We start from the raw sequence: 57,671 nt of genomic DNA, 5'->3' as shown, positions 1-57,671 counted from the left end.
TGTGTAAAATACAGTACACTGTTTTAAAGCTTTAACCTATAGGTTAGAATTGAATATATTTTCTGGTAGAGCTTAGCCAGTCTTCGTGACGGTCAATAAGAACTGCACCGATTAAACGATTGGCAGAGGCGTGATTCGGAAAGATTCGGATAACTTTTTCTCTGCGTCTGACTTCTTCATTTAACCGTTCAAGAAGATTCGTGCTTTTTAATCTAGATTGACCTTTACCGACAACGGCGTATTGAAAGGCATCTTCGAATCCTTCATCTAGTTTTTCACAGGCTTTATGGTATTTTGATTGTTCGCTATAGGCACTTACTATAGTATTTTTAGCCTTGCGAGCCGTTTCAATATCTGTAAATTTGAAGAGTGCTTTGACTTCTTCTCTGAAAGGTTTTGAATCTTTCTTAGGGATACAATTGAGGATATTACGCATAAAGTGAACCTGGCATCGTTGCCATGAAGCGTTTGTAAATGACTTCTTGATTGCTTTGACTAAGCCTTTGTGGGCATCAGAAATGACCATTTCCACTTCACTTAACCCTCTGGTTTTGAGGTAGTCGAAGAAGAGAGACCAAGTTTCGTCACTTTCTTCATCTTGAATCATAAAGCCAATAATCTCACGCTCTCCATCTTCTGATATGCCAATCGCTATATGGCAGCTTTTAGATACGACACGATGATTCTCTCTGATTTTGATGTAGATAACATCTGTCATAACATAAGGGAAAGACCTGTCTGATAGAGAACGATTTTGCCATTCAGAGACCATAGGGTCTAACTGGGCAGTTAAACTGGAGACAAAGGATTTAGAGACTGATTTACCGCATAGTTCCTCAACGATTTGAGAGACTTTACGTGTAGAGACACCAGAAATATACATCTCTAACATAGAGGCTAACAAAGCCTTCTCATTGCGTTGATACCGCTCAAATACAGTCGGTGCAAATTCACCGTCGCGTGTTCGGGGAACTTTCAACTCAAGAGAGCCAATACGAGTCGTTAATTCTCCTTCATAATAGCCGTTGCGTTGGCTTCTTCGATCGTCTGATCGTTCATAGTTTGTGGCTTGAATATAATCTGTTCGCTGCTCGTCCATCAACTGATTAAATACAGTTTGTAGAATCTGTTTAGCCGCATTATCTTTGACCGACTGGTCAATTAAACTTTGAATATCTTCTGTTTCCAGTGTAAAATGTACTTGGGTCATATGATTGCCTCCTGGGTATGTTTTTAGTGGTTAAAAACATTGTACCGTAAAGAGGCATTCATATGGCCTTTTTGCTTTTACACAATTATATGGACTTTATCTATTCTTTGCTCTATTCTTAGCAATAAGTAATTCTTTCTTTAGTAAATGGATAAATAAAATTTTAGTTTTTGAAAAAGTAAGTTATCATTAAATAAAACAAACATGGCTTTAAGAAGAGTTATTTTATGTTTACCTAATTTTAAGAGAAATACAAAAAAATCCTATTCTACTCCCAAAACGGGTATAGAATAGGATTCATTTTTTTAGTCTTATCTAATTGTGTTTAAAGCCTTAGTCCATAACAACAAGTCATCAAACATGCCTTGTGCATTTACTTTATTGTACTCATTTGGTTTGAAAACACTCATGTTTTCAAAGTCCGTCATTAATGAGAAGTTTGTTGTTGTGTGTACAGAAGCAACACTCAATTCTCCTAAGATCACACGCATATTTTCGTGAGCACGTGCGCCACCTAAACTGCCGTATCCAACTAATGCTGCTGCTTTGTTCGCTACTTCTACTTTTAAGAAGTCGGTCGCATTTTTCAATGCTCCCCCTACTGCATGGTTGTATTCTGGAGTGATAAACACATATCCGTCAAATGAAGCCATTTTTTCAGACCATGCTTGAATAGCTGTGCCAGCTGTTGCTTGACGTTCTTCAGAAAGTTTAGCACCTAACAATGGTAAATCGTAATCTGCTAAAGCAACCATTTCATACTCGACACCTTCATCATTTCTGTTTACTGCAAATTCGTGGATCCATTCTGTTACTGCTGCTGAATTTCTTCCTTCACGTACGCTTCCTGAGATAATACCGATTTTCATATTGTTCGTCCCCTTTTCTTCTCGTGTTGTTTGTTCTGTTTTTCCGAATAAAGCTTCTCTCATTCGAGTAAATACCGATTTGTTAGCCAATGCGTGCCCTCCATTACTGATTCATTAATTGAAGGTCACCCATCAATTAACACTTACATTTTGTAAGTACATGTATTAGTATGCCACAGACCAAAATTTATTTCAAGTCTAATTATTATTAATTAAAGGTTTTTACAAAAAATAAGTAAACCCCGATTATTTTGCGCCTTATCAACAGATCTTATTAAAAAATAATCTGAAAAATCAATTTGATATTTTTCATCGCAAAAAAGTCAGCTAAACGATTAGTGGACGTTTAACTGACTTTTTTTGTGTTGAAATCTTATTATTAGTCGTCAATATTTCTTGTTGCATCTTCTCGTAAGCGATGAATCGTTCCTTGTTTGTGTTCTGGACTTGAATAAATCGTATATAGTTTCATGGACTTACCACCAGTGTTAATAATGTTGTGCCACATATTTGCTGGAACAACTACTGCATCATTCTTTGTGATCGCCCTTTCGAAATTCAGATTATCCTTGGTTGATCCCATTTGGCAAATACCTTGTCCCTCTTCAATACGAATAAATTGGTCACTATATTTGTGAACTTCTAATCCAGCTTCATCATTGGGTTGTATGGACATGACCGTTAATTGCAGTTTGTCGCCAGTCCATATCGTTGTACGGAAATTGTCGTTTTGATTAGTAGTCTCTTCAATATTTAACATGTATGGCTTCTTGCCATAATCTTTATAATCCATTGCTGCTTTCCTCCTAACCGACTTAAAATAGTATAGTACAACAGTTACAGAATATTTCATATTTATTGTAGCGCTTTCAATTTAAAAAGTCATCTTTGAGTGTCTTAATTTAAAACGAATTTACTCAATTTCAGCTTCAATAATGGTTTCTTTTCCATCCGATGAAATTTTACATTCTCCATGGGACTTGTTATTTTTATTTTCCCATTCAATATAGTAATCATTACCCTTTTTTTCTGTAGATAAAATAGTTGCTTCACCTAGATGGTTGCTATATTCTTCAATAACTATTTTTTCAGCTTCAGTTTCAGATAGTGTTGAACAACCTGTTAATAAAAAAATAACGTTAGATAACCGAGGGAAGATTGTTTTTTCATAATGTGTCCCCCTTCTTAGCGTTTTTTATAGAAATTAACTACAGCTTTAATTTTTTAAGAATAATCATTGAAGTAAAAAAACCGAGAGATAATGATCCCAAGAATAAGACCAATGAAGGAAGCATTTGATTTAATCCTTCACCATAAAAATAATCTTGAAACAGCTTAAAAAAAACAAATCCAATAAACGCAGACATCAAAAGTCCAATAATATAAAATAATAATGTATGACTAAACGAGCTGTTGTCACTCACCTTTTCATCTTCGTTATTCATACTTCCACCGGTGTGAAGAGGCTTAGCCCCATCTGATGAATTTTTATCTGCATTTTGTCCGACGTTGAATCTTGCATATAAAGAACTTGAGATGTTGCTCTTTTGATTGTATCGATACTGCTTATCCCGATCGCTCATTTTAAACACTCCTTTTATTTTATCTACCCATTTACTGAATGACTAACTTAATATAAGGTTATATTTATTTTTAGTCTACCAAAATCGAAAGCGCTCTCTCACTTATTTATAATGAAAATAAAGATTTACGTAATTATAGCATTACAGGACAAATCATTGAACTCAATATAATTTTTGTGCTTTTTTCACTCATTTGGATAATAACTTCGAACATCTTAAACTAGTATTTAAACCTTATGTTAAGTAGTTAATCATCCTTTAGAAAGGTTTTACTACTTATAATGGTTCTATAGTTTTACCCTTCTCAATAAGGAGGGTTACTACAATAAGTATGAGGACAAAACCAACTAAAAATAGTGGGAATAGATTCATACTGACACGTTGAAACAGTATTCCTAATAATGGAGGTAGTATAGTAACTCCAACATAACCAAAAGCTACTTGAAATCCAATAATTGCTCCCGAGTTTCTTGCTCCAAATCTTTCAGGTGTTTCATGCATCATAGTAGGGAAAATCGCTGCACAGCCGAGTCCAATAAGTATAAATCCAATGTATAAGATACTACCTCTTCCAATAGCAACCGTACAAATACCTATAAGAAGTATGCTTTCACTCAGCAATAGTAATTTAGGGTTAGATAGCCAAAAAGTAACAAATCCTGAGATAATTCTTCCTAACGTTATGCTTGCAAAAAACAAAGATAGAATAAAACTAGCGCTTGCTGCAGTTACTGACTTTACTTCGACTAAATAACTACTCCCCCATAAAAAAATAGTTCCTTCTATACCAACATAAAACAAGAACGATAATAGAGACCACATAACTCCCTTCTGTTTTAATAATGCTCCAAAAGATAGTTTACTTTTATCAGGTTCTATAGCTACTTTTTGTTCGTTTTGCTTCCAAAGTGGAAGAGAAAACAATAAAATAAAAGCTAATATTAATTGGATGCTACCAATAATCAAATAACCATTTCTCCAAGAAAAGTGGTTGTCTAAAACAACTCCCATAATTATTGGTCCTAACGTTGCTCCCACTCCCCAGAAGGCATGCAACCAATTCATATGATGTGCTTTCAAATTAGAAGATACGTAGTTATTTACAGAAGTGTCAATAGCCCCAGCTCCAAAACCTAAAGGTAGCGCTGCAACGATTAATAAAAAGAAATTCTTTGTGAACGCAAACCCTATCAATCCCATCGCCGTGAGCAAAATACTACTCAATACTAATTTTCCTGTTCCTTTTTTTTTGAGTGATTCGTATCGTCTGTAAACTAGAAATAACAGTACAAACTGCAATCGCCATTGAAATAATTCCAACCGCACTATATGTAACATGAAACTCTCCTACCATATCAGGCCAAGCTACTCCTAAAAGAGAGTCTGGTAATCCTAAACTGATATAGGTAATGTAAATAATAAATATAAAAATTATATTGCGCATGATTTCCTCCATTTTTATTAATTATCTTTATTGTCCTATAGGAACTCTCTTGATAATTATCTTATATATCCATTAAAATCCCAATCTAACTTTTAATCAGTTTTCGCTGTTTCATTGTATTCTTAATGATTGGACGTTGGAGCTAGTTTAAAGCTTTCTCCTCTAATAAAAACAGCACATGATTTTGTTTATCATAACATGGAATCATTTATTAGACACCGATACAAAAAAAATCAGTCAATTTCTTTCTGGTACATACATAGCATGTGTCTTACATTTAAAAAATTGTTAAAATATTAAAATTCAACCTATCAAACTCATTTTTAGACCAATTGTTTTTTTTGATTTGTATTAATAAAAAACAGGTCTCCTAAAAGAATCAATTCTTAGGAAGCCTGTTTCTATACTATTCTGTTTAACGATTGGTCTTATATTATTAGTTTAAGTTCTTTCTGGCGCTTAGAACAAATCTTGATGCTTCTTGTCCATCGCTCTCCTTTTTTGCATCATAAAAGATATCTGACTGGATATGCTGGTAACCTAGTCCTGATAAAGTAGTTGCTAATACTGATCTGTCAATTCCGTGTTCATGGTGGTTTGAACCTTTTTCTTGTTTTTCCATTTCAATAATTAGCAATTGTCCACCTTCATTTAATGTATCATAAAGTTTTGATAATAGATGGTAACTATCTGGAATATGATGCAATACTAGAGATAGTATGATTGTATCCACTTTGTAGGGAAGCTGAGCGTCTTTTTCAATATCAAGGCACAGTACGGTTGCTTTTTTTGTATCTCTATCTGCTAGTTTCTTCTCTACCTGTTCAATCATTTTTGTAGATGCATCTACAAATAGCATAGATTCAAAATCCTCTAGCAAGTCTAGTCCCACAAGCCCTGTACCGCAACCAAAATCGATAGCTGTCTTTTTATGACTTTCATCTAACAAATTACGTATAGCATCAGCAGCACGTTTAGCCATATACCTATTCTTTGGTGTATCATACTTTGCTGCCAACTGATTAAATTGATTTATATGTCCCATTGCTTTCACTCCGTTCTTTTTTTATGAATCTATTTATATACTCTAAAAAGCTTCTTCACAAGAATCGGCTATAATTCCTATACCCACCATATGACCTTGACTGGCAGAAACAATCAATTGAGAGGGTCCTGTTATTTCTCCTGCAGCATAAATCCCCTTTATGTTCGTATGTCCCATGACATCAGCGATAATAAATCCTGCTTCGTTGACTTCTATGCCTAATTGCTCAATGAATGGAAGTTTATTATCCAGTACTGTAGTACAGAATCCTCCTGATCTTTTGATTTCTTCTCCACTTTCGAAGACAATGCTCTGAAGTTCTCCGTCTGTGCCTTTTAATTCAACAATCATTTCTTCTATCAGGCGAATATTATTTGTTTCCAAAAGTCTCTTCTGGTCGGCATCAAAGATTCTATTTCCGTTAGTTGCTACAATAAGATCATCCGTCCAATTTTTCAATAATTTAATAACATGTAAAGCCTGAACTGATTCTGTTATGAGTATCAGGGGTCTATCTTTCATCTCCCATCCATCACAGAAAGGACAAGAGAAAATACTGCTTCCATAATAGTTTTCAATTCCTTTAACATTTGGAAGCGTCTCTGTTACTCCTGTAGCTAAGACGACACTTTTGGTATTGATTATTTCACCTGACTCGGCAGTTAATTCAAATGAGTCTTCCAACGGTTTTTCAATGGATAGAATTTTGCTTTTTTTTATAGAAATTGTTGGGTATTTAAGTAAATCCCTTCTGCCCTTTTCTCTGAAAACTTCCGGCTTGATACCGTCTCTAGTTAAGAATGCATGAGATTCATGCGTCACAGCATTTCTTGGCTTTTCTTCATCAATAAGCAGCACTTGCTTTCTACCTCTTCCGGCTACTAAAGCAGCACTCATTCCCGCAGGACCTCCACCGATTACAACAACATCAATCATTTTTTCTCCTCCTATAACCTCTATTAAAGACCTATAATATCTGTAATTGAAATAAAAATTAGCTAAATACTAGTTTCTTTCTTGCATTTGATTTAAAATACCTGCAATCGTCTTATGTGCAAGTTCATCTTTCATCTTATCTTCTGCATCTGCGACTGCACGTTCAATCAAGCAATCTCTATTCCACTTGCCATCATGAGACATCGTACAGTTTAGTAGTGATTCGTGCCCTTCTATCGCTTGAATAATATCAAGAAATGTACACTTTTCTGGCGAAAGTAATAAACGATATCCGCCTTTCACTCCAGGAGTTGATGTAATCAATCCAGCTTTTGATAATTTTGTTAGTATTTTTGATAAATAAGTAGCCGATAATCTTTGGTGTTTAGCTAGATCTTCTACCCTTACTGCTTCATTATTAGATTCCATTGCTAAATGAACCATAGAATGCAAAGCATAGTTTGTAGCTTTTGAGTATTTCATATTGCTCTTCCTTCTAATTATAGATTGGTTTTGTCTTTAATTGAATATAAGGTAAATCTGATTTAAAGTCAATACATTAATTTTTTTATGATAAATAGAAACATTCATAAAAGAACCTTTTAAGACTAGGTCTCTGATATACGTTTTCAAGCAATTCCATATATCATCCTCAAAAAAACACTCATATTCTTTTAGCAAATATGATGCAAAACTTGTTTATAAATTTTATTTAGTAATCGCTCATCATATTAACTCGAATTCATTAAAATTATTATTATTCAGTAAATATATGTTTAAATTAGTTAACTATGTAAAAAAAGACCTCTTTATAGAGGCCTGATTTCTAATTTTATTCATTATTATGCGTAGTATTTTTCTTGAATAAATCTTTGCTTTGTTTATTAGCGTTGATAAAGGTCACATTAGAATCTTTATTTTTACTGATTAATTTATCAACAGCTTCAACAGCCGTTGAATCCCATAAAGTCATCGCGCTGACATCGATAATTAATTCTCCTTCATGATCAAAGTCTTGTACAAAAAAATCTAAGAACTTTTCAGCAGAGGCGAAGTAAAGATGTCCATGTGCCTTGTAGTGATACTCATCTTGTGCTGTGCCTTTTTCTACCTGGAAATGTGTCATTGTAAATGCTGCAAAAATAGCACTTACTAGAGTCCCGGCAACTACACCATAGGCTAAATTATGTGTAACTAAAACAATTCCAACGGTTAAAATCATAACAAAACTTTCATTTTTGGGCATGACATTTAATCGTTTAACGGATCTCCAGTCAATGGTTTCATAGGCTACGACTACCATTACCGCCGCCAAAGCAATTATAGGAATTTGCACTACTACTTTATTAAATAATACTACAGACATTAACATGAAGAAACCAGACAAGAAAGTCGCTAAACGACCGATTCCGCCATAATTAAGGTTGATGATGGTTTGACCGATCATCCCACAACCAGCAATACCACCAAAGAAACCAGACAACACATTTCCGATTCCTTGACTCATAGACTCACGATTTTTATCACTTGGTTCGTTTGTTAATTCATCCACTAATTGTGCTGTCAATAAGGATTCTACTAAACCGACTATGGCTACAGAAAGTGAAGTTGGTAAAATAATTTTTAATGTTTCTAAATTCATTGGCACACTTGGAATACCAAACTTAGGCAAGTCACTTGAAATAGTCCCTAAATCACCTAACAGTTGTGCATTAAGATCAAACCCTAACACAAGAGCCGTAACCACTATAATTGAGATAATGGGTGCAGGAATTTTTTTCGTTAGCTTGGGAGCCAAAAAGATAATAGCAATCCCAATAATCCCAAGTACTAGTAAGATGGGTCCGCCTTTGAAATGATCTAGTTGAGACAAGAACATCATAATTCCTAAACCATTCACAAATCCAAGCATAACAGGCTTGGGAATATAGCGCATTAATTTCCCTATTTTAAATAAACCTAACACAACTTGTATGATTCCGGCTAAAATAGTCGCAGCAAAAAGATACTCTACACCGTACTCAGCAACTAAATTCGCCAACACTAAGGCAACTGATCCTGCAGCTGCTGAAATCAGCCCTGTTCGACCTCCAAAGAATGCGGCAGTAGCCGTAATGAAGAATGTGGCATAGACTCCAACAATGGGTTCCACACCAGCAACCAGCATGAAGCCGATGACTTCGGGGAATAAAGCTAAACAAACGACAATTCCCGCTAGAATATCTCCTTTGATATTACCAAACCATTCATTTTTATACTTTTGCATGAATACCTTCCTTTTCAAATACTTTTAAAAAAACTCACATCAAATTATATTAACATATAGATGAATAAATAAAAATTTATATTTAGAACAAATTGGATATAAGTAACAGAATTCAGAATCCACGAAAATTAAACAGTACGGCAGCAAAGACACTAGCAGAACAAATTAAATGCTCACCTGAAGAAAAACAATATGAGTTAATGGCTTTTTTAACAGGATTAGTCTAATTAAATTTACTATTACATATTTTTTTGCATTCAAAAACACCTTCGATTTAGTATTGTCTTGAATATACCATCTCGAAGGTGTTTGCTATTGTTTCGTTAACTTGTGTTAGATTTATACTTAATAGAAATCTCTAAGTCCGTTCATTATTTTTTCAATTCATTCACATGAAATTGTATATGTTCTTCTATAAATGTCGCGATTGTAAAGTAACTATGATCGTATCCTTTTTCCGACCGGTAAAAGACCGGTTTATCACCTGCAGCTTTTAAAAATTCTTTTTCTTGCAATTGTACTTCATAAAAATTATCGGACATGCCTTGAGTAATTAGAATAGGAGGAACTTTTTCAGTTTGTTCTATCAAACTTGTTGAATCCCATTCTTGCCATGAAGATTCATCTGAACCTAAATAGGCTGTGAATGCTTTTTGTCCCCATGGTACCTGTGAGGGATTTAAAATAGGAGCGAATGCTGAAATTGAAGCAAAACGATCCCGTTCTTTCAAACCCATCATGATCGCTCCATGTCCACCCATTGAATGTCCCATGATACTTTCTTTTCCCGAGAAATGTGGGATCAGACTATAAACTATTTGGGGTAATTCTTCTGTTAAATAAGTGTACATTTGATAATTTTCAACCCAAGGATCTTGTGTTGCGTTTAGGTAGAAGCTTGCACCTTTTCCTAAGTCCCATCCTTCATCATCAGGTACCTTGTCTCCCCTTGGAGAGGTATCTGGAATAATCACGGCTACTGTCTGATCTGCAGCAGCTTTTTGAAAGCCGCTTTTTTGACTAAAATTATCATCTGTACATGTCAATCCAGATAACCACCAAATAAGCGATAGTTCCTTTTCTTCAAATGATGGCGGCAAATAAAGGCTAAACACCATATCACAATTTAACACTTTGGAAAAATGATGGTATTTACGTTGCTCTCCTTGAAAAGAGAGATGCATTTCAAGTTGTTCGACAACCATTTAATCACTCCTCATACGTTAAAATAGTGCGGATTGATTCACCTTTGTGCAATAAATCAAACGCTTCGTTAATATCTTTGAATGCTAAGTGATGCGTAATAAACGAATCTAAATCAATTTCACCATCCATAAAATCTTGAACCATTCCTGGCAACTCTGTGCGCCCTTTTACTCCGCCAAATGCTGACCCGCGCCATACACGGCCAGTTACTAATTGGAATGGACGTGTGTGGATTTCTTTCCCTGCACCGGCTACACCGATGATAATACTTTCTCCCCATCCTTTATGACAGGCTTCAAGGGCAGATTTCATTACTTCAACGTTACCAATACATTCAAAACTGTAATCTACACCACCATTTGTCATTTCTACAATAACTTCTTGAATTGGTCGATCATAATCAGCGGGATTAACAAAATCAGTCGCTCCCATTTGTTTAGCTAATTCCCATTTATCAGGATTTAAATCTACAGCAATAATACGTTTTGCATTTGCTTTCTTTAATCCTTGAATAACCGCTAAACCAATTGCTCCTAATCCAAATACTGCTGTGACAGCACCTTCTTCGACTTTTGCAGTATGTTTAACAGCTCCAAGACCAGTAGTGACTCCACAACCAAACAAACAAACTTTGTCTAAAGGAGCATCTTCATCAACTTTTACTAAATTAATTTCATTGACTACCGTATATTCACTGAATGTACTTGTTCCCATATAGTGATAGATAGGTTCTCCCTTATATGAAAATCTTGTCGTTCCGTCAGGCATTAATCCTTTTCCTTGAGTTTCTCGAACCGCACTACATAAATTGGTTTTACCAGAAAGACAGAACTCACATTTTCCACATTCTGGTGTATATAAAGGAATGACATGATCCCCTGATTTTACAGATGTTACTCCTTTACCTACGGATACAACTATGCCTGCTCCTTCATGTCCTAAAACAGCTGGGAAAATTCCTTCTGGATCTTCTCCTGATAAAGTAAATGCATCTGTATGACAGACAGATGTGTACAATATTTTTACTAATACTTCATTTTCTTTTGGTTCTTCTACATCAATTTCAACGATTTTAAGTGGCTCATTCGGGCCAAATGCGACTGCTGCTTTGCTTTTCATACTTTTCCTTCTCTCTTTTAAACTGTTCTTTCTAGTAAACCTATTGTATTGTACAATGATTACAAAGTTAATACTGATATTTTTGTCACTATGAATTTTTAAACTAATTATTGAGAAAGAAGTTGATTATGTTGATCACTTATAAAGATAAAGAATTTTATACAAGTAAAGATCTAGCTCTCTCTGTTATTGGCGGGCGCTGGAAAATTGCTATTATTTGGGCATTACTGCATGAATCTCCCTTACGTCTGAGTGAATTGCAGAGACAGTTTCCAGATATCAACCAGAGAACGTTAATTCGGCAATTAAGAGAACTGGAAGAAGATAAAATTATTCACCGAACCATTTATCCGGTAGTACCTCCCAAAGTTGATTATATATTAACCGATATTGGTTTAAGTCTAGAGCCAGTTGTAACGACCATTTGTGATTGGGGAGATCTTTTTCAGCAGTCTTTAAACTCGAATTAAGACTATCATTTAGTACGTGTTTTAATAAAATATTGGGTTATTTTTCACTGCTACGTTCTAAGATTCTCATTAGTATACTCACATACAAAACAAGACGCTCACCTTTCTTACTTTAACACTATCAGACATAATGAGAAATGTGAAAGGAACAATCCTATTTTCTTATTATTAAATGAAATTAGATAACTTCATTTATCAAATAAAGCTTTTTCTGATGATACTTACTATCCCCTTTTATATAGGTTCTTATCTTTTTATCTGATTAATCATTATCAGATTTTTATTGGAGTATATGCTAAAATATTACTTAAATAACTATACTAACAAAGGAGGTAAGTCTATATGGATAACGAAAAACTACCTGCTCCACCAATTATCGATTTTTCAGAATATAACGAAGATATTCAAGATTATTTATGGCCAGTGATCGTAAAATATTATGGAAAACCAGATATTGAATTTTTCGCCTCAAAATCAGAGATAATAAAGTCATTTCAGTTATTAGATAAATTATATGAGGACGATTCAGATGAACCTATAACGATAGGTAATCGTACTTTTGAGCTAAAAAATTTAAATTTTATACAATTTGAAGGTCGAACTTATGATTTTTCTTAATAATTAAATTATAACCGTCTTTAATGGTCATTGTTGCCTTACGTACTTATTAGAAATATAAAATTTCAGATAAAGTACCCTACTCTCTCATTAAATAATGATTTTAATCACGGACAGTATATTTTTTTAACTTACTAATCAATATTCATCTATGGATACAGCAGAATCGACATAAAAAAGTAACCGTTAATAAATTATACGGTTACTTTTAGTTATTCATTTTACAAAACTTAATGTGTAGGTAAATATGCGCCATCTTTTGTTGCTAAAAAATAAATTGGTTTCGATAGCTAATTTTTAATGAGGGTTGACCAACAACATAATGCCTAAAAGGATAACAACGACAAAGACATAACGCTCAAATTTATAACTTGGTATCCGTCCATGGATGAATGTTCCTAATAACATGGCTACTCCAATTGCAGGAAGAGAAAATCCATATAACACAAATAATTCTTTAGACCAAAACCCTCCCATAAACTGACCAATAATAATTAATGAACTAGACACCAAAAAATGGGCTTGTAGTGTCTTTCTAAATATTTCTGGTTTCCAATCGCGCAATGTACCATAAACAACAATTGGCACCCCGTTCATATTATAAGCACTTCCAAACATCCCAGCAGCAAACCCAAAAGGAACAGACCAAATAGGCTTATTTAACCATAGACGTGACTTTGATTGAAATAATCTAGGTTTAATTAATGAATAAATACCATAAACCACTAGAAAAATTCCTAAGCCATAAGTAATTACTGCGTTAGGCGCAAACTTAACCAATAATAAACCAACAGGGATACCAAACAACGTAGCAACGGAAAGTATTTTTAAGACAGGTCGATCAATATTTTTCCAACCTGAGAGAACCGTTAATACTGCAACAGTGAATCCGACTAAACCAATTAACGAAATAGATGTAGATAAACTAATCGGCAGCAAAGCTAATAAAGGCATACTAATAATTGAGTCCCCAAATCCAAATACTGCACGCATTAATGAACCTAGAAAAACAATACCTACTACTAGTAAAATAAGCGTAACACTCATTACAAAAAACTCCTTTTTCAAACCACTCTTTTTAACCTTAATTCTAACTAATTTCATATCTTTCTACTCTATCAGATACACATTATTTTACAAGGAAGAGACTTATATCCCAATTTTTTATTTTATAATACATGATTTCATCTAATTTTATGTATGTGTTACACTAAAAAGAAAAAAAAAGGAGATTCCCAATATGAACTCGGCTTTAGAAATTGCAAACATCTTGCTGCCTATTGTACTAGTAGGTGGAATCGTAGTCTTTGTAGTTACGAGAATGAAATCCAAATATACTAGAGGTACTCTAGGTAAGAAAAAATCAAAAAGTGCTCAAAGTTTATTAGATAGTTTAATACCATTTGGAATGATACTTGGTTGTATTGTTGCTATACTTCTTAGCATAATTTTCTCAACTTCCATACTATCTACGATAAGTTTGGGATCTGCAGTAGGCTTGTTATTTGGATACTTTGCTTATGAAATTTATGACAAAATGGATGAAAATTAGTAATATATAGTTATTTTTAGTTAGTTATAAATCTATTAATTCCTTAGGTATATTAAAATCTTTATAACTAATGGTCTCACTATTAGGAAGATTTCGAAGTTTTTTATTGAATAGCCAGGTCACCCCTACCGCTATTTTTAATATATGCTTCTTATTTTTCTATAACATTACATTCAGCAAAAAAAGACTTTTAAAAGATTCCTGACAAAGTTATGTAAGAAGGAATCATTTCAAAAAACATCTAAAAAAGTCTACTAAAAAGTTGTGTTGACAAAATAATACGAATTACTCAATAAAAAAGTAGGTGGTAAAGTTATATCTGAAGAAGAGAAACAAAAAATAGTTTTTTATGAATAAATCATTGAGTTATATTTGTTACAAATCATATAACATTTGCCCTACAGATTGATAAGATTTCTAATTGACAACTTAAAAATAGTATAGTAAAATTAAATTAGTTAGCCAGCTAATCACTTTAAGGGAGGAAACATCTTGGTAGAATATAGTTTTGTTGATAGACCTACTAAAGAGCGAATAGAAACACTTAAAAAAAGCTTCCCGGAGGCAAATGCCTCCTTTGTTACTTTATTTTTAGATATTCAATGGACTTATAGAGAAATGCAGAAACAGTATGATCATTTATTTGAGCGTTATGGTTTAACAGAGACGAAGTTTATTATTCTTATGTTTCTTTACCAAGAGCCTAATCATCAACTGCTGCCTTCAGATTTGTCTAAAAAATTAGGATCTACTCGTGCAACTGTTACTAAAGTCATTAACGGATTAGAAAGAAATAGTTGGATAATAAAACAGTCTTCTTCGCTTGATAAGAGGTCTGTGATAGTTCAGCTCACTCGTGAAGGAAAAGAGTTAATAGAGAAATTTCTTCCTGAAAATTATCGTGCTGTATCCTTAATCATGTCAACATTGAATACGACAGAACAAGAAGAACTTGTCTCATTGTTAAACAAGATAAAACTAGGTACTAAGAAAATGCAAAATGAAATGGAGCTGGATAGTAATGCAAACAAGTAAAATAGAATTATTAAAAACTTTTCTAAGTCTTTATATCAGTCATCATAAAGTATTAAAATCTCAGCAAGAAGAAAACTCTCCATACATTCTATTAGATGTTCGAAACGCTCCTCCAGAAATAAAAAAAGACAAAATTTTAGGATCAATCGAAATTCCAGCTAAAGACTTAGAGAGTCAATTAGATACATTAGATAAAAGTAAAACGTATGTTGTGTATGATTGGACAGGTGGAACGATATTAGGAAAAGAAGCACTTCTTCTACTGTTATCTGCTGGTTTTGAAGCATACGAATTAGCTGGAGCACTTGAAGGATGGAAAGGTATGAACCTTCCTCTAGAAGAAATTTAATTTGTAGTAGGTCAGCTCACTTAAAATTCAAGTGAGCTTTTTCCCTGTTTATTTTATCTTGTTGTTATCTTATATAAAATAAGTGCTAAAATTAGTAATTATTTTGAATAATATATAATCACTATGGTAATAACTGTAATCCATCTATCTAGACTACTATTTCAGTACACCTCTAATTTTACTTTTCCTCAGACCATCTTTTAAGGCTAGTCAATTCAAAAGGAACAACGATTCAGTGTATGTAATCTACTGTATCATTGTTCCTTATTTCTACTAGTGCAAAAATAGCAACTCGTTAAGAATTATAACCAACTATTAAGGTAAAAAAAAAGTATATAAAGAAGCTAAAGTAATTATTGATCATATCCTTTATATTTTTCAAAAAAACCTATATTATTAGGTATCGATTTAATTATACAGAAAAGAGGAACTTACTTGATTACATTAAAATCACAACGCGAAATTGATGCCATGGATGAATCTGGAACAATATTAGCAAACATGCATATCGCTTTACGCGACTTTATCAAACCTGGCATAACGAGCTGGGATATTGAAGAATTCGCTCATAAATTCATCTTGGATAATGACGCAATACCTGAACAAATTGGATTCGAAGGCTACGAATATGCAACATGCATTAGTATAAATGATGAGATTTGTCATGGTTTTCCAAGAAAAGAAGTCCTCAAAAATGGAGATTTGATCAAAGTTGATACTGTCATTAATTTGAAGGGTGCTTTATCAGATTCTTGTTGGAGTTATGTGGTTGGAGAATCAAACCCTGAGAAAGATCATTTAATGGAAGTTACTCTAAAAGCTATGTATAAAGGTATTGAACAGGCAAAAGTTGGAAACCGTATAGGAGATATCGGTCATGCTATCCAAAGTTACGTTGAAAGTGAAAATTTATCAGTAGTTCGAGAATTTTTAGGTCATGGAGTCGGGCCGACATTACATGAATCTCCTGACGTTCCTTCCTATGGACAACCAGGTAAAGGACTACGCTTGAAAGAAGGTATGGTTATCACTGTTGAACCCATGGTAAACACTGGATCATGGAAATCAAAAATGGACGATAACGGATGGACCGCTCGAACAAAAGACGGAGGTCTAAGTTGCCAGTTCGAACATACATTAGTAATTACAAAAAATGGGCCACGTATTCTAACTTCTCAAAATGATCAATAAAATAAGATGACTCCCAAATGTTAGACTTTGGGAGTCATCTTATTTTTTTATAAAAACAATCCGATAAACATAGCTGATAAAATAGGAACGATAAAACCGCCAAACATCCCTCTTAAAGCTAGTTTAGATAAATCATTTTTTCTAGTTGGTGCAAAAACTGATAAACCTGTTACACAAATCGCAATACTAGAGAATGCTCCAAAACTACCAACAGCCACAGATATCATCGCTATTGCTCTTTCGGACAATTCAGACATCATTGGAGCAAAGTCAGCATAAGCGACAAACTCGTTGATTGATAATTTGGTCCCTAGCAGTTGGCCAGCTAACATTGCCTCCGTACCACTTAAGCCCATCAACCAACCGATTGGCATAAAGATATAGCCTAGAACCCCTGTAAAACTGGTCCCTACTAACCCTAAAATACTATTCAATAATGCCACAATAGAAATACCAGCAATCAAACTCGCACCGATACCTAAAACCATTTGAAGCCCATTGTTGATTCCTTCGGCCATGGCAGAAAAAAGAGAGGTATTCGAGCCTTTACGATCTAAAGTTACATCAGTTACTTTACTAACTTCTGTCTCAGGCGTTAAGATTTTAGCTACCAGTAATGATCCAAACGGTACTAAAGCCGTTGTAATCAATAACCATTTCATCGGAATACCTAATAAATTATATCCCACTAAGATAGAAGCCGACATAGATCCCATTCCTGCAACTAAAACTGTCATCAACTCTGATTTTGTCATATCAGGCAAATATTTTGCAACTAAGAAAGGCGCTTCTGTCTGCCCCAACAACATATTTGCTACAGCAACAAAAGATTCTGCTTTTTCAGTTCCTAACAACTTTCCAACTGCTCCACCTATGATTTTAACGACCCAACCAACTACACCTAAGTAGCCAAGGATCCCTGTCAAAGCAGATAGGAAGATAATAACACCTAATACATCAATGAAGAAGTATCCTCTTCCAAATAAATCGCCAAACACAAAAGATAGTCCTTCATTCGCAAAACTGAATAGTTTCGTTACACCTGCAGCTAACTGTTCAATGATCCAGCTGCCTACAGGAACTTTAATTAAGAACAAAGCCAACACTAATTGAGCTGCTAGCGCAACTCCAACCGTACGCTTATTAATTGCTTTTTTATTGTCTGATAAGAGAAATAAAATCCCTAACATGACTATAATGCCTAAAACTGTTATTACTCTACTCATTGATTCTACTCTCCATTTCAACTAACTTTTCTTTTACTAATTTCACCACAAAATCCGCGTCTTCACTATTATTGATCACATCGATTTTATCAATATTGATCACTAAAACATCAGATTCTTTATAGTGATGAGTGACCCAATTATCATAACCTTGCCAAAGAGCTTTGTAATAGTCCATTAATCCTTGATCTTGTTCAAAGTCTCTGCCTCGCAAACCGATTCTGTAAAGAATCGTTTCAAAGGAGCCTTGTAAATAAACCATTAAATCTGGAGATTTTTTAGGCAGTTCTTGTAATTCTTCCATCATGTTGTTCAATAATTTTTCATAAATACTAAACTCTGAAGCTGAGATACGTCCTAACTCTGTATTTACTTTGGCAAAATACCAATCTTCATAAATTGAGCGATCCAACACATTATTCTTGTTGTGTAAAGCTTCTTTAATACTTTTAAAACGACTACTTAAAAAATCTAATTGCAATAAAAACGGGTATCGTTTTAAATGCTGTTCCTCTTCACTTGCTGTGTAAAATAAAGGCAATATTTCATTGTCATCTACATTCTCATAGAATACCTCACTGTTTAAAGATTTTCCTAACAGTTCAGCTACACTTGTTTTTCCTGCTCCAATCATTCCACCAATTACTAAAATCGCCATCTGCCCCTCTCCTCATTGCATGGAAAAAGAGCAGCATAGTTCAGCTACTCTTTTTCCATCTCATTACTAGTTGTTATCTTAGTAGTTTCTAGAAATCGTATTGCTTAAATTTTTTGTTGCATCTTTTTATGTAACTATTTATAGTTTATGCAGTAGTTCATTGCTTAACCATCGATTAGCTCCTTAGCTATAATACTATGATATGAAAATTATATCAACCTGAAATTATACCATATGTGCTAATTACTAAAAAACAAACACCATATATTGTGGTTGCGCATTCAATACATCCTATAGACTAAAAAATAGACAAGCCTTAGGAATTTTCCTACTGACTTGTCTATTCTATTTTACTTCTTAACTAACTAGGTTAAGGCATGGTTGGTATACTATCTGTATTTCCTTCACTGGGTTTTTGCATGTCCCCATTTGGTTGCATGTTCTTGTCACCGGGCTGTTGCATGCCGCCCCCCATTTGTCCTGTTGTAGTGCCTACTGTTGTTGATACTGATTCAATTGGAACTTCAAAAGTTTCATCATTAATGGATAAAGTGTATGTTTCATCTACTGCTAAATCAGCAGAGCTGAACTGTACAGAAGTGAAACTTTTATCTGCTGTCCATGATAAGAGAACTGTACCGTCTGCATCGCTTAATTCAATTTTGCTACCCGCTTCATAAGTTGTTTCAAATCCATAAAAAACACTTACTTGACTAGAACTGTCTGCAAAAGTTACTGCCATTCCAGAGCTTCCAGCAGCCATTAACGTTCCGCCAGTTATCACAGCCTCTCCATTTGAATCAATTGTTCCGTTACCATCATTTTCTGGTCCGCTAACAGTCGTCACCCCTCCAGAAATTTCAATCGTTCCGTTTGAATCTAATCCATCACCACTGCTGTTCACTGTCAATGTACCACCAGAAATGACCAATGTATTTTCACTGTAGCTGCCAGATTCACCCGGTCCGGCTGCTTGTTCAGTTGTTGTTGAAGTCCCACCAGATACATTTACTCCGTCATCACTAGCTACAACGTTTATTTCTCCATTACTGATTGTAATCGCCTTACCTTCGATTCCTTCATAACTTTCTGTAATAGCAACACTCGAACCACTTAATTGCAAATCATTATCAGCATGTAAGCCATCGTCTCCGGCAATTAATGTGAGCGATCCTCCTGCAAGTGTCAGATTTCCATCAGTATGCACTGTATCATCAGCCGCATCAATTGCAATCGTGCCATCATTAATAATCAACTCGCCGGCTGCTTTCAATCCTTTGGTACTGGTTGAACTGATCTCATCGCTATCCGCATTTTCTTCTTCATCTGCTGCTTGAGCAAAGAAATCCATCCCTTCTTGTGTTTTTGCTACTGCATTGGCACTCCCGCCACCTGCTGTAATGTCAAATGTTCCGCCATCAATTTGAAGTAGCGTTTCAGCTTGAATACCGTCTTGCTCTGCATCAATAGTAAAGTTACCTCCGGCTATATAGACAAAACCTTTGCCTTCTTCATCTGCATTATCGGACTGAATACTATCTGTTCCGGTTTCAAGAGTAAACGTTCCATCTTTGATTTTCACTGCATCTTTTCCTGAAAGTCCTTGGCCTGCTGCAGTAATATTATACGTACCACTTACGACGATTAATTCATCTTTTGCTACGATTCCGTGATTCGTATTCGCATGTATCGTTAAACTACCAGAGCCGTTAAATGCCAAATCAGCTTTACTAAAAATTGTTCCATCAATACTAGTCGCATCGGCATCCGTATCAAGTGTTGCTGTACTTCCAGCTTTATCAGTCAATGTATTTTCTGATCCTTCTGCCAATGTCACAAAGACTTTATCAGCTTCTTCGATCAATAAAGGAGCACTTGTTGAGGAGGTAATATCTACTCCGTCAAAGATCAAATGAACTTCTTCAGTATTCGGGGCCGTTACTTTGATTTGACCATCTGAAAGAGTTCCGCTGATCAAATATGTTCCACCAGTTGTAATTGTAACAACATTACCATCAACCGTTGCTCCTTCTCCGCTGCTTGTGTTCTGATTGTCAGCCAATTGGATAGTAGTAGAATCAGCCTCGTCATATCCGACTTCAAGATCATCGGAACTAAATTCTAAATCATAATCTACTGTACTTTCTACAGTGCCAGACTCAGTTGCTGTAGCAGAATCTGCACTTTGACTAGTGCCAGAAGCGGTTGATTGGCATCCGGCTAACATCACCAAAACAGCTAGTGATAAAAATGGTGTGATCTTCGTCTTTTTTTTCATTAGAGTTCTTCCTTTCCAGCTAACGAGCGTCCACAGATAATTTCTAAATTTCCATTTCTGCAACGCAATGCGTCGATTAATTGTTTTTCCTGATTTTGATCTTTCAATTCGATCGTATATTCAATCCGAAACAGACTGCCCATATTGGTAGTCTTTACTCTTATCATCTGATAACTGGACAAGTATTGTTCGAAGATATCATCAAAAACAGCGCTATAATCTAGATTTTCTGGAATTGTTATTTTTAACAACCGAACCCGTTCACCCATTTCGCCAAAGCTGGAAAGATTTAATCCAACCATTGCGCCGCAAATAATCAAGGCAAATACTACAGCAAATCCAATATACCCCATTCCGGTTGCCAGCCCAACGGCCATTGCCAGAAAGATGCTGCTGATTTCCTTAGCTGAACCTGGTACAGAACGGAAACGAACTAAACTAAATGCCCCCATTACTGCAACACCGGCTCCAACATTTCCATTGACCAGCATGATCACCATTTGTACCATAGCTGGTAATAGAAATAGAGTCATGACGAAACCTTTAGAAAATTGATTTCTATACATATAGGTCCATGCTATAAATCCTCCTAAAACCAAACTTGACACCGTACAAAGTAGAAAACTCGTGATTGAAAACGCAGATGTACTTTCCATATATAAACTATTAAACAACTCACTCATGCACTATAAACCTCTCTTTCTCTTGCTTCCATTATTGGTTCTTCTTGTTTTTTCAAATAATCTTTATACCCATTTGCATATTTCGAAAATTTTGCTGGGTAAATTTGTTGCTCGGATAAGATACGAGCAAGCCATACAGGCATTGCCCCGCAAATTTTTATTTCCATCAATAAGTGATTTTCCGGTAAAATCGGCTCTCCATAAGATCCAGATGACAAAGAAAGATCATGCGTGCGGTATAAAATTTCTTGATCAAATGTAATCCGGACATCGTTATCCAATTTCCCAATATAAGCTAGTCTTTTATAAGACAAATACATGGTTGGTTTTAAGTCTGGATAAAAAGAAAGAATTGACTCAAATTCATGTACCTTTTGATCATTGTTGATCGATTCCAGCTCATTTTGATGAGCTAAAAATCTTTCAGCATTTTTCAATTGCATCTTTGTTCTTCTTTTATAGACAATCCCATCAAATTTTTTCTTGATCTCCACATAGACTGAATCTTTTTTAGTTGGAATACCATAACTACGCAATCGAACTTTTTCTTTGTAGAGCGGTTTACTCATTGAATGCCGTATCAAATACCAACTTGGGGTATCATAGTAAATATTTGTAATCAAATGCTTGCCGTATTGATCCAGCTCCATATACGGTCTAAGCTCTATAAGCAATTTATTCCATTGATCATACGTAATTAAATACTTTGTTTCCTTTCGTTCAAAAACACTTTGATAGTTAGTCATATTTATTACCTCCTTACTCGATGGATACAATATAAAACTTGAACCTTAATTGAACCTTAAGTCTAAAATTTTAAAAGCAGATCTGTATGTCAGAAGCAACGCTAAGGCAACTAAAGAAATTCATCTGCTCTTCATGATAAAGATCTTAAAAAATATTGAATCGATGACATAAAAAGAAGAATGGCCCAATTTTCTTGAAGAAAATTGAGCCATTCTTTATTAAAGTTAGAGCTGGTACTTTTTATTGTATCAGCTCCCTTTTATTCGTATTCCTGATCGACAGACAAGCAGGCTGACATAATAAATCAGCTTACATCATGTTTTCCTGACTCTGATGCTTCTTCTGTCAGGTTCTGTCAACTCCTTCAGACAGACACTTCCCATCTGTTTTAATGACTTCTTTGAACCATTCATAACTTTTCTTCGGAACTCTTTTCATGTCTTTCAGATCATGGTTATCCCGGTTCACATACACTAATCCATAACGTTTACGCATGTCTCCTTGTGAACTCAAAATATCGATCAAGCCCCATCCAAGATAGCCCATTACTTCTACTCCGTCGATGTACATAGCATCATACATGGCTAATAAATGTTTCTTATGATAGTCGATGCGATAGTCATCTTCTATTAGATTCGTTCCATCCCACTCTTCTTTCACTCCAATACCATTTTCAATTGGAAAGACGGGTAACTGATAGCGCTGGTACAATTTGTTTAACACATCTCGGAATCCAAGTGGATCAATCTGCCAGTTCCATTCCGTAGTATCTAAATGTGGATTGTCTAATCTACCGTAATCCATATACTCATTTGGAATGGTTCCCGCTGGAATCTTTTCAGCACTGATGGTTGACGAAGCATAATAACTAAAACTTATAAAATCATTCTTCTGATTTTGAATTGTTTCTAATTCTCCAGGCAATATGTTCATATCAATTTCATTTTTCTTCACAAATTGCATCATTTCTTTTGAATACGTTCCTTTTGTATAAGCGTCAAGTAACGTATAGTTTACAAATTCATCCCATTTTCTAGCTGCTAGAATATCTTCAGGTTTACAAGTAGCTGGATAAACTTCACTGTAAGCCAGCATTCCACCAATCTGAGCATCCGTTGTTTCGTGAAGATAATTGGCAATTTCAGCATGTGCCACCATAACATTGTGTAAAATTTGATATAATTCGTTTGCCGTCTTTTCTCCCTGTAAATATCCACTGATTCTAAATGCTTCTGGTACATGATAGAGATTCTGCTCATTGAATACGATCCAGTACTTCACTTTATCCGCATAACGATCGACCATTTCTTTTCCGTATCTGACGAAGGCTTTCAGTACTTCTTTTGAAACTAACCCATTATATTCTTCTGCTAAATACAAAGGCATATCAAAATGATACAGACAGATCATCGGTTCGATACCTCTTTCAAGCAGACCGTCAATGAATCGATCATAATAAGCAATGCCTTCTTCATTCACTTCACCGTTACCGTTTTCAATCACTCGTGACCAAGAAATCTGGAACCGATACATATTCATGCCTAAGTCCTTGATGTGATCTAGATCTTGTTCAAACTGATGGTAATTATCATTCGCAAATTTCCAATCACTTGCATGTTCTGTTGCTTCTCTTACATCATAAACAGATGGGCTCTTACCACCTTCGTCCCATCCTCCCTCAGTTTGCATGCTTGATACTGAGTTACCCCAGAAAAATTTAGTCATCGTCTAATCTCCTCATTTTAGATTTAAAATGTAATCGGTTTATACTCATACTCTAGCAAAGTTTTATTTTTATGTAAAGACTAGAATATATTACAACACGAATCATGTAAAGCCTTTCATTTGCAAAGTATTTTCTAAAAGATAGAAGCGATTATTTGGTCTGTCTGGTCATACTATGAACGGCACTTTTTTATCGAAAATGACGAAATAAAGATACCTAAACTGGACAAAGAAAAGACAAGTCTTCTGATTTATATCAGTGACTTGCCCAAATTTTTTATTTTAATGGCATTACAACTTCAAAAGCAATGGTTTCTTCATTCAACGGGCTAGCTTTGATTTGTCCATGGTAGCTTTCAACTATAGCAGCGGCCAATGACAATCCAATGCCATATCCACCAGCAGTGTGCCTTCTTGCTTGGTCTTCCCGGTAAAAACGATCAAATAGCCGATCAAAATTTTGTGGCATTTCACTAACAGTATTGGAAACAATCAATCTGATTTTATGTTGATGACTATCTAAACGAACTTGAATGGTTCCCGGTTCTCGAACATATTTATTCGCATTATCCATTAAAAGTGAACACAACTTGTTGATTGCCTCCATTTCTGCTTGGATAATGATATTTGGCTGGATGTCTAAGGAAACAGTGACATTTTTTTGTTCGCCAATCAAAATGTATGGTTCGCATGCCTCACGTAAAACTTGCGAGAAATTAACGGATTCAATTTTAGGTTGATAGGTTTCTTCTTCCATCTGTGTTAACTGAAGCATGCTTTCCATTAAACCATTTAAACGGCGAATTTGTTTTCCTGTACTTTTGATCCATTCAGTATCTCCGTTAAGCATTTGCTGAACGTCATTATTAGCTGAAATAATAGCCAGAGGCGTTTTAATTTCATGACCCATATCGGTAATAAATTGCTTTTGACGATCAATACTTTCTTGGACAGGTTTAACAATTTTTTTTGAAAAATAGAAAACCAGCAAAAAAATAAAAGCTAAACTAATTAATCCAATCGATAATGAGTTTTGCAAGAATGTTCGCATGGTCTGTAATTCTCGTTGACTATCAACGAAGAGCAACAAAAAGGTTCCATCCTCTTTCTCTACAACTTTATAACGTAAATCATCTAGATATCCTTTTGTTTTGTTAGAAGTTAAAGCTTCTTCCGCGTATATCTGGCCAGCTTCAGAATCAACCGACCGAATTCTTGTTGTATCAATTTGAATGATTTGTCGATTTGAATTAGTGATTACAGTAAAATAGCGGGTCTCAAAAGGAGTCTCTGCTGAAACCGCCTGATTTGGCGGAATACTCCCGGGCTCAGATCCTTTTCCTGAAAGTTCCTCATCCGGGAATTCCCCACCGTTTTCAGCCAAGATGTTCAAGATCTCATCTGCTCGTTCTGCTGCATGAAAGTAATTTGTGACATTCAGTGCTACTAAGACAACGAACATCACTAGAAAAACTACGGCCATTGTAACAAGAATAAATTTTTTCCTCAGCTTCTCTATCATTCAATAACCTCCAGCGAATAACCCACACCACGAGTGGCAACAATTTTCACGTGAACATCCAGTTCTGCTAATTTTTTTCGCAAATTACTTAAATGCACCCATATACTGTTCATTTCGATATCCGCATCCCAACCCCAGATACGTTCGATCATTTGGTCGGCTGAAAAAATTTGTTTTGGATTTTCCATTAATAATTGCAAGATTTGACATTCTTTATTTGATAACTTTATCTCGTCTTGACCATTGCTGATACGCATAATATCTTTGTTCAATTCTAAATCTTCAAATGTTAAATTATTCGCTTGTAAGACCGTTTTCCGGCGTGTCATAGCCCGTATACGCGCTAGCAATTCTCCCATCGCAAATGGTTTGGTTAAATAATCATCTGCTCCTAGATCCAGCCCATCGATTCGATTCTCGACAGCGGACTTTGCGGTCAAGAGCAAGATCGGGGTCTGATTACCTTCACTTCGTAATTTTTCTAAAACTTCCATTCCAGAAAGTTTCGGCATCATGATATCAAGAATAACCCCATCATATTCAGCTAAAACAGCATACTCATATGCATCTTTTCCATCATGAACGCTATCGACAGTGTAGCCTTCACTTTCCAAAATCACTTGAATGGCACGAGCTAATTCTTCTTCATCCTCTGCTATCAACAACCTCATTATCCAGACCTCCTCAAACCTTCTTTTGATTAGCATATTCTACTCCGCTAAGATGCGCAAGAACATTTATTTTCAGTAACTTTTCTTAGCATCACTCTGTATCTGTTCTTTTATTTACGTTCATACATACCAAAAAGGGTGTAGATAAGCTTTAATCTGTTTTATTGTTTTAACGATTTTGCCACGACAACTATATCGCGGTACGATGCTTTTTTCTTGCTAACTATATCACACCGTGATATAGTTTAACTAACAAATACATCGAGGTGTGATATAGTAATGGATACTAAATTAAAGAAGTCTTATTTTCCAATGACTGAAACAGCATTCTATATTCTTTTATCTTTAGCTACACCTAGACACGGATATGCGATTATTGATCATGTTGAACAACTGACTAAAAAGCGAATTTCACTAGGTCCAGGAACCATTTACGGAACGTTATCAAAGATGAAAAAAGATGGTTTGATCGAACCAGTAAAAGAAGAGAACAATCGAAAGATCTATCAAATCACACGATTAGGAAAAGAAATTTTAGAGATTGAGAAAGCTCGAATCAAAGAACTTTATATGAATTCTAAGGGAGGGATATAATTATGGAGAAAAAAGTCTTTAAGTTTATTACAGTAGATCAATTAGAAAAAGAGCAAGAGTTTTTGCATGATATGGATTTAAAAGGTTGGCATTTTAAGTGTTACAAGAACTTAAGGTATCATTTTGAACAAACTCCTCCAGCGAATTATGTTTATCGGATCGACTACAAAGAAACACTAGAAGATCTAGATGAGTATCTAGCTATTTTTGAAGATGCAGGTTGGGAAGTGGTTTACTCTTATCCTATATTTCAAGGCAGTTGGATCTATTTTAGAAAACTTAGCACGAATGAATCTCAAGATCTTGAAATTTTTACGGACAAGGATTCGATGGTTGATTTATTGAAAAAAGTAAGAACGCACTGGACTCGATTTGGAACAGCTATGTCACTTTTGTTGCTTTTTTTTACAATCTTAAATTTATTTGTCTCCAGGTCCCTTATTAGTGGTGTTATAACAGCTCTTTTTTTCTTTGTTATTGTAATTCTCTACGTAAAGCTTTTCATTAATCTAACTAAAAAAATCAAACAACTAGAGCAGAATTAAGATCTTTATTTGATCGTTTTTGAAGAATACGGTATCCCTTACGAGCAAATAGAATGTATTTCAGGTCGTAACCAATTGATTGCAACACATAATTCAAATTAAATATCAACCATCCCCTATCTCTTGATGATAGAATATAAGAGTATTTAAAATAGGCTAATGAAATGAGGTGCTTTACATGAACACAAATAATAGCGATAAACAAAACAGCCATCTTGATTTAACCGATCCAGATGTAAAAGAAATTTTTACCCTCTATAAAAATCACCAGGAAGTTCCTTATATTTCACCGAAACGCAACTTGAAAGAGTGGTTAGATTTGGTGAGTATCAGTTCCGAAAGCTTAGTCCCTAAACGAAACATGATGCGTTTTAAAGAAGACATCCTTCCTGGTCATCTTATTTTGTTATGGCGTATTCAGTTCGGCACGTTTACAACTAGCAGCGGATACCCTAAATATTTTGAATATGATTATGGCATCAATGCAGAACAAGCTCTTAAAGAAGTAATTGAAAAAGGGTACGCAAATCAGTTGTCGGCGATGGATTCTTTGCCCTACTTAAACGCTGCACAACTAAAAGCCGTCTTGAAACAATTTGGACTCAAAGGGTATTCCAAGTTGAATAAAGAAGGACTTATGGAACTGGCTCAAGCAGAGTTGACAGAAGACCAAATCAGTCCTTGTTTCACTATCAGAGGCTATAAAATCACCCCAGCTGGAACAGAGATCCTTGCTAACTATCCAGAAGTCGTTGATCGTCACCCTAAAAAGAAGTATTAATCTATTGTATAAAGAAGGCACTCTCAAACGAGAATGCCTTCTTTATACTTTATTTTTCATCTACTTCTTTTTGAACTTCTTTAACGGTCTGCTCTACTTCTGCTCGGGACATTTTTTTCTCCCCTTTTTTCATAGCTGCTAAACTTTTATGCGCAAAAGCAAGCGGCAAGCGACAAAACAGAATCGTACTTTTTTCATTAAGTGTCTCAATATAAGCATCCGCTTGTGCTAAATTCTCATCTGCATATGCAAACAATTGATCTCTTGACCAATCATCTGGAACAAAGCTGACACCACGTTCTTCTTTATCTTCTTTTTGGTTACGCAAAATGTTAACAATTTGAAGCCCACGACCAAACTCAATCGCAAGTTCTTCATTTGTTTCTTGGCCATAAGACCAGTTCCACAATTTAGAAAGGTAAACACCAACACAACCTGCAACATAGTAAGTATAGTCGTCTAAATCTTCTTTTGTATGTACTTGCCAATTTTCTTTTGCCCATTTTGCCATACCAAATGCCATTTCACTAGCTGTTTCCATCATTAATGAACGCGAACCTTCTGGACATGCTTGAATCCAATCGACTAAGCGAATAGACACTTCAGGTAATTGCTCTTTTACAGGAGCGATAATGTCGCAATACTCCTCTTGTGTAAATGGTCGTTTGAAGAGCTCGCTTAATTGCATTAAAAGATCAAATTTGGTCGTATTTTGAATACTCTCATGGTCTTCAATCTCATCTATTGCTCGTAAAACTAAGTAAGCAGATGCAACTGAATATTTTAAATCTGCTTTCAAAAAAGTAATAGGAATATAAAATGTTCGGCTAGTTTCTTTTAAAACTCGCATGGCATCTTTAGGGTATTTCTCTTTGTTCATTATTTCGCCGTCCTTTAAACTAAATTATCTCTATTATACAGAATATATCAAAAAGATTCATAATGCTACGGAACAAATTAAGAAAGAAATTAGAATTTTTTATGTTTTTATGTGTTATCCATAAAATTTTTGGATTTATCTGAATGTAATGCTACAATAACACTTTATTTATTGTTAACATTCAGTTAAATAAATTGGTTTTCTAAGGAATTTTTTTAATCTACGTATGAAGAAGTTCTCTGTATTAAAGAGTGTTATTTTACTTTATAATTCTTTCGTACTAAAATAAGGAATAAGTATACATCATAGAATAGGAGACTTCGAAATGACAGATGTGACATGGGAAGTTCTCAATATTATAGGTACAATAGCCTTTGCTATAAGTGGGGCTTTTATTGCCTTAGAAGCAAAATATGACATATTAGGAGTTTATATTTTAGGTTTTACAACGGCTTTCGGTGGAGGGCTTATCCGAAATTTGGTCATTGGGATTCCAGTTCAAAATATTTGGATGCAAAGTACTTTATTTAAGTTTGCATTCTTAACTATTACGATAGTTTTGATTCTACCGAGTATCTGGGGAGGCCTTTGGAAAAAAAGCATCGTGTTTTTTGATGCAATTGGTCTAGCCGCATTTGCTATTCAAGGCGCCAATTATGCCGTATCTATGGAAGTTCCCATAATTGCAGTCGTTCTTGCTGCTATTATGACTGGTACTGGTGGTGGAATATTACGAGATCTATTTGCTGGACGTAAACCGATGATTTTCTATTCAGAAGTTTACGCTTTATGGGCTGCCATTGCTGGTTTAATTATTGGTTTGGATTGGATAAGAGGTCCGTATGTCGTTATTATTTTATTTATTTCAATTGTCGTTTTAAGAATCTTATCAGCTTACTTTAATTGGAACCTTCCCCACTATTTCAATTTAAAAAAAGAAAGAGAATAGTTCTGTTTAAAAACATTTTATAAAGAGTATGCGAAACTAATAAACCTTTGGTAATGATGTTTAACTGTAAATTCTTAGAGTTTATACAGTATTATTAGTTTTTTATTGACAAAAACTTTCTTTCAAAAAAATATATTGACCCTAAAAAAATCAAGCTTTTTTCGGAGTAGTTCATTCTACTCCATTTTTTGTATTTTCAAATCTCTCACTGTTATTTAAGACCTTAAGGCAGACGTGTCTGCAAAGATATTTATTTATAATTCTCTATATTGACTTGGACTCACCCAGTTCAACTTTCCTTTCATTCGTTTAGTATTGTAATAGCCGATATACTGTTTTCGCCTCATTAAAACTCCGATAAACAGTTTCATAATAGTTTTCTTGTTTTAAAATACTAATTTTTTTCCATAGGGGAACTATCCAAACAGTTTCCCTTGCGAGACATGCTTTGAAAAATGCCTTGTTTTTCAAGTTTGCGGGTATCTACTTTCATTTGATAATCCCATCCTTGTACTTGAGAACAAGCTTTCATATCACATTTTTTAGTTAAAAACCGATATTTTCCATCACCTGCTACATAAAATCGAACAATTTGCATTTTAATATACAGCTGTATTTTGACATAAAAATAACCCCTAAAAGTTAGTTTTTTCTAACTTTTAGAGGTCACTATCTGGACGGACTTTTTAATTTTTATCCTATGACTGTCTTTTTTTGAAGTTTTTTTTATTTTTCGTCCTTACTTCAGCGATTAAATTGCACAGGTTCCTCGAATCCGTCTACCAATGTCCAAGTTTTGCTTAATTTGGTTTCTACAATTTTTTTTCCACTTCTGTAAGAGTAGCGGACCGGTACTTGTCTGCGGATGGCTTCATATTCATTCTCAGCCGGAAGAACGATAAAGTCAGCTGGCTTTCCTTCTTCAATGCCGTAACGTTCTTCAATGTGCAGCGTTTTTGCACTGTTAATCGTGATCAGATCCATGGCATTCATGATCTCTTCATAGCCTGTCAACTGTGTCGCATGCAGCCCCATCAACAGAACTTGCAGCATATTTCCTGTTCCCAACGGGTACCACGGGTCATAAATGTCGTCATGACCGAAACAAACCGTTAAATCGGCTTCCAACAATTCTTTAACACGTGTCAAGCCTCGTCGTTTCGGATACGTATCAAATCGCCCTTGTAGGTGCATGTTGACCAACGGATTAGAAACAAAACGAATATCAGATAGTTTCAATAGGCGGAATAATTTAGAGGTATACGCGTTGTTGTATGATCCCATTGCTGTTGTATGGCTGGCAGTTGTACGTGAGCCCATTCCTCTTTCGTAAGCTTCTTTTGCAACAACTTCCACAAAACGTGACTGTTCGTCATCAATCTCATCGCAATGGATATCAACTAGACGATCATATTTTTCAGCCAGATCAAAAGCAATTTTAAGCGATTCTACGCCATATTCTCTAGTGAATTCATAGTGCGGAATGCCGCCCACTACATCAGCTCCCATTTTCAAGGCTTCTTCCATCAGTTCTTTTCCATTTGGATAAGATAAGATGCCTTCTTGCGGGAATGCAACGAGTTGGATGTCGACATAGGGTGCCATTTCTTCTTTCACTTCCAGCATAGCTTTTAAGGCCGTCAAATTGGGATCCGTAACATCCACATGTGTACGTACGTACTGGATTCCTTGAGCAATCTGCCATTGCAGGGCTTTTTTTGCACGTGTTTTAACATCTTCATGTGTTAGAAAAGCCTTGCGTTCAGACCAACGCTGGATGCCTTCGAATAATGTTCCGCTTTGATTCCATTCCGGTTCGCCTGCTGTCAAAGTTGTATCTAAATGAATATGTGGTTCAATAAACGGCGGAAGCACCAGTGAACCGTTGACATTCAAAACATCATTTATTTTTTCTACAACCTCTAGTTGCGGTTCAATACGGGTAAACATTCCGTCTTCTATCGTGATTTGCCAAAGTCCTTTTTTTCCTTTTAGAGCTGCATTTTGAATAATCATATACTCCACACTTTCATTAATTATTTTTTTCAAACCTTAATGCTGCCTTAGTTACCGGTAGTTTCATCAGTCCTGTATAAACCACAGCTGTTCCCACTAATGCGTTGAGTGGTGTGATTCCCGGTGCGAATTGGGCTAAAGCTACACCGATAGCCCAAGCTAGAAGAGCTATCCAGTTGATTGGTACAAAAGTCGCTTCTTCAAATCTGGTATAGTTGCGGTGTTTCACAAAAAAGTAATCTGCAATAATGATTGCTCCAATAGAAGGAATAGCCGCGCTCAGCAAGTTCAAAAAGCCGACAAAATTAGTGTACATCCACATAGCTAATACAGTTCCAATAATTCCATTCACAAAAACCCAGAATTTTTTAGAGATTTTCGTAATATTAGCAAATCCTAAACCAGAAGCGTAAAGTGCATTATCATTGGTTGTCCAGATATTCAAAGCCAGTACCAAAATTGCCGGTATTGTCAGCCCTTGCAAGAATAGGACTTCTGAGATATCTGAAAGCCCATAAACCATTGCCCCCACAGCTCCAAATAGGAACATCAGTGAGTTACCCAAGAAGAAAGCTGTTGAGGTAGCTGCAACAGCTGACCGCGAAGTTTTTGCAAAACGTGCAAAGTCAGCTGTCAACGTTCCGCCACTGATAAAGGATCCGATACAGATAGTCAAAGCAGCCGATATTGTTAAACTCGTTTTTGGTTCATAGTCGAATAACGCTCTCAGTCCGCCCATGGTTTCTATTGCTTCTATGGAAGAGTAGCTTCCTAAAATCGCAATCAAAGGAACCGCTATAAAGCTTAGAATCACCAGCGACTTCATCCCATAAAGAGAAGCCAGAGTGATAACCATCCCGAAGATAAAAATCAACAAGTAACTATTCCAGCCCATTTCTTTTGCAATCGGAACAGCAAACATCGCCACACCGACTCCAAACCATCCTACTTGCGTAAAGCCCAATAAGAAGGATGGTAAGTACGAACCTTTCTCACCAAACGAGTACTTTGCCAGCAAGTGGGTAGACAATCCCATTTTAGCTGCAATGTGCGCCAATGTTCCGGTATAAAGACAAAGTGCCAAGTTTCCCAACAGAATGACGAGCAAAAATTGAGAGAAAGACAAATTTAATCCCAATTGCCCTCCTGCTAGCATACTGGCTGAAAAAAAGGTAAAACCCAGCATTACAGCCATTGTTTTTGCAAAAGAATTACGGCTCGTTTGCGGTACCGTTTGTAATGAAAACTCTGTATCGATTTTCTTCATGTTGTTCCTCCCATTTCTATGGGTACCAAAAGCACAAAAAGAGGCTGAATATCAGTTTTCCTGACATTCAGCCTCTTTCTTTAATCTAAGAGAAAAGTGTATACATATACACCTGCACACATTTCTCTTAGATTTTATCCGCTTCCTTGTCAGTCTCTCTGGACTGGTTTAAAGGTACCTGTATTTAATTAAGTTTATTATTCCAGAAAATAATTTCTCTGTCAACTAGAAAATTTCCCACTAAAATGTCTAAATGTAATGAACTGTATACAATTAAGACAAAAGAGCAGATACGACAACCGTTCCCTACAGGAACAATGTAGGGAAAAGACTTTTAACAAAAAGATAGAGCGAGAAATGTGTGCCCCTCTTCCTTGAATAAACGAAGATGATAATTGATACGTTAGAAGATTTGGGACTAAATGCTTTTCGTCCCTTTCGCATAGAACCCTTTACTTGACATGTCTACAAGCACCTCCTATTCCTCCGAAAATTTCAACTAAGCTAGTTAACTATTCTATCAACATTAAAAATTATACAACTTTTCTTTTTCCCAGTCTGCTTTAAAGATAGAGTAAGTTGCTATATCACAAAGGTTTCCCTCGTTATCTTTTGCTCCTTCTCTTTTAATTCCCTCTAAACTCATTCCAACCTTTTTCATAACTTTTCCAGAACCTGAATTTTCAGTATGGTGACTGGCTTCTATTAAATCCAACACGCTCAAACAAAAAGTTTTTTACAGCAGTAAATGCTTCAGTCATAATTCCTTGATTCCAATAGTTCTTAGACATGCAATATCCAAACACTGCACATTCAATGTCACTATTTATATCGACGACATCGATAGTTCCTATTACTTGTTGGTTGTCTTTTAATTCTCTACACCAACGATAGCAATCCTCTTGTTCCAATTCTTTTTCCCAACTTGAGATGGCGTTTTTTGTATCTTCGATTCTTTTATGCGGCTTCCATGTTAAATATTTTGTTACTTCCTCATCACTTGCTCAGTTATGATACATATCTTCCGCATTTTCTATCGTAATCCTTTTCAAGACTAAACGATCTGTTTCTATTTGTTGTGTCCCTATGTTTTTCATATAATCATTCTCCCCCAGCATAATTTTTCTTTATACACATAATACCTGATATATTTATACTCTTCACTATTCTCATTAGAAAAATAAAGCTTTAGACTCATGATTTATGCTTGCGGCTGCAGTGAATTGAAATAGTTTGCTTACAAATGTAAAAAAAAAGAGAACTGCTATATATAAGCAATTCTCTCTGGATAATATAGAAATGGGCTCTTAGTTTTTTTGAAAATAGCCAATCAGAAAACAATATTATTTTCCAATAAGTTATTCTTTCTGTGGATGGAAATAAATTTACTTATAATCTACTCATTTTCCATTGTTGCTCCAATTACTTTGTTTCTCCCTTGATCTTTAGCCATGTATAAACAACGATCGGCTAGTCGAAAGAGTTTCTTCATATCTTTTTTTTGAGTAGAGGCAGCCAAACCAATCGATACAGTTATATAAATACCAGCTCCATTTTCTAATAAGAATTCTTTACTTGCTACACTAGCTCTGATTTTTTCAGCAGTCTTTTTTTGTTCAACATATGGCAGGTTGTTTAAAATTATACAGAATTCTTCTCCGCCAACACGATAGATCAGCTCATTGTCAGAAGCTCCAACTTGCAGGATTACTGCTAACTGTCGCAAGATAAAGTTTCCATTCGCATGTCCATAAGTATCATTGATCCATTTAAAATGATCAATATCCAACATCATAAAAGCAGTCGTAGCAATTGATTTATCCGCTTGAATCGTTTGCCATTTTTTATTAAATACTCTCATGTTGTACAATCCTGTCAAGTAATCCATTTGTGCTTGTTCTTGAATCTCTAAATACAAATGAAGGTTCTTTATCAAGTCTTCTACAAAAGCGGTCACTATAATCACTACAATGCTTGAAAGAATAAATAAACTAAAACAAATGAGGCTGCTCAGTAAAATATCATCATAAAAAAAGAATAAATTCAGAGTAATAGCTGAAACACAAACGACATTAAGCCATGATAAAACAGCGAATTGATTAAATCGTTTCGTTAACTTACTACAGATATACGGCAATAAAAGACCCAACACAACATACATAAGTGCGATTCGAATCGAAACAGGATTGACTCCCAATAATAAACGCAATACTGAAATCAAAAAAGCTGTTGGAATAGAAACTGTAGGTCCAAAATAGTAAACCAACAAAATTAAAATAATATGTCTAAAATCTATTATCGCTTCTTTAGGCAAGTTAACCGAAAAAAGCATTAAAATAAAATTTGTCATACTAGCTATTCCAATCATTATCAACTTTTTCTGCAGGTTAAGTGTATATTTTTTTTCTTTTGGAATCAATTTAACAAATATATAAGATGCTGTACAGAGAATCGAAATATTGGCAATAACACTCAAGAAAACAGATGACAGCATAAAAAAACTCCTTCCATCAGCCAGTCACAGAGAATAATAAAGTAAAGAAATTCAGTAATTACTTAACAACACTTTTTTATATTTTTTGAAGGTTTTCCAAAATAGTAACCTTGCTGGATCAAAATTCCTTGTTCTTTCAATTCATCACTTGTTACTTGATCTTCAATACCTTCCACGATAAAAACGAGATGATAGTCTTCAGAAAATTGTTGCCACGCATTCAAGAAAAGATGCAAGGTTTCTTCATTTAAATCTTTTTTAGCACATTTTACAATTGAAAATTTAATCTGATCTAGATAAGGAACATATTTTAAGACCTCATCTAAAGAATTCATACCTGAACCAACATCGTCCAATGCAATACAATAACCTTTTGCCTTGATTGATGCAAAAATAGAGTGGAATTTCTTATCAAACGTTAAAGAATCAATAGGTTCAATTGAAGCAGCAAATAATGGGGCATCTTCTGTTATTTCGATGATCAATTGTTTAGCATAGGACTGCATGTTAGTGAAAAAAATATGTGTCTCCGGGTAAAATAATTGTTTTGGTGCAAAATTAATAGAAAACTGGACTGTCGGAAACGACTTTAACAATTGCACCAGTTCTTCTTGAAACCATACTAAAAAGCTTTTGTGCTCTTCTTTATTATGAATAATGTTCTCCATTTTCACTGCTGGATAATACGGATTTTGTTCTTTATTTCTTAATAAAATTTCATATCCAACAATTCGATTGTTTCGTACATCGAATTTAGGCTGGAAGTGAAGTTGAAATTCATCCATTTAAAGACCTCCCCTTACTACTACTTCAATCGGTCATTTACGTAAGAAAATAAGATGGCACTACGTTTTTCATGTGACTATTTAAAATAAAGAGTGTCTAAGGTAATAAATCACACTGAGTTCACAAAGAACAGTTAAATCTAATCTATCTATTATTATAATTAGCAAGTAACTCCTCAGAACTATAAACCTGCTGCTTTATATTGATATTTAGAATTTTTTTAGCTAAGGCATTAAAAGTATAGTGTTCGTCAATTACTACTATATAATCATAATTGGATAAAGTGGATATAAATTCTTCATCTGAAATAATAAAGTTTTCAATTGCATCCACCTGATTTGAGTATAAGTAATATTTCCCCACATACTGAGTATAATAGCTATCAATGCTTTCTTTATCTGCACTTACTATCAAATAACTAGCATTGTTCAAATCTTGGTTATCTCCAGTAATGTTTTTTATCAAATAAGGTATTTCATTCTCATAATTTTTATTACTGAACATCATCCCATTGCTTTCTGACAAAATTAATCCTGTAGAAAAGAATAACAATAAAATCGAACTGTATTGATAATACTTTTTTGTTTTGATACTTTTATAAGACCTATGATTTCGCATAGCAATAGTTTGTTCATAGAGAAGAGAATCCATTTCTTGTACAAGAGTTATAGACAGAATCCCTAAAGAAAAAATAACCATACTTGAAGCATATCTTTCAAACCCTGCTAATACTAAAGCTTCTTCTATAGGCATAGAAAATAAAAACATTCCTAGTATCCCTATATAATATAGAATAACTATAGCATCCGTCAAAAATAGCATCTTGATCAAGCTATTCTTTCTCTTAAATCCTACTCTAATAATTAAATATGCCCCGATAAAGATTACATTTACGAATATAATTCCTTGAGTAGATAAACTATGCCAATCTATAACAGTTGAAGTGAAAGTGTGTATAATCTGAGTGGTAATCTCGTTTGTTTTTTCTGCAAATATGTCTTGATAAGAGCTAATATTCACACTATGTTTAGATACTTCTTCTGTAAATGTGTTTTTTACATGTACTTCCCATAATATAAACGTGGAAATAGAAAACATCACTGTTGAGCCAATTCCCACCACTAGGTGCATTATTTTAGATTGTTCTTTATTGAAATTTTTTATGCTGGTATACAAATAATAAAGCAGCACGATCACAACAAAAAATAATCCGCTATTTTTAACAATAGCTAAAACGGATAATAACAGTATTGTATGAATCGAAGAAAGCAAAAAGTTTTTTCTCAACACATAAATGCCTGAAACAGCCGCTAATGCTAACAGTGGCAATAGAAAATCAACTAATAAGTTATTCATCCTAATAGCTATATTAAAATAATTAAATAGTGCTATAGTCAAAAATAGACTACTTGTCATAAGCGTTCTAGAAGAATCTCGTATAACTGAAAATAGAGAATAGAGTGCAGCTATAATAAGCATAAACTGACCTAGCAACATAACGCCTTCATGATAACCAACAATTAAGGTAACATAATAAACAAACAGAGAAGATCCAATAGGATAGGATGTAAAGCTAATAATCCCTGTTGCCGCTGTAGGTAATGAAGCTTCTGTAATAAGGTACTTGACGATTACAGCCCAATGAGAAAAATTGTCATAGTGAACAAGACTGGATTGCAATAGAATAACAGAAAAAATCAAAAAATAACCGACCATCCATATTCTAGTCAAATCTAACGAAAAGAGCCTAATTTTACTATCATTTTTATGTCTAAATAGGTTCACACTAAAAAGAAGTAGGCCGATTAGAAACATAGCAATTGCAGTGCCAGATAAAAATCCTAGTAAAGAAGCAATATACAGAACGATTATATTTGCACAAAAGATAACAATTAAAGACAGCTTTGATGGATAGCCAAACTTTCTTTCAATGTAAATTCGATACCCATACGTTGACAAACAAAACAGAAAAAAACGTAATACTATAATGATCATCTTTTGTTTCTCCAATCCTTTAATAAACTATGAAAAGCACTATCCTCAATTAGTTCATCTATATTCTCTACCAAATAAACATAATTCCCTGTACTTAAATCAGACTCAGATAACGTAAGTTTAAACAGTACGTTTTTATATAGAACATCCATTTGTTTCTGCATGATATCTACACTATCACTTTGTATAACCATTGTCTGAAAATCAAATTCTTTTAATACTACAGAAGTATTCTGAATTTCAATGCTTTCATGCAGGGTAATTATTGGAAATTTAGATAATTTTTTGGGAGCAGCTATTTTTTTAATTGAAAAATGGTGCATAAAATTGTCTATTAAACCATCTAAAGGTGTTAGCCACACATCATGCTTCTTAGGCAAATATTGATTACTTCGATCATAAACCAATTGAAAATAGGCTTGTTTATTAGCACGTTCCGGTTTTTCAATCCAAACGCCATATAGCCACCCATCAGATTGTTCCATCACTCTGGCAATTTTCCCTCTAACCTTTTCACTATTTTTCTCTGTTTGTATGTCAAAATTGAGCCATTCATCAGGCGGGAAATAAATTGGTTCTTCAGAAAAGAATGACAGCCCTTCTTCTGATATGTTTGTCGTATAGAGCAAATAACTATGGTTTAAGCAAGTTATTGTCATCGCTTCTTTGGCATAAAACCTTTCAAATTTACGATAAATTGGCCGGCCTAGAGAGAATAAAACGGCATATGCAAGATTCACTATATGATGTAATAACCAGAACGTAATAACACTGCCATACAATAATTCCGAACCGTATTTTCCATAGTTAAATTTAACTAAACCGTAAAGTGAAAGGAGCAGCATTATTAGATGCGGAACTACAAATAACAATTCATATCGTGATTTGTTCACTGACTTTTTCGTAACCTTGAATTTTTTTTCTGTGATTCCAATAGACTCTAAAAATACAGGTATTACTAAATAAGGTGCAAAGATCGTTTCCTGTATCTCTCCCCAACGTTGCGATCTTATTTCGCCCGAGACGCTGGTCATAGCACTTTGTAATAAAAAATAACTAGGAAGCCAAAAACACATTAATATCCAAAAATCAGTATCAACTACACGAATGTTGAATACAGTAAATAAAATTGGAGCAAATACATACAAAAGACGCCTAAAAAATGACCACCAATACAAATAACTATTTAGAAAAACCAATTTCTGATTCCATTTAAAATTAGGATTAGTTAATATACGTAAATTATAGATACTACGGATAACACCGCGTGCCCATCTTACACGCTGGTTCAAGACGCTTTGAAAATCAGTTGGGGTCAGCCCACTGGCCATTGGTTCAAGCGTTGAAATACTTCTATAGCCGCAACTATTTATTTTTGCCCCTAATTGAAAGTCTTCGGTAATCGTATTGGTTGGAAAACCGCCAGCCTCTTCAATCGCTTGTCTTAGGATCAATGTATTTGAACCTGTGTATATAGCTGTATCATGTGCATTGTTTAATACATTTACTTCTCTAGAAAAGAAATCTTGTTCATTAGCTATTGAATTTTCTGAGAATAAATTATATTGAAAAATATCGGCATTGTAAAAACTTTGAGGGGTTTGAATAAAACCAAGGTGTTTATGATTAGGGTCATCTTTAACCTTGAAATCTTCCATAAAATAAGGAACGGTTTCCATTAAAAATTTTGAATAAGGAATCATATCAGCATCAAACGTTGCAACTAATGGGGAATTCGTCATACTTAATGCATTATTCAGATTTCCTGATTTCGCATGCTTATTGTTTTCAAAACCTGCATATCCCACATTGAATTGTTTTGCCAATTCCTTAACTTCTTTTCTATTGGTATCATCAGATAAATAAATATGAATTTTTAAAGGATCAGGGTATTCCATGTGAACACAGGCATTAACCGTTTTGTATAATAAATCTACATCCTCATTGTGTGTTGCTATTATTACGTCTACATGCGGGTATTCTTCATTTTCCAGTACCGGTTTTTCCAATATTTTTTCTTTGCTCTTACTCCAAATCAAAATAAATGCCGTGAAATTTGAAACGACTTCACTCACCCAAAGTGCTATACCAAAAATAAGAGCAAATAATGATCCTGATAAAGGTAACGTAAAGAACAGTCTCCACACTAAATAAATGACTGAAAATAGAACAGCTGCTAAATAAAGTATCTTTTTATTATCTTTCATTTGACCACCTTATGAAAAACCCATTTTTTTTGAACATAAAAACTAATGACAAATAGTAATAAATCTATCACTACCTTTACTAGCGTAGGATTAAAATCCATTAGCACATTATGTACCAATGAAACGAATAAACTTGAGATAAATGTTTGTATAATAACTAGACCATAGTATTTAATAAAGCTATTAGAACTACCATTCTTAAAGACGATATAATTGTTTACCAGATAATTAAATAATGAAGATATACCGCGCGCAATATACGAAGCTATCGTGATAGCTTGAAAATTACTTTCTCCTATAAAATAAATAATTAAAGAAAAAATACTGATATCAATAAAAAAAGAAAAAACAGATGAAAAAAGATATTTAATAAAAACGGCATAAATAGCAATCGAATCGAACAAAGCATGAAAATGAGACGATTGATTTTCTTCAATGTAAACTGTTTTAATGGGCACTTCTACAATACCTACCTGTTGCTTTTTCGCTTCCAACAACATGCTCATTTCGTACTCAAATCTGTCACCTGAAGTATTTACTAACTGCTCCATAAAGAAACGGGGAATAACTCTTAACCCCGTTTGAGTATCTGTTAATTTAATTCCTGTTATGACTTTCATTATTCTCCTTGTTAGAAGATTTCCAAATTTACTTTTAAAAGGCACCTTGCCCTCGAAACTTCTTACTCCCAGAATTAATGCATCTTTATGAACATTAAAAGCATCAACACAAACGACCATATCCTTGTATCGATGTTGTCCATCTGAGTCAATCGTGACGATTCCTTTAGCCTTTTCAAAATGCTTCAATACGTAATTCATGCCTGTCTTTAAAGCTCGTCCTTTACCAAAATTCTGTTCATGCGTTAGAACAATACAGTCAAATTTATCTTTTGCAATTTGAAAATACTTTTCAAATGCAATGCCACTCCCATCATCTACAATCACGATTGGTATTGTAACTGATTGCCTTGATCTAATAGTTTCCAACAAGCTTAGGAGCTTTTCATCTGGCTCTAATGATGGTATGACAATTACTATATTTTCCATAATATTCCCCTTTAATTAACTAAGGTTTGAATTCTCAAACTTTAACTTTCAAAAAATTACTGGATTCTTCAAAAATTAGATTCTGTTATTTATAGCACAGACTTTTTTTTTATTCCATTAATTTATACCTAAATCAATTTTTTTGTTCATCTATTATGTCAATTTCGTTCACAATTAGTTATCATCAAATGATTTTTTTTATCTTTACTAATTTCGCACCTTTTTCATCCACATCAGTTAATACTACCCATATTATTGTTCAATATTTCCTAAACTTACCTTAACTAACAATACCAGACTTTTATTGTAACAGATGTATTTCAAGATGAAATCCCCTTCCTAAATCCTATTAATACAAGAAAGACACAAACTGTTTAGCAGTGAATTTAAATAACGATCTCTTTCATCTTGTTGTTCCAGTTTTTATATTCTTCTATTTGTGATATAATTAACAATAAATTTCAACATTTTAGAAATGGAGTATTTGTTATGAAAAAAATCAGTTTAGACTCTTCTGTTTACGAATTAGTTACAGCACATCCGGAAATACAACGTATTTTATTTGACTTAGGTTTAAAAGATATCCAAACACCTGGCATGTTAACGACTGTGGGAAGGTATATGACTATTTCAAAAGGAGCAAAGATGAAAAAAATTGATTTACAAGTCATTATTGATCAATTGGAACAATTAGGCTTTACCATTAAGGAGTGAGTTTATGGAAAACAATACTGTTCATCGTCAGAAAAAAATTGTTAGGATTTTAACGTTGCTTCATGAAGGCGGAGAGTTTGAAGAAGCCAAGCGTCTTTTTCATGAGTATTTTGATGGGGTGGATGTCAGCGAAATTACAGCTGCAGAAAGAGAGTTAATTGCTAGCGGTTTAGATCCTTCAGAAATTCAACATCTATGTAATGTTCATGCGGCTGTATTTAAAGGTTCTATTAGAGATATTCATCGTTCGAATTACGAACATGAACATCCGGGGCATCCTGTTCACACTTTAAAGCTGGAAAACAGAGTAATCCGCTCACTCTTAGAAGATGAAATCCAAGAAGCTTTTGACCGATTTGCTACCGGTGACTTTTCTCAAAAAAAACGCCTGCAACACGCTCTATTAGACTTGATGCAAATTGATAAACATTATGCTCGAAAAGAAACGTTGATTTTTTCTTATATGGAACGGTACGGCATTACTGCACCCCCAAAAGTCATGTGGGGTGTTGATGACGATATACGCTCTGCGATCAAAGATGTGAACTTTTATTTAAGTAGCGAAAAATTTGCCATTAATCCTTTAAGAGACAAAATAGAGCACATTATAACAGAAGTTGATGAAATGATTTTTAAAGAAGAAGAAATCATGATTCCAATGGTTTTAGATGTGTTTTCCCTAGCAGATTGGCAATGGATTGCTGAAGACAGCTTAGATATTGGGTTTGCTTTTATCCCTAAGCCTTTGTCTTGGAAGCCGAGTAAAGATGCTCTAGCACAAGAAAAAGATCAGCAAGAAAATCGATCAGAAGCAGCAAAAAAAGCAGCAGCTATGACAGCAGCTATTTCTGAGGCCCCTCCTATTACCGAAACGGAACACTATGATTGGCAAGATAATTCATTAAGTAAAGGTTCTATCGTTTTACCAACAGGTGTCCTTCAATTAAAAGAATTAACGGCAATTTTTGGCGTTTTACCTGTAGATTTAACTTTCGTGGACAATGAAGATCGCGTTCGTTTCTATTCAGAAGGAAAGAATCGCGTTTTTCCCCGTACAAATTCTGTTATAGGACGCGAAGTGATCAACTGTCATCCACCTAAAAGTATGCATATGGTTCAGAAAATTCTTGATAATTTTAGAAGTGGAGAAAGAAATGAAGCCGAATTTTGGATTAATTTACGCGGAAAAATGATTTATATTCGTTATTTTGCTATTCACGATCCTGAAACAACTGACTACCTAGGCTGTTTAGAAGTCACACAAGATATTACCGAAATTCAAAAAATCCACGGAGAACATCGGTTGTTGAGTGAAAACAACTAGCCTTATTCACTAATATTAAAGTCAGGACAACTATTGGAACTAAGTCTATCAAACAACCCATCATTCCATATAAGGATGACAGGTTGTTTGATAGTTTTTTGGTTATCCTAAGCTAATTGTAAATTCAAAACCAGTTGGATTTTCTACAAAAGGTCTGCCAGCTTCTTTAAAGACAAGTTCAATTCCAGTAAGATCATCTGGCAAAGCAGGTGAAATAATATAGCTATGGCTCGCATGTTCTGTTGTTCCTCCGCCTCCTTCTGAATGGCAGAAATACGTATCATTAATAAACAAATCAAGCATATCAGGATAAAAGTTAGCATCTTCTTTCTCTTCCCAATCCATATGCAAGTATAGTACGCTAGCGTTAGCATATTGCCGAATAAAGGTCACCGTATACATAACTCCATCATTTTCATAAATCTTAAGTACTGGCACATATTTTTTGAATTCGACAGGCACAACCATTGGCTTGAGACTATCTTCCATTGCCATTGTTGTAAAGAGCGATTGTAAATACTCTTCCTGGAGGTCGTACTCATCGGCCAACCTAGAAATCACCTCATCTGGTGGAAAAATTGTATTTTTCCCCAGAACTTCTTTACGTTGGTTTAATAAATCACAAATCTTTTCATCAATCAGGAAAAAACGTTCATCATAATGATTTGTTGATCCTTCATTTGATTCAAATTTCATACTTAATTCCTCCATTTTTCTATTTAAAGAATTGGTTCGTTGCTTCTATAGTAATAAAGATGACGAAGTTGCTGAAGTTCTATTTTATCGTGATCATTTTTTATTTTCATACTACTACTGTTACGAACAGAAATTATTTTTGAATCGGTCCCAGCAATAGCGTTGCCCACGAATCGTGGAGTGATTCTTGGTCAGAAGGTTGGAACAATCCAGCGTAGACATCGCGTAATAAACGAGATAATTCGGTATCATTATAATACGAACGTCCGCCACTTGCTCTTACCATTTCCTCGACCGTTTTGATAGACGCTTCAACGGAATAGTTTTTAATAGCTGACAAACGCGGCATCCAAAAGTCTCCATGATTACTATCATTTTCGATATCGTTTGCTAGTACATCAATTTGAGGCTGAATGCTATCTAAAATTAAAGCAGATTCTGCGATACGCCAACGAATATTTTTATCTTGATCGTACGTCGTTCCTTGAGCGATTGATTTGCGTTTTTTCACACTTTCAATTCCTAATTCCAGCGCACGTTTTCCAATTCCATGGTATGTTGCTGCTAGTAAAATTTCAAAATGAGAAAATATTCCAAAAACAACTGGGTCAAAACTTGGTCCAGGTTCTACTTTTGTTAATATGCTTTCTTTTGAGGCATAAGCACCAGCTAAATTCACGCTATACGATTGCGTTGCACGCATACCAAGTGTATCCCAATCTGGTTTGATTTTAATTGTTTCAGCATTGTTTTCTACATACGCAAAAACTGATTGCGGGTCGCCATTATTTTCGTCCATGCCGTAAGTCACCATACGAGAGCATTCGGCTACCATTGATATAAACACTTTAGGCCCATAAAACCGATAGCCGCCATCTTCTTCCTGTTTTGCTTCACAAATAGACCCAAATAAAACCCGATCATTGGCCGGTTCAGAGATAGCAAATGACAACAAGTGTCCTTCTACTGCATCTTTTAAGATTTGTTCTCCTTTTTTATTTCCATGACGTACCATATATTTTCCTACACCTACAATAATTTGATGCATGTTAATACCTAAGGCAGTAGCAGGAGCTGCTTTTGCTAGACGAGTTTGCTCGTGAGCAATTTCTTTCAGACTCAAACCATGTCCCCCATATTCTTTGGGTACAAAAGCTTTATAATATCCCGCTTCTTTTAATGCAACATGATCTTCATGTGGAAAGCTATTCTCTTTGTCGTACATTGCAGCACGACTATGTATTCCTTTTAGAAGTTCTTCGTTTAAAAACACGCAATCTTCCTCTCTTACTCCTATTTAAAACTTTCTCATTAAACATAATGCAAGTTATAACCAATCTGCAAGCTTCTATCAAAAAAATAAGGCGAGAAATGATAATCCATCCGTTTCTTTTCTTCTTAACTATAAGATTAGTTTGATAGAACGGCTTTTTCAAAATTACAGGTTATTCTTTAAAATACAATTTTGTCTTTAATAAAAAGCAGCACTATTTGTACACAATAGTGCTGCTTTTTAGACGTATTTAGTTTTTTAAATTCCTATCCGATAGTATAATTAGTTTCTTACTTCATCCTATTTTTTTATAATCCACTGTTTGTTCAAAATGAGCTACAGCACCAATCAGATTGGCATCATTGTTAAACTTACACACTTCAATTACTAGTTTTAAATCTTCTGCCTTCTGACGCTCTAAGTAAAAGGCTGCTCTTTCATTCAGACGTTGAATAAGGTCTTTGCGTGTGGATAAACCGCCACCGATTACAACCATATCTGGATTAAAGCTGACAGAAAGATTATAAATCCCCAGTGCCAGCGCATCAATAAGACCATCCACATATTTCATCGCAATTGGCTCACCTCTATCAGCTTCTTGGAAAAGAAATTTTCCATCAACCACTACATCTAAGCCTAATTCTTTACTATAACGTTCAGCAGTATGTACCGGACTTCCCATTTCACTCAATGTATGCTTACCATCCAAGAGCATGTACCCAAATTCACCGCCAAATAAATCTTTGCCTTTAAATAGCTTTCGATCAATGATTACTGAACCACCGATACCTGAACCAATAACAATAAATAAAGCATGTTGGATGTCTTTTGCGGCTCCAAGCCATAACTCTGCTAACGCTGCACAGTTTGCATCATTTTCCATTGAAACGGGTACACCAAATAAATCTTCCCATTCCTTCTTGATTGGAAAATAATGAAGATAGGGAACTGCACTGATGCCACTAATGGTTCCTTCTATCGCATCAACAGCTCCTGGAGCACTAATTGCGACACCATCTATTGAATAATTTTCGCTAAATGAGTGGTAAACTCCTAACATTTCTTCTTTCATATCGTTCCAACTTTTTGGTGTAGTAAATGAAGCTTTATTGCTTAAATTTTCGTTTTCCCATAACCCATATTTCACTGCAGATCCGCCAATATCAAACACTACAATACTCATATATTCACTCTCCATCATTTTAATAATAACGTTTTCATTACCGCGGTATTTCAGTTTCTCTGTATTCAAAATTTCCTATTAGCTATTCTTTCTTATAAGGAAAAAGCCAAGAAAAGAGACGTACTCTAAACTGGCTTGTTACTTAAAGTTATTTTTTTACATGATCAATCGTTGACTTGATCTTACTTAATCACGAGTCAACACCATTTCCACTGAGAATTCATCATAGCGGTGAATAGAAGTGGAAAATTCAAATGTATTTCCTGTATCTAAATAGCCAACCTGTTCCGCTATAGCAACTGGATCTCCTTCTTCAAGCCCAAGTTCTTCTGCTTCACTATCTGTAGCTTTTCGAACAGAGACTGTTCTGTGTGCACTTTGGATTTTTAGGTGCAATTCATTTTCAATGTATTCATATATCGATCCTTTGATATTTTTCTCTTTGATACCAGGAATAAGATCAATAGGCATATACATTTTCTCTATTACGACTGGCTTATCATCCACATAACGAACGCGACAAATATCATAAACAAATGTGTCTTCTGAAAGGTTCAGCTTTTTAGCAGCCTGTTCTGGTACCGACACAATTGAAAAGTTTAAGATTTTACTAAAAACTTTTTTATCAGAATAAAGGGCAGTTGTACCACGAAATTGATTTGCCATGGCGATACGTTCAATTTCTTCAGGGTTTAAATCTTTTACAAATGTCCCGGAGCCTCTTCTTTTAATGATTAGGCCTTCTGTAACTAAGATATCCACCGCTTTTTTGATTGTCATTTTACTTGACTCGTATTGTACACACAAATCTTTTTCAAAAGGTAATCGCTGGTTAGCAATGTATTCGCCTTTTAAGATTTTATTGCGTATATCATTAGAAATAATGACGTACTTTTTCATTCTTTTTATTGCCCCTCTCGCTACCAAGTTTTTTCCTGCACAGGCCTATTAATGGACTTGTACAGAAAAAGTCTATACCTTTAGTATAGCGAAATCACTATTTCTTGACAATCATTCTTATCAAATGGATTCATTCAGCGGTTTGGTTACCAGTCCCGTTCACTTATATTAAATTCTCTGGCATATCAAATTGGTTTTCCTCAGCGACTTTTTTGAACCAATGACCTGATTTTTTGATTGTTTTAACTTGGGTATGGATGTTATTTGATATGAAACCATAACGATTGCGGTAAGCATTTTTCCATGACCAGCAATCAATTGGCGTCCATAAGTGATAGCCAAAGCAATTTGAACCTTCTTCTATTCCCTTAGCTACCCAATAAAGGTGCTCTTGTATGAATTGGATCCGGTAATCATCCTCGATAACACCCTCTTCATTTAAGTAACGTTCTTCTCTTGAAACTCCCATCCCATTCTCTGATACGAACCATGGAATATTGTCATAGTTATCACGGATATTCAATGCAATGTCATGGAGTGCTTTAGGATAGATTTCCCAACCCTTGTCTACATTCATACGCCGTCCCGGCATCTCATAGTCATCGAAATATTTCGTCGGCATCCAATCTACTGCCAAACTGTTCGAAGAAATACTTGGTTGTTTGACTCTATTAGGATGATAAAAATTGACGCCAAGAACATCTATCGTGTTGGTTTCGATAAGCCTCATTTCGTCATCCGTAGACTCCCATAATACACCGTCTTTTTCTAGGATACTCACTAGTTCTTGCGGGAATTGGCCTTTTGTAGAAGCACCTAAAAACATGTCATTCATCCATAAATTAGCAAAATGAGCAGCTGCTAGATCTTCTGGCGAATTTGTTGCTGGGTAAGAAGGTGTCAAATTTAAGACAATGCCGATCCTGCCATCAGGATTCGTATTGATCTCGCGATAAGCGGCAATAGCTTTAGCTGAAGCTAAAGTGATATTATAAGCAACTTGAACAGCTTTTTTCCCATCTACGATATTTGGGTAATGGAATTGATATAAATATGCCCCATCTACAATCACCAACGGTTCATTAAAGGTAAACCAATCCGTAACACGGTCGCCGAATAAGTGGAAACATTGTGAAGCAAACTTCGCAAACAATTCAACTACATGTTTTGATTCCCATCCACCGTGTTTCTCTTGCAATTCTACAGGCAAATCAAAATGCAGCAAATTCATAACTGGTCTGATACCTTGCGCCAGACATTCATCAATGACTGCATTATAGAAACGAACCGCATCTTCATTGACGGTTCCTTCTTCTAAGTCGTCTATCAATCGAGACCATTGAATGGATGTACGAAAAGAGTTCAAACCAATCTCTTTCATCATCGCAATATCTTGTTTATAGCTGTTGTAAAAGTTAGAAGCTGTATCTGGTCCTACTTGATCGTAGAACGCTTCTGGCTCAATTTCATACCAATGATCAAACACATTTGCGTGTTGCTTATTGAAGCGCCCTTCACTTTGTGGTCCAGATGTTGCGGCCCCCCACCAAAAATCTTTCGGAAATTCAATTTTCATTTCTTCTCATCCTAACTATTGTCTATTTTTCTTTCAAGTGATAGATACGGCTCGCATAGTCTCCAGGCATCTCACGACTCCAATATTCATGAGCACGTCCGATATAGTTTTCTCCCAATATCAATCCAGCTTGCATTAGATCATCACCATAACGTAACACTTCGTCTTCATTGATTCGATACAACTTGTCTTCTTTTAATCCTTTCAATTGTATGCGTTCATACACAGGATTCGGTTTTGCTAACACTTGATATACACCAACTAAAGCTTCCGTTTGGTCAAGAGAAACAACCATCCATGCTGTTACATTTTCTTCAAATGGACTTTTCAAACGGTAAAACTTTCCTTGATGGATCAACTGTTGCCATTCTTTTACTTGCTTGATTTGCGCTTTGATGATCTTTTTATCTGTCTCATTTAATTTTGTGCTATCTAACTCATACCCGAAAGTCCCGAATGCTGCCACATCCCCACGCATTTTTAATGACGTTGTGCGAGCAACCTGGTGATTTGGTACTTCTGAGACATGGCTTCCAATGGCAGACAAAGGATAAATAAATGATGTTCCGTATTGGATCTTCAATCTCTCAACTGCATCAGTATCGTCACTCGTCCAGGTTTGTGGTGCATAATACAACAGACCAGGATCAAAACGTCCGCCACCTCCTGCACAGGATTCAATCAATAAGTCCGGATACTTCGCCAGAATTTTTTCATACAAAGCATATACTCCTAAAATATACCGATGCATCACTTCTCTTTGTTTTTCGGCAGGTAAGTTTTGTGAGTAGGCTTCGGAAATGTAGCGGTTCATATCCCATTTTATATAGTCGATCTCATTACTGCTGAGAATCGCATCCATCTGATCAAAGATATTCTCCACAACTTCTGGGCGCGAAAAGTCTAATACATATTGATTTCGTCCATGAGAAATATTTTTTTCTGGATGCCCGATGACCCATTCTGGGTGAGCATCATGAATCGGTGTCCCAACAGATACCATTTCAGGCTCGAACCAAAGACCAAATTTCAAGTCCATTGCGTGTATCTTTTGAGCTAATCCCACAATTCCATTAGGCAACTTTTCTTTATCCACTGCCCAATTTCCTAACGAACTGGAGTCATCATCACGTTTTCCAAACCAGCCATCATCTAATACGAAAAGATCAATACCTAAGGACTTCGCATCCCCAGCTATTTCTAATATTTTTGCTTCATCAAAATCAAAGTAAGTAGCTTCCCAGTTGTTGATAAGAATCGGTCTTTCCCGTTTTGCCCACTTGGGATTAATCAATTGTTCTCTATACAATGTATGGAAGATTTGACTCATTCCATTTAACCCTTTTTCACTGTAAACCATTACGGCTTCTGGTGTGGTAAAGGTTTCTCCAGCATCTAGCTTCCACTCAAACTGATGAGGGTTGATCCCCATCATCGCTCGTGTCACATTATACGTATCGACCTCTACTTGAGCTAAGAAATTTCCACTGTAGACAAAGCTGAAACCAAATACCTCTCCTCTATGTTCAGTTGCATCTTTTTTTGCGAGTGCGAAAAAGGGATTATGAGCATGACTACTAGCTCCTCGTGTACTGGAAATATTTTGTACACCTGTAATCAGTTCTTTTCTTTCTACTTGTGCTTCTCGGGCCCAAGCACCATGCAAATGAACAAAGTCATAATCAGCAGTTGGAAAGTCAATGTTTAGACTCATCAAACGTTCAACTCTAACGGAATGTGTTCCTTGATTTTCTAACGTTGCATGCCTTGTTATGACACTCAATTCATGAAACACAGTGTAAGAAAGAGTCAATATTACATCAGAATAACGATCCTTCAATTGGATTTCTAATGTAGTCGCTTCATTTGAAGTAGCAAAGGTTGAAGGCATCCCTTTAATTTTTTTCTTTCCTTCTACAACTGAATAGGCTTGATACTCGAAGTGACTGATGTGATCTCCATCTGGGTAACGAAGTTCAATAGCTGGATAGCGAAAGTCCGTTGTCCCGTATGCCGGCATCTCTTGTTTAATATGCTCCAAGGATGTCGTATAGTTATCGACCTTTAAATTGTTTGATGGTCGCACTTCCCGTTCAATCAAATGAACAAATGAACTACGATGTCGGATAGCTTTCCCAACATATAATTGTTCCAACACGTTTGTCTCTTCCATAACCCGAAATATGTAACTTATTTTCCCATTTGTAAGATGAAACTCTTTTGTATCTTCATTGACAAGAACATAGTTAGTCATAATGTACTCCTTTAATTCATTTTTATAGGTAAACTTTTGTTAGTGGTGTTTAGTGTTATTATTCTTTCACCTTTACTTGGAGCCCTTTTTGAATCATCATCCAATAAAGACTTGGAACAAGAAAGAAGAACAGTACTAAATTAAAGTAGGCTACGCCCATTGCACTCCATGTTAGCATTAAAACAAACAAACTTTTAAAAGGATTACGAATCATATAGTCCAAAGTATAGGCATAAAGCCATTTCCCATTATATGTATCTTGTTTATCCTCATATAAACTGATTGCTAGCACTAAAAAGGTATGATAAAGGGAAAACAGCGTCAAACTGGTTACTACTAAGAAGCTACTTATAGTATGCAAAAGTCCCATATAGAGACATAAAAGACTAGCTAAACACAGATTTAACAATACAGTCCATACAAATGATAACCCTTTACCAAAAGGGATACTTTTTCTTGTTCTATCTTGTTCAGCAGGTGCATCAATTGGAGCAAGAACTACCCTTTCTTGTAAAAAAGACAGTGCACTTCTTGCTGCATCTGCAAAACCATAAATTAGACCGGAACGTATGAGTGCACCCCAATAATGTACTGATCCGACAACAAACAAATGAATCATTTCTACAGATCGTGTCAATCTTGGGGATTTTTTCATCTTCATTCTTCCTCTCTAAAGTTAATTGCTTATTTTACTGAACCGGCTACACCGTTATAGATATATTTTTGTAATGAAAGGAACACAATTAGAATAGGGATAATAACGATCATGACCCCAGCTAGGATAACGGGCCAATTGGTTCCATAAGGCCCTTTAAATGCAAAGAGTGCAGTGGAAATAACTTTTAATTCCCGACCTGGCATATAAAGGAAAGGATTGTAGAAGTCATTGTAGACGCCTACTCCACTAATAATAAGCATTGTCACAATTGGGGCTTTTAAGTTCGGCAGAATGATTTTCCAGAAAATTTGGAAATAAGACGCTCCATCTAAAATAGCCGATTCGTCTAATGAAATAGGAATCTCATCTAAGTATTGCATAAAGATGTAAAGGGCGATAACGTCCGTTCCCAGGTTTAAGACGATAACTGACCAAATGGTATTAAACAACCCTAATCCTTCAATAATTTGGAACGTTGCTACTTGACTCGTTATTCCCGGAATCAGCATGGCTGTCATAAACAATGTTAGGATTATTTTCTTAAAGCGGAAATCAAAACGATTCATCGCATAAGCAAACATTGACCCTAATGTTAATTTCCCAACCATACTAACAACAAAAATGAATAACGTATTCTTGAACCCTGTTAGCATTTCTCCATCGACAAATGCCGTCACATAATTAGTAAAATCTAAAGTTTTAGGCAGAGCCAACACACCTGTCGTCAAAAACTCCTCATTAGACTTAAATGAGCCGATCAACACAACTAATATTGGCAATAGCGCTACTATGACCCCTAAAGAGAGGACTATATATTTGAATATACTTCCAAATGAAAATTGAACTTTCTTTTTTTTCTTCTTTTTATATCCTACTTCTGTTAGTTCCATGTCCTACCTCTTTTCTCGTATGGCTAAACGTTGGATTACAGTAACCACAATTACGATCATCAAAAGAATGATTCCCATTGCCGAAGCCAAACCAGTCTTATTGTACTTAAAGGCTGTTGAAATCGTTTGAATGACAAATGTCGTTGTTCCGTTAGAACCGCCTGTCATAATATAAGGAATATCGAATACACTTAGTGAACCGCTGATTCCTAAAATGATATTTAAAAAGATAATATTTTTTATGCTTGGGACAATAATATAGAGAAATTTATCCCATTGGCTGGCGCCATCAATATCCGCTGCTTCATATATTTCAGGATTGACCGATTGGATAGCCCCTAAAAAAATCAGGAAATTGAATCCGGTATATCGCCAAACTGAAGTAAAAGCCAAAGAAATGTTATTAATCGAACGATCCCCTAACCAAAGACGAATTTGACCGTCTAATCCTAGGAATGATAAGACCGTATCTAATGTGCCGCCACCTTTATAGAAATACAAAAAGATGAATCCGATTGCCACGCCATTCAATAAGTAAGGGAAGAATAATACACCTTTCCAAAAATTAGCGAATTTGACTTTGAACGATAACAACGTTGCGAATAATAGCGCGATACCTAGTTGGAAAAATGTAGCGATGAAGTAGTATAAACTTGTTTTGAAAACTGCAAAGTAGTTTGGATTTGTTAAAACCGTCCGATAGTTATCTACACCAACAAAATTAGGATCAGGTGTGATTCCATTCCAATCAGTCAAACTGTACTGGAACATTTTAATTAACGGATAATAAGAAAATAACAGCAATAAAGCAACTGGAATGATAGTAAATAAGAAAATGAGCAACTTTTTTTCTGTATTTTGATTTAACTTTATTTTATGCACAGTATACCCCTCCATTAATAAATCGAGCGTCCCCACGAAACAGGGACGCTCCTTCAGCTCAATTAATTATTGCCAACTGTTTCGATTGCATCAGCCCAACGTGTATTAAATTCTTTCATAATATCTTCAAATGTCTCATTTGAATTTCCTATACCAGCATCAATAATGCGTTGTTTTTCCAAGTCAGTAGAACCTACACCCAATTCAGACATATTGTTCACATCAGGGAATAACGATTCTTTGCCTTCAGGAGCTGGGTTTTCTTCTAGTAAGATAACACCTGCATCTTGGCTGGATTGTAACGCTGCTGGATAGTCTCCACCGATTACAGCTGATAAACCACCATTGTCTACTGCATAATCAGATTCATTCACTAACCAATCCAATAAAGTGCGTGCTGCTTCTTTATGTTCACTATTTACATTAATGGCTAAGTTATAGTCACCACCTATACCCATATATTGTTCGCCGTCTTCAGCTGTTGTTGGGAAGGTTTGGAATGTGATATTTTCTGCATTTTCAGGAACGATATCTTGGATTTGTGGTACAGCCCAGCTTCCTAAAACCATGACCCCGACTTTTCCATTTGCCAAGTCTACTTTTGATTGTTCCCAATCAGATGTTGTTGGGTCAGCTTCAATCAATCCTTTATTAGCTACTTGATATAACGTGTCATAGATCGTATACATTGTGTCGCCTTTTTCAAATGGAGCAGTATCTTGTGCTAATTTTGTTGTTACATCTGGATCACCAGAAACTCCTGTACGTGTGAAGTCCCAGTTAGATAATGTCCAACCTGCAGCATAGTTTGTGTATAACGGAGTTACATCAGGAGTTTTTTCCTTGATCGTTTCTAAAGCAGCAATAAAGTCTTCTGGTGTTTTAGGGAACTCGTTGATTCCAGCATCTTTAAATACTTGCATATTTACGACCATGCCTGTTGCATTCATCTGTGATGGAATACCGTATTGAACGCCTTCGAATGAACGATCATTCAGTCCCATATACGTTTCGCCTAACTCTTCTTTGTCTCCTAAAGGTTCAAAGAATAATTCAAAATCTTGTGGTGCAATATCCGCCGGCAGCATCAATAGATCCCCGTATTCTTCTGTGTTCATTCGTGTCTTCATTTGACCTGCATAATCGGTAATCGTTTCGATCTCTACTTTAATATCAGGATGTTCTTCATTGAATTCTGTTATGTATTCATCCCATTTGCCATTCGTTTCCCAGTCTGTTTTATGGTTGATGAATGTAATTGTTTCAACACCATCTGCTGCATCAGTTTCCTTCGTGCTTTCTCCCCCACATGCTGCTAACCCCAAAACAGAAGCGATTGCCAAACTTGCCAAACCAGCTTTACCAAAAACGGAATTTCTTTTCATCTCTATATCCTCCTCAAAATATTTTTAAGAATCAGTAAGCGTTTACAAGGAATATGTTAGCATGTTTACTTTTAAATGTATATACTTTTGTTAAAATTTTTTTATTTTTTTTCGAAATAAGATCGAATGATTGATTCTGCAGGCTTCCCATACACTGCATAATCCTGGTCTGCGTCTGCTTGGTGAATAGGATATAACTTAGATTTCCAATCCCAAAGGCCAAAGCCCTCTACCCATTCACATTTATCGGTTTGTCGAAACATCTCCTCATACCATTCTTTTTGTCCTAGACTGTCGACTGATCCTTCCAACTCCCAATTATTCGGCAACCATTTTGAGCCGGTCCGACTTGCACAGCCTGCTTCACAGAAAAAGAAAGGCTTTTGTTCTTTTTCTACTACCTCTTCGATTCGTTTTAGTTCTTGTTCCCATTTATCAATCGGGTAATAACCAGATGAGGAAAGGACATCGACTGCATCCCACCATGTTAAATGATCCTCTTGATATTTGTCGCAATTGTAGGTAATCAACCCAGTATAGGCATTTCTTACGTTTGAAATAACCTCACGCCATTCTTTTTCTCGGCGATCACTATTCACCAGCTCACATCCTACTACAAAGAGTTCACAAGCAGTTTCTTCGGCAATTTTTGCATAATGAGTAATAAATTCTGTGTAGGCACTAAACCATTCTGACCATTTTGGTTCGCAAGGTACATCATGATCAAAAAAATTAATATGAGCTCGCCACATGCCATCTGCTATATTCACCATAGGTTTTAAAATAACTTTTAAACCTATTTCTTGTGCAAATGCAATCATTTTTCGTACTTCTTGATTACTTAATACAGTCTCTGCTTGCCAATCGATTTTTGTTGCATGTATTGTTGCTTGTTCTGCGACAACCGCAAGAATTACGTGCGTTGCTGCACAGCGTTCTTTCAATAATCGCAACGATTCAAACGCTTCTTGTGTCTCCCATTCCCCACGTTGACTCATATAACCAAACGTTACTCCTTTAATAAATTCCATAATTTTCTCCTTTTATGTATTGACTTTCCCAAACAAAAGTATATATTTATTAATGTATGCGGTACCATCATTATTAACCAATCTTTTTTGTTTGTAAAGAATAAATCATTTAATCGTTCTAAAATACAATTTTGGTACCCTAAAGGAGACTTTTATGAATGAAGAAAAGCAGCTTTTTTATAAACAAATGTGGGCATTTGCCTTACCTATTACGATCCAATTAATGATTACCTCTGGTTTAAACATTATAGACTCCGTTATGGTTGGAAGCCTAGGTGTTGAAGCAATTGCTGCAGTGGGGATCTCAAATAAATTCACTCAGTTTTTAGCCGTTATATTGCAAGGTTTTGCCAGTGGTGCGACCATTTTTTCTTCACAATATTGGGGGCAAAAAAATGTTTCAGGTGTCAAACAAATCTTAATTTTAGTGTCAAAAATTGCAACGATTTTTTCATTCATTTTTGCACTTGTAACGTTATTATTCACCCCTTTCATTCTTGGAATTTTTTCTGATGATGCCATTGTTATTGCTGAAGCGGTACCTTTCTTGCGTATCATCAGTCTTAGCTACGTATTTACTGCTTTATCTATGATTTTTAGTGTGACCCTTAAGACGATTGGAGAGGTCAAACGTCCTACCTTTTATAGCGTTATCACATTGTTAACAAACACCCTATTCAATTGGCTCCTGATCTTTGGTCCTTTTGGGTTGCCTGCTTTTGGCATTCGTGGAGCAGCTTTTGCTACATTACTAGCTCGTATTGTGCAAACACTCTTGTTGTTCTCTTTATTTGTAAAAAAAGGCATCCTAAAATCTGAAGTTGATCCATCAGAACCCGCATTACAAATCACTGGTCCTTACTGGAAAGTAACCTTTCCCTCTATCATCAATCATTTAACTTGGACCATGGGTGAGTTGGTCTTCTTTTGGCTCTACAC

56 protein-coding genes (1 of these 56 cut by a window edge) are annotated in these 57,671 nt (G+C 35.3%); 13 read left to right on the top strand and 43 right to left on the bottom strand.

The genetic code is table 11. The features are described from left to right. Positions 1–43 precede the first annotated feature (43 nt). From NST49_RS04290 to NST49_RS04235, 12 genes are all read right to left on the bottom strand, one after another. Positions 44–1,210 (bottom strand): IS256 family transposase, encoded by a 1,167-nt coding sequence (locus tag NST49_RS04290; RefSeq protein WP_251165778.1) that lies wholly within the window; start codon positions 1,208–1,210, stop codon positions 44–46. A 311-nt stretch (positions 1,211–1,521) separates the two neighbouring features. Next, the gene (locus NST49_RS04285) at positions 1,522–2,169 is read right to left on the bottom strand and encodes an NADPH-dependent FMN reductase (protein ID WP_251165779.1); all 648 of its coding nucleotides are present in this window, start codon (positions 2,167–2,169) and stop codon (positions 1,522–1,524) included. A 289-nt stretch (positions 2,170–2,458) separates the two neighbouring features. Further along, positions 2,459–2,872, bottom strand: coding sequence for a cupin domain-containing protein (locus NST49_RS04280; protein ID WP_251165780.1), 414 nt, complete (start codon positions 2,870–2,872; stop codon positions 2,459–2,461). A gap of 415 nt (positions 2,873–3,287) precedes the next feature. After that, entirely contained in the window at positions 3,288–3,662 is a 375-nt protein-coding gene (locus NST49_RS04275; protein WP_341047245.1) for a hypothetical protein, read from the bottom strand. 276 nt (positions 3,663–3,938) lie between these two features. Next, on the bottom strand, positions 3,939–4,886 hold the full coding sequence (locus NST49_RS04270; RefSeq protein WP_341047243.1) for an MFS transporter: 948 nt from the start codon (positions 4,884–4,886) through the stop codon (positions 3,939–3,941). Continuing rightward, a complete protein-coding gene (locus NST49_RS04265; protein ID WP_341047241.1) occupies positions 4,879–5,106 on the bottom strand; it encodes a hypothetical protein in 228 nt (75 codons plus the stop codon). The genes NST49_RS04270 and NST49_RS04265 overlap by 8 nt, the downstream gene beginning before the upstream one ends. A gap of 436 nt (positions 5,107–5,542) precedes the next feature. Then, entirely contained in the window at positions 5,543–6,151 is a 609-nt protein-coding gene (locus NST49_RS04260; RefSeq protein ID WP_251165783.1) for a class I SAM-dependent methyltransferase, read from the bottom strand. 42 nt (positions 6,152–6,193) lie between these two features. After that, positions 6,194–7,087, bottom strand: a complete 894-nt coding sequence (locus NST49_RS04255) for an NAD(P)/FAD-dependent oxidoreductase (RefSeq protein ID WP_023179293.1) — start codon at positions 7,085–7,087, stop codon at positions 6,194–6,196. A 69-nt stretch (positions 7,088–7,156) separates the two neighbouring features. After that, on the bottom strand, positions 7,157–7,570 hold the full coding sequence (locus tag NST49_RS04250; protein ID WP_023179294.1) for an RrF2 family transcriptional regulator: 414 nt from the start codon (positions 7,568–7,570) through the stop codon (positions 7,157–7,159). A 349-nt stretch (positions 7,571–7,919) separates the two neighbouring features. Continuing rightward, positions 7,920–9,353, bottom strand: a complete 1,434-nt coding sequence (locus tag NST49_RS04245) for a SulP family inorganic anion transporter (protein WP_341047237.1) — start codon at positions 9,351–9,353, stop codon at positions 7,920–7,922. A gap of 371 nt (positions 9,354–9,724) precedes the next feature. Beyond that, positions 9,725–10,558, bottom strand: a complete 834-nt coding sequence (fghA, locus tag NST49_RS04240) for an S-formylglutathione hydrolase (RefSeq protein ID WP_023179296.1) — start codon at positions 10,556–10,558, stop codon at positions 9,725–9,727. A gap of 4 nt (positions 10,559–10,562) precedes the next feature. Further along, positions 10,563–11,678 carry an S-(hydroxymethyl)glutathione dehydrogenase/class III alcohol dehydrogenase gene (locus tag NST49_RS04235; RefSeq protein WP_341047235.1) on the bottom strand — a complete coding sequence of 372 codons (1,116 nt, stop codon included), beginning with the start codon at positions 11,676–11,678 and terminating at the stop codon, positions 10,563–10,565. A 128-nt stretch (positions 11,679–11,806) separates the two neighbouring features. On the opposite strand from NST49_RS04235, the gene NST49_RS04230 reads away from it, so the two are divergent. After that, on the top strand, positions 11,807–12,148 hold the full coding sequence (locus tag NST49_RS04230; RefSeq protein WP_023179298.1) for a winged helix-turn-helix transcriptional regulator: 342 nt from the start codon (positions 11,807–11,809) through the stop codon (positions 12,146–12,148). Positions 12,149–12,490: 342 nt separating this feature from the next. Next, the gene (locus NST49_RS04225; RefSeq protein WP_341047233.1) at positions 12,491–12,766 is read left to right on the top strand and encodes a hypothetical protein; all 276 of its coding nucleotides are present in this window, start codon (positions 12,491–12,493) and stop codon (positions 12,764–12,766) included. 297 nt (positions 12,767–13,063) lie between these two features. Here NST49_RS04225 and NST49_RS04220 read toward each other — a convergent pair whose 3' ends face one another. Continuing rightward, entirely contained in the window at positions 13,064–13,813 is a 750-nt protein-coding gene (locus NST49_RS04220) for a sulfite exporter TauE/SafE family protein (protein ID WP_341047231.1), read from the bottom strand. Between the two features lie 193 nt (positions 13,814–14,006). Between NST49_RS04220 and NST49_RS04215 the strand changes: the two genes are divergently transcribed. From NST49_RS04215 to map, 4 genes are all read left to right on the top strand, one after another. After that, positions 14,007–14,318 carry a hypothetical protein gene (locus NST49_RS04215; RefSeq protein WP_341047229.1) on the top strand — a complete coding sequence of 104 codons (312 nt, stop codon included), beginning with the start codon at positions 14,007–14,009 and terminating at the stop codon, positions 14,316–14,318. Between the two features lie 492 nt (positions 14,319–14,810). Next, positions 14,811–15,353, top strand: coding sequence for a MarR family winged helix-turn-helix transcriptional regulator (locus tag NST49_RS04210; RefSeq protein WP_341047227.1), 543 nt, complete (start codon positions 14,811–14,813; stop codon positions 15,351–15,353). Beyond that, positions 15,340–15,702: a rhodanese-like domain-containing protein gene (locus NST49_RS04205; protein WP_187948787.1), complete on the top strand. Its 363-nt coding sequence runs from the start codon at positions 15,340–15,342 to the stop codon at positions 15,700–15,702. The genes NST49_RS04210 and NST49_RS04205 overlap by 14 nt, the downstream gene beginning before the upstream one ends. A 435-nt stretch (positions 15,703–16,137) precedes the next feature. Beyond that, positions 16,138–16,893 carry a type I methionyl aminopeptidase gene (map, locus tag NST49_RS04200; RefSeq protein WP_341047225.1) on the top strand — a complete coding sequence of 252 codons (756 nt, stop codon included), beginning with the start codon at positions 16,138–16,140 and terminating at the stop codon, positions 16,891–16,893. 47 nt (positions 16,894–16,940) lie between these two features. Here map and NST49_RS04195 read toward each other — a convergent pair whose 3' ends face one another. From NST49_RS04195 to NST49_RS04160, 8 genes are all read right to left on the bottom strand, one after another. Continuing rightward, positions 16,941–18,119 (bottom strand): NupC/NupG family nucleoside CNT transporter, encoded by a 1,179-nt coding sequence (locus tag NST49_RS04195; RefSeq protein WP_023179302.1) that lies wholly within the window; start codon positions 18,117–18,119, stop codon positions 16,941–16,943. After that, positions 18,112–18,777 (bottom strand): deoxynucleoside kinase, encoded by a 666-nt coding sequence (locus NST49_RS04190; RefSeq protein ID WP_034537723.1) that lies wholly within the window; start codon positions 18,775–18,777, stop codon positions 18,112–18,114. The genes NST49_RS04195 and NST49_RS04190 overlap by 8 nt, the downstream gene beginning before the upstream one ends. Positions 18,778–19,147: 370 nt before the next feature. After that, positions 19,148–21,055, bottom strand: a complete 1,908-nt coding sequence (locus tag NST49_RS04185) for a carbohydrate-binding domain-containing protein (RefSeq protein WP_341047221.1) — start codon at positions 21,053–21,055, stop codon at positions 19,148–19,150. Next, positions 21,055–21,729 carry a DUF4956 domain-containing protein gene (locus NST49_RS04180; RefSeq protein ID WP_420867478.1) on the bottom strand — a complete coding sequence of 225 codons (675 nt, stop codon included), beginning with the start codon at positions 21,727–21,729 and terminating at the stop codon, positions 21,055–21,057. Before NST49_RS04180 ends, NST49_RS04185 begins: the two co-directional genes overlap by 1 nt. 5 nt (positions 21,730–21,734) lie before the next feature. Beyond that, positions 21,735–22,484: a polyphosphate polymerase domain-containing protein gene (locus tag NST49_RS04175; RefSeq protein WP_034537727.1), complete on the bottom strand. Its 750-nt coding sequence runs from the start codon at positions 22,482–22,484 to the stop codon at positions 21,735–21,737. 346 nt (positions 22,485–22,830) lie between these two features. Beyond that, the gene (locus NST49_RS04170) at positions 22,831–24,210 is read right to left on the bottom strand and encodes a glycoside hydrolase family 1 protein (protein WP_341047216.1); all 1,380 of its coding nucleotides are present in this window, start codon (positions 24,208–24,210) and stop codon (positions 22,831–22,833) included. 277 nt (positions 24,211–24,487) lie between these two features. Beyond that, on the bottom strand, positions 24,488–25,732 hold the full coding sequence (locus NST49_RS04165; RefSeq protein ID WP_341047214.1) for a sensor histidine kinase: 1,245 nt from the start codon (positions 25,730–25,732) through the stop codon (positions 24,488–24,490). Next, positions 25,729–26,403, bottom strand: coding sequence for a response regulator transcription factor (locus tag NST49_RS04160; RefSeq protein WP_187948782.1), 675 nt, complete (start codon positions 26,401–26,403; stop codon positions 25,729–25,731). The genes NST49_RS04165 and NST49_RS04160 overlap by 4 nt, the downstream gene beginning before the upstream one ends. 279 nt (positions 26,404–26,682) lie before the next feature. On the opposite strand from NST49_RS04160, the gene NST49_RS04155 reads away from it, so the two are divergent. The 3 genes from NST49_RS04155 (at position 26,683) to NST49_RS04145 (ending at position 28,323) form a co-directional block, all read left to right on the top strand. Continuing rightward, on the top strand, positions 26,683–26,997 hold the full coding sequence (locus NST49_RS04155; protein WP_007725073.1) for a PadR family transcriptional regulator: 315 nt from the start codon (positions 26,683–26,685) through the stop codon (positions 26,995–26,997). Positions 26,998–26,999: 2 nt separating this feature from the next. Then, complete coding sequence (locus NST49_RS04150) at positions 27,000–27,542, top strand: DUF2812 domain-containing protein (protein WP_187948781.1); 543 nt, start codon at positions 27,000–27,002, stop codon at positions 27,540–27,542. Positions 27,543–27,720: 178 nt separating this feature from the next. Continuing rightward, a complete protein-coding gene (locus tag NST49_RS04145) occupies positions 27,721–28,323 on the top strand; it encodes a hypothetical protein (protein ID WP_051932704.1) in 603 nt (200 codons plus the stop codon). Positions 28,324–28,372: 49 nt separating this feature from the next. On the opposite strand, the gene NST49_RS04140 is transcribed toward NST49_RS04145, so the two are convergent. Further along, positions 28,373–29,203 carry a squalene/phytoene synthase family protein gene (locus NST49_RS04140; RefSeq protein WP_034537734.1) on the bottom strand — a complete coding sequence of 277 codons (831 nt, stop codon included), beginning with the start codon at positions 29,201–29,203 and terminating at the stop codon, positions 28,373–28,375. Between the two features lie 325 nt (positions 29,204–29,528). Here NST49_RS04140 and NST49_RS04135 point away from each other — a divergent pair, with 325 nt between their 5' ends. Next, positions 29,529–30,152: a trimeric intracellular cation channel family protein gene (locus NST49_RS04135; RefSeq protein ID WP_187948780.1), complete on the top strand. Its 624-nt coding sequence runs from the start codon at positions 29,529–29,531 to the stop codon at positions 30,150–30,152. Positions 30,153–30,406: 254 nt separating this feature from the next. Here NST49_RS04135 and NST49_RS12675 read toward each other — a convergent pair whose 3' ends face one another. The 10 genes from NST49_RS12675 to NST49_RS04095 all read right to left on the bottom strand — a co-directional run bounded on the left by NST49_RS12675 (position 30,407) and on the right by NST49_RS04095 (position 41,966). After that, positions 30,407–30,499: an IS3 family transposase gene (locus NST49_RS12675; RefSeq protein WP_169741897.1), complete on the bottom strand. Its 93-nt coding sequence runs from the start codon at positions 30,497–30,499 to the stop codon at positions 30,407–30,409. Positions 30,500–30,896: 397 nt separating this feature from the next. Next, positions 30,897–32,168, bottom strand: a complete 1,272-nt coding sequence (locus NST49_RS04130) for a cytosine deaminase (RefSeq protein ID WP_202882000.1) — start codon at positions 32,166–32,168, stop codon at positions 30,897–30,899. A gap of 16 nt (positions 32,169–32,184) precedes the next feature. Next, positions 32,185–33,435 carry a cytosine permease gene (gene codB, locus NST49_RS04125; RefSeq protein ID WP_341047207.1) on the bottom strand — a complete coding sequence of 417 codons (1,251 nt, stop codon included), beginning with the start codon at positions 33,433–33,435 and terminating at the stop codon, positions 32,185–32,187. Positions 33,436–33,961: 526 nt separating this feature from the next. Beyond that, on the bottom strand, positions 33,962–34,150 hold the full coding sequence (locus NST49_RS04120) for a GNAT family N-acetyltransferase (protein ID WP_341047206.1): 189 nt from the start codon (positions 34,148–34,150) through the stop codon (positions 33,962–33,964). Next, complete coding sequence (locus NST49_RS12670; RefSeq protein WP_445662728.1) at positions 34,119–34,388, bottom strand: GNAT family N-acetyltransferase; 270 nt, start codon at positions 34,386–34,388, stop codon at positions 34,119–34,121. Before NST49_RS12670 ends, NST49_RS04120 begins: the two co-directional genes overlap by 32 nt. 443 nt (positions 34,389–34,831) lie before the next feature. Beyond that, the gene (locus NST49_RS04115; RefSeq protein ID WP_341047204.1) at positions 34,832–35,929 is read right to left on the bottom strand and encodes a diguanylate cyclase; all 1,098 of its coding nucleotides are present in this window, start codon (positions 35,927–35,929) and stop codon (positions 34,832–34,834) included. A gap of 62 nt (positions 35,930–35,991) precedes the next feature. Further along, a complete protein-coding gene (locus NST49_RS04110) occupies positions 35,992–36,714 on the bottom strand; it encodes an EAL domain-containing protein (RefSeq protein WP_034537738.1) in 723 nt (240 codons plus the stop codon). Between the two features lie 145 nt (positions 36,715–36,859). Beyond that, the gene (locus NST49_RS04105) at positions 36,860–38,710 is read right to left on the bottom strand and encodes a hypothetical protein (RefSeq protein WP_034537739.1); all 1,851 of its coding nucleotides are present in this window, start codon (positions 38,708–38,710) and stop codon (positions 36,860–36,862) included. Beyond that, positions 38,707–40,917, bottom strand: coding sequence for a glycosyltransferase (locus tag NST49_RS04100; protein WP_341047200.1), 2,211 nt, complete (start codon positions 40,915–40,917; stop codon positions 38,707–38,709). The genes NST49_RS04105 and NST49_RS04100 overlap by 4 nt, the downstream gene beginning before the upstream one ends. Further along, the gene (locus NST49_RS04095) at positions 40,914–41,966 is read right to left on the bottom strand and encodes a bifunctional glycosyltransferase family 2/GtrA family protein (RefSeq protein ID WP_251165800.1); all 1,053 of its coding nucleotides are present in this window, start codon (positions 41,964–41,966) and stop codon (positions 40,914–40,916) included. The genes NST49_RS04100 and NST49_RS04095 overlap by 4 nt, the downstream gene beginning before the upstream one ends. A 489-nt stretch (positions 41,967–42,455) precedes the next feature. On the opposite strand from NST49_RS04095, the gene NST49_RS04090 reads away from it, so the two are divergent. Beyond that, positions 42,456–42,680: a DUF1858 domain-containing protein gene (locus tag NST49_RS04090; RefSeq protein WP_251165801.1), complete on the top strand. Its 225-nt coding sequence runs from the start codon at positions 42,456–42,458 to the stop codon at positions 42,678–42,680. Positions 42,681–42,684: 4 nt separating this feature from the next. Beyond that, a complete protein-coding gene (locus NST49_RS04085; RefSeq protein WP_341047195.1) occupies positions 42,685–44,004 on the top strand; it encodes a DUF438 domain-containing protein in 1,320 nt (439 codons plus the stop codon). Between the two features lie 102 nt (positions 44,005–44,106). Here NST49_RS04085 and NST49_RS04080 read toward each other — a convergent pair whose 3' ends face one another. The 11 genes from NST49_RS04080 to NST49_RS04030 form a co-directional block, all read right to left on the bottom strand. Next, positions 44,107–44,700 carry a chorismate mutase gene (locus NST49_RS04080; protein ID WP_023179319.1) on the bottom strand — a complete coding sequence of 198 codons (594 nt, stop codon included), beginning with the start codon at positions 44,698–44,700 and terminating at the stop codon, positions 44,107–44,109. A 133-nt stretch (positions 44,701–44,833) separates the two neighbouring features. Further along, entirely contained in the window at positions 44,834–45,973 is a 1,140-nt protein-coding gene (locus tag NST49_RS04075) for an acyl-CoA dehydrogenase family protein (protein ID WP_023179320.1), read from the bottom strand. Positions 45,974–46,268: 295 nt separating this feature from the next. Next, positions 46,269–47,156, bottom strand: coding sequence for an ROK family protein (locus tag NST49_RS04070; RefSeq protein WP_007725110.1), 888 nt, complete (start codon positions 47,154–47,156; stop codon positions 46,269–46,271). 186 nt (positions 47,157–47,342) lie between these two features. Beyond that, positions 47,343–48,056: a GntR family transcriptional regulator gene (locus NST49_RS04065; protein WP_023179322.1), complete on the bottom strand. Its 714-nt coding sequence runs from the start codon at positions 48,054–48,056 to the stop codon at positions 47,343–47,345. A 163-nt stretch (positions 48,057–48,219) separates the two neighbouring features. Then, positions 48,220–49,632: a glycoside hydrolase family 1 protein gene (locus tag NST49_RS04060; RefSeq protein WP_341047192.1), complete on the bottom strand. Its 1,413-nt coding sequence runs from the start codon at positions 49,630–49,632 to the stop codon at positions 48,220–48,222. A 22-nt stretch (positions 49,633–49,654) separates the two neighbouring features. Next, positions 49,655–51,886: an alpha-galactosidase gene (locus tag NST49_RS04055; protein WP_341047191.1), complete on the bottom strand. Its 2,232-nt coding sequence runs from the start codon at positions 51,884–51,886 to the stop codon at positions 49,655–49,657. A gap of 58 nt (positions 51,887–51,944) precedes the next feature. After that, entirely contained in the window at positions 51,945–52,541 is a 597-nt protein-coding gene (locus NST49_RS04050) for a hypothetical protein (protein ID WP_341047190.1), read from the bottom strand. 29 nt (positions 52,542–52,570) lie between these two features. Further along, positions 52,571–53,434, bottom strand: coding sequence for a carbohydrate ABC transporter permease (locus tag NST49_RS04045; RefSeq protein WP_341047187.1), 864 nt, complete (start codon positions 53,432–53,434; stop codon positions 52,571–52,573). Between the two features lie 3 nt (positions 53,435–53,437). Continuing rightward, positions 53,438–54,331: a carbohydrate ABC transporter permease gene (locus NST49_RS04040; RefSeq protein ID WP_285836202.1), complete on the bottom strand. Its 894-nt coding sequence runs from the start codon at positions 54,329–54,331 to the stop codon at positions 53,438–53,440. 47 nt (positions 54,332–54,378) lie between these two features. Further along, positions 54,379–55,701 (bottom strand): ABC transporter substrate-binding protein, encoded by a 1,323-nt coding sequence (locus tag NST49_RS04035; protein ID WP_251165811.1) that lies wholly within the window; start codon positions 55,699–55,701, stop codon positions 54,379–54,381. A 101-nt stretch (positions 55,702–55,802) separates the two neighbouring features. Further along, a complete protein-coding gene (locus tag NST49_RS04030; protein ID WP_251165812.1) occupies positions 55,803–56,732 on the bottom strand; it encodes a glycoside hydrolase family 113 in 930 nt (309 codons plus the stop codon). Between the two features lie 154 nt (positions 56,733–56,886). On the opposite strand from NST49_RS04030, the gene NST49_RS04025 reads away from it, so the two are divergent. Then, positions 56,887–57,671, top strand: partial view of an MATE family efflux transporter gene (locus tag NST49_RS04025; protein WP_251165813.1) — the 5' portion only. 553 nt of this gene lie beyond the right edge of the window; the window shows 785 of its 1,338 coding nt (coding positions 1–785); its start codon is at positions 56,887–56,889; its stop codon lies off the right edge, out of view.

The organism is Carnobacterium sp. FSL W8-0810 (genome assembly GCF_038007125.1).
GTDB classification, from domain to species: Bacteria; Bacillota; Bacilli; order Lactobacillales; family Carnobacteriaceae; genus Carnobacterium_B; species Carnobacterium_B inhibens.
Note: the sequence above shows the minus strand (reverse complement) of the source record. Positions and strands in the feature narration are given on the sequence as shown.

Coding starts and splice junctions, on each gene's coding strand:
- NST49_RS04290 (WP_251165778.1), bottom strand. CDS start 1,210: ATGACCCAAGTACATTTTACACTGGAAACAGAAGATATTCAAAGTTTA.
- NST49_RS04280 (WP_251165780.1), bottom strand. CDS start 2,872: ATGGATTATAAAGATTATGGCAAGAAGCCATACATGTTAAATATTGAA.
- NST49_RS04275 (WP_341047245.1), bottom strand. CDS start 3,662: ATGAGCGATCGGGATAAGCAGTATCGATACAATCAAAAGAGCAACATC.
- NST49_RS04265 (WP_341047241.1), bottom strand. CDS start 5,106: ATGCGCAATATAATTTTTATATTTATTATTTACATTACCTATATCAGT.
- NST49_RS04260 (WP_251165783.1), bottom strand. CDS start 6,151: ATGGGACATATAAATCAATTTAATCAGTTGGCAGCAAAGTATGATACA.
- NST49_RS04255 (WP_023179293.1), bottom strand. CDS start 7,087: ATGATTGATGTTGTTGTAATCGGTGGAGGTCCTGCGGGAATGAGTGCT.
- NST49_RS04250 (WP_023179294.1), bottom strand. CDS start 7,570: ATGAAATACTCAAAAGCTACAAACTATGCTTTGCATTCTATGGTTCAT.
- NST49_RS04245 (WP_341047237.1), bottom strand. CDS start 9,353: ATGCAAAAGTATAAAAATGAATGGTTTGGTAATATCAAAGGAGATATT.
- fghA (WP_023179296.1), bottom strand. CDS start 10,558: ATGGTTGTCGAACAACTTGAAATGCATCTCTCTTTTCAAGGAGAGCAA.
- NST49_RS04235 (WP_341047235.1), bottom strand. CDS start 11,678: ATGAAAAGCAAAGCAGCAGTCGCATTTGGCCCGAATGAGCCACTTAAA.
- NST49_RS04230 (WP_023179298.1), top strand. CDS start 11,807: ATGTTGATCACTTATAAAGATAAAGAATTTTATACAAGTAAAGATCTA.
- NST49_RS04225 (WP_341047233.1), top strand. CDS start 12,491: ATGGATAACGAAAAACTACCTGCTCCACCAATTATCGATTTTTCAGAA.
- NST49_RS04220 (WP_341047231.1), bottom strand. CDS start 13,813: ATGAGTGTTACGCTTATTTTACTAGTAGTAGGTATTGTTTTTCTAGGT.
- NST49_RS04215 (WP_341047229.1), top strand. CDS start 14,007: ATGAACTCGGCTTTAGAAATTGCAAACATCTTGCTGCCTATTGTACTA.
- NST49_RS04205 (WP_187948787.1), top strand. CDS start 15,340: ATGCAAACAAGTAAAATAGAATTATTAAAAACTTTTCTAAGTCTTTAT.
- NST49_RS04195 (WP_023179302.1), bottom strand. CDS start 18,119: ATGAGTAGAGTAATAACAGTTTTAGGCATTATAGTCATGTTAGGGATT.
- NST49_RS04190 (WP_034537723.1), bottom strand. CDS start 18,777: ATGGCGATTTTAGTAATTGGTGGAATGATTGGAGCAGGAAAAACAAGT.
- NST49_RS04185 (WP_341047221.1), bottom strand. CDS start 21,055: ATGAAAAAAAAGACGAAGATCACACCATTTTTATCACTAGCTGTTTTG.
- NST49_RS04175 (WP_034537727.1), bottom strand. CDS start 22,484: ATGACTAACTATCAAAGTGTTTTTGAACGAAAGGAAACAAAGTATTTA.
- NST49_RS04170 (WP_341047216.1), bottom strand. CDS start 24,210: ATGACTAAATTTTTCTGGGGTAACTCAGTATCAAGCATGCAAACTGAG.
- NST49_RS04165 (WP_341047214.1), bottom strand. CDS start 25,732: ATGATAGAGAAGCTGAGGAAAAAATTTATTCTTGTTACAATGGCCGTA.
- NST49_RS04160 (WP_187948782.1), bottom strand. CDS start 26,403: ATGAGGTTGTTGATAGCAGAGGATGAAGAAGAATTAGCTCGTGCCATT.
- NST49_RS04155 (WP_007725073.1), top strand. CDS start 26,683: ATGGATACTAAATTAAAGAAGTCTTATTTTCCAATGACTGAAACAGCA.
- NST49_RS04150 (WP_187948781.1), top strand. CDS start 27,000: ATGGAGAAAAAAGTCTTTAAGTTTATTACAGTAGATCAATTAGAAAAA.
- NST49_RS04145 (WP_051932704.1), top strand. CDS start 27,721: ATGAACACAAATAATAGCGATAAACAAAACAGCCATCTTGATTTAACC.
- NST49_RS04140 (WP_034537734.1), bottom strand. CDS start 29,203: ATGAACAAAGAGAAATACCCTAAAGATGCCATGCGAGTTTTAAAAGAA.
- NST49_RS04135 (WP_187948780.1), top strand. CDS start 29,529: ATGACAGATGTGACATGGGAAGTTCTCAATATTATAGGTACAATAGCC.
- NST49_RS12675 (WP_169741897.1), bottom strand. CDS start 30,499: ATGAGGCGAAAACAGTATATCGGCTATTACAATACTAAACGAATGAAA.
- NST49_RS04130 (WP_202882000.1), bottom strand. CDS start 32,168: ATGATTATTCAAAATGCAGCTCTAAAAGGAAAAAAAGGACTTTGGCAA.
- codB (WP_341047207.1), bottom strand. CDS start 33,435: ATGAAGAAAATCGATACAGAGTTTTCATTACAAACGGTACCGCAAACG.
- NST49_RS04115 (WP_341047204.1), bottom strand. CDS start 35,929: ATGCTGTCATCTGTTTTCTTGAGTGTTATTGCCAATATTTCGATTCTC.
- NST49_RS04110 (WP_034537738.1), bottom strand. CDS start 36,714: ATGGATGAATTTCAACTTCACTTCCAGCCTAAATTCGATGTACGAAAC.
- NST49_RS04105 (WP_034537739.1), bottom strand. CDS start 38,710: ATGATCATTATAGTATTACGTTTTTTTCTGTTTTGTTTGTCAACGTAT.
- NST49_RS04100 (WP_341047200.1), bottom strand. CDS start 40,917: ATGAAAGATAATAAAAAGATACTTTATTTAGCAGCTGTTCTATTTTCA.
- NST49_RS04095 (WP_251165800.1), bottom strand. CDS start 41,966: ATGGAAAATATAGTAATTGTCATACCATCATTAGAGCCAGATGAAAAG.
- NST49_RS04090 (WP_251165801.1), top strand. CDS start 42,456: ATGAAAAAAATCAGTTTAGACTCTTCTGTTTACGAATTAGTTACAGCA.
- NST49_RS04085 (WP_341047195.1), top strand. CDS start 42,685: ATGGAAAACAATACTGTTCATCGTCAGAAAAAAATTGTTAGGATTTTA.
- NST49_RS04080 (WP_023179319.1), bottom strand. CDS start 44,700: ATGAAATTTGAATCAAATGAAGGATCAACAAATCATTATGATGAACGT.
- NST49_RS04070 (WP_007725110.1), bottom strand. CDS start 47,156: ATGAGTATTGTAGTGTTTGATATTGGCGGATCTGCAGTGAAATATGGG.
- NST49_RS04065 (WP_023179322.1), bottom strand. CDS start 48,056: ATGAAAAAGTACGTCATTATTTCTAATGATATACGCAATAAAATCTTA.
- NST49_RS04060 (WP_341047192.1), bottom strand. CDS start 49,632: ATGAAAATTGAATTTCCGAAAGATTTTTGGTGGGGGGCCGCAACATCT.
- NST49_RS04055 (WP_341047191.1), bottom strand. CDS start 51,886: ATGACTAACTATGTTCTTGTCAATGAAGATACAAAAGAGTTTCATCTT.
- NST49_RS04050 (WP_341047190.1), bottom strand. CDS start 52,541: ATGAAAAAATCCCCAAGATTGACACGATCTGTAGAAATGATTCATTTG.
- NST49_RS04045 (WP_341047187.1), bottom strand. CDS start 53,434: ATGGAACTAACAGAAGTAGGATATAAAAAGAAGAAAAAAAAGAAAGTT.
- NST49_RS04040 (WP_285836202.1), bottom strand. CDS start 54,331: ATGGAGGGGTATACTGTGCATAAAATAAAGTTAAATCAAAATACAGAA.
- NST49_RS04035 (WP_251165811.1), bottom strand. CDS start 55,701: ATGAAAAGAAATTCCGTTTTTGGTAAAGCTGGTTTGGCAAGTTTGGCA.
- NST49_RS04030 (WP_251165812.1), bottom strand. CDS start 56,732: ATGGAATTTATTAAAGGAGTAACGTTTGGTTATATGAGTCAACGTGGG.